Raw genomic sequence first — 57671 nt, forward strand, 5'->3', positions numbered from 1 at the left:
CATCCTCCCCATCCTCCCCATCCTCCCCATCTTCCCCATCCTCCCCATCCTCCCCATCTTCCCCATCCTCCCCATCTCCCCAATCTTTACATAAGTACAAATCTCCCCAGAAATTTGATACTCTAACAAAAGTAAATCATGCTCTTGCCGTCACAACCTCTCCGCTGAGGGGGCGCAATAGATTCCAGACTTGGTATTCTGAGGCAGTTGGCGGCACTCACGAATCAGATGGCATTTCTAGTGGCATCTGAATCCATTGATTCCAATCCAAGGTAGCACCTGTGAATCTATCCTCTTTGAATTTCTTTCGCAATCTGCGTTCAGACAATAAGCAATTTGCCGTGATCGGGTTAGGGCGTTTCGGTCGCGCGGTCTGTGATACCCTACACGGATTGGGCTATGAAGTGCTCGCCATTGACGTAGATGAGAAGAAAGTCACCCAAGCGGTGAGCGAACAATTTGCGGCACACGCATTGCAACTGGACACGACCGAACCCGCAGCCATTCACCAGGCAGGAATGACGGATTTCGATACGGTGATTGTCGCGATCGGGAATTTCTTGTCCGAGAGTATCATTACGACCCTTAACCTCAAAGAAGCTGGGGTAAAGCACGTCGTCGCGAAAGCTTCCTCGGAAATTCACATGAAAATGCTCAAAAAAGTAGGGGCCGATCATGTGGTGTTTCCAGAACGGGAAATGGGTTGTGCCTTAGCGCGTACAATCACGACTCCCAGTATCCTTGATCGCTTTGAACTCGACCCCGAACATAGCATCGTAGAAACTATTGTACCCCCTAACTTCCACGGCAAAACCATTGGTGAGCTGGAACTTCGCAATCGCTACGGTTTAAATGTCCTCGCCGTCAGCCAAGATGAAAAATTTGAGATCAATCCCCCCGCTAACCGGCGACTCCTAGGGGGAACGGTTATGGTCGTGATCGGATCAAATAAGTCGATTGATCGGTTAAGACCTTAAGAAAACTATCGGGGACAGGTAGCAGATTCGGTGTCTAGGACCCCAAAATAATTTTTGTAGAGATGCGATATTCCGCGTCTCTATATCTTTTCAACAGTTAGGAATATTCTGCGGGGAAGTTGAGGAATTAAACTATACTTAGAGCTTAGAAGTTATCAAAAAATCATTCTTATGTTGGGTAAATTCTTTAACAAACCCTCTGCCGAACTGGGCGATCGCGTTCCGCCTGGACAACATCTGGCTACGGGGTTTCCGGTGCTCACTTATGGTGATACGCCGCAAATTTCTCGCGATCGCTATTCCTTAAAAGTCTGGGGTCTGGTCGAACCTCAAACCTTTACCTGGGATGACCTCATGGCTATGCCTCAGCAGGAGTTTACCGCCGATTTTCACTGTGTCACCCGCTGGTCTAAACTGGATGTGAAGTGGAAGGGAATCAAAGTCCTAGATTTCATGAAGCACCTGACTATCGATCCGAAAGCAATTTGCATCATGGAACATTGCTATGGAGATTATACCACAAATATTGCGATCGAAGATTTCCTCCGGGAAGAAAATTTTTTCGCCCATACTCTATTTGATGAACCCCTGAGTCCGGAACATGGAGGCCCTCTCCGCCTCGTCGTCCCTCATCTTTACGCTTGGAAAAGTGCGAAATGGATTAACGGTTTAGAATTTTTAGCGGAAGAAGCATCGGGTTTTTGGGAACGCAATGGTTACCACCAGCGAGGAGAACCTTGGGCAGAAGAACGCTATAGTTACTAAGCGCATCCTGTTGCTAATTGTTGAACGTTACGACTTCAGTCGTGAGGTTGAACAGGAAGGAAAAAATAGCTGATTTCCTTCCTGTTTTCCCCTGTTGCCAATCTTCGGATTTTCTTACCCGCCGATGAAACGTTTGATAAAGTCCAACTTATTTTTATAAGGCGGGTAGCGGAAGTCTAAATCCAAGCGAAAAGACTTTTCTAACACACTTTTCCGATGAGAAAAGGTATCAAAACTGGCTTTACCATGATAAGCACCCATACCACTGTCACCAACGCCACCAAAGGGCAATTCAGAAACTCCTAGATGCATGATGGTATCGTTGAGGCAAACGCCACCAGAAGAGGTTTCTCTGAGGATTTTTTGCTGCTTTTGTTTATCGTTGGAAAAGAGATAAAGGGCGAGGGGTTTGGGTCGTTGGTTGATGAGTGCGATCGCCTCGTCTAGTTTGTCATATTCCAGAATTGGCAGAATTGGCCCAAAGATTTCCTCTTGCATAATCGGTGAGGTGAGGGAAACCCCATCGATAACGGTTGGCGCAATATAGCGATCGCCTGCATCGGTTTGACCCCCGACAATAATTTCTCCCTCCTGGAGTAACTCCCGTAGGCGATCGAATTGTTTGGCACTAATAATCCGCCCATAGTCCGGACTATTGGCCGGGTTTTGACCAAAAAATTCGGTAATGGTGCGTTTAATTCCTAGCAATAAATCTCCTTTAATCCGCCGATTCACCAAAAGATAATCTGGGGCTATACAAGTTTGACCGGCATTAATAAATTTTCCCCAAACAATCCGCTTGCAAGCGGTAGGCAGGTCAATATCTGTCTCCACAATACAAGGACTTTTTCCGCCGAGTTCTAAGGTAACCGGGGTGAGATGTTTTGCCGCCGCTTCCATGACAATTCGACCAATTTGAGTCCCGCCGGTAAAGAAAATGTGGTCAAATTTTTGGGATAATAAATCTTGGGAAGCCTCTACGCCGCCTTCCACTACAGCAATATAACTCGGGTCGAAGGTTTTGCGGATTAAATCGGCGACAAGGCGCGAGGTATGGGGAGAAATTTCCGAAGGTTTTAAAGTGACACAGTTCCCAGCAGCAATCGCCCCCAGTAAGGGAGAAATGGTCAACTGAAAGGGGTAATTCCAAGGGCTAATAATTAAGACTACCCCTAACGGATCGGGATAAATTCGCGCTACACTGGGGAACTGATCGAGGGGACGGGCAACGGTTTTAGGTTTGGCCCAGGATTTAATATGTTTGAGGACATAATTGACTTCTCGAATTACGCCGACTTCGGTTAAATACGCTTCAAGTTCAGACTTTCTAAGGTCTTTATTCAGGGCATCAATGACGAGTTCCTTGCTATCAATAACGGCTTGTTTAAGCCGTTCCAGTTGTTCGATGCGAAAGTTGATGTCTTTGGTTTTACCTGTGGCAAAGAATTGGCGTTGGGCCTCAATCAGGTCACTAATGCGGGATCCGGTAAGCATGAAGGATATCCTTAATTTATGGTAGAGGTGAACCTAGGGCGATCGCCCCTCTTCTATTGTAGAGACTCTTGGAAAGTTGCCCACCTCTAACCTCGATTCCAGATCGCTGGTAAAATGTGAGAATTATAAGTTACTGCTGTGATAGGCAAGAGCACTGACCATCTCGGGAGAGTTACAAGGGGGTTTTAGCTAGAGAATGGCGGGGCGGTGAGGAAGTGGAAAAAGGTTGTAACCCTTGACGGGACTGCTGAATGGCATGGTCTAAAGCTGCCTGATAGGCGGTGATTTTTTGTGCGACTAAGGGATGTTTACCATGAGTGGGAGGGACGGATTGGAGGAGGGCGATCGCTTCTTGCCATTGAGAGGCGATCGTATTCCAGTCATAGAGGGAAAAGGCTGATTTTGTGAGTTTGGTGGCACTTTCAGCGGTGGCGATCGCGCGGTCAAAGGGGTCGCTTTGCCTCACTTGTTGCCCTGCGTAAGCGAGATTGAGCTGGGATTCGGCTAACAGTTGTTCTGCCAAGGCACTTTGGGAATGGCTAGTAGGGACGTTTTTGAGATGAGCGATCGCCTTTTGCCACTCCCCCCTGACGGCCTCCCATTCCCCCATTGAATACGCCGTTTTTTCCAGCTTTCTGGCGCTTTCTACTTGGGCCACTGCCCGATTATAGGGGTCAAGCTGGGCAATTTGCTGATGGACCGCAGTGAGATAACTTTCATATTCTTTGATTTTGGGGGCGGCTAAGATTGCCTTGTCATCATCAGGGGAAATGCTCACCAAGAGGGCGATCGCCTGTTTCCACAACAGGGATACTTTCTCCCATTGTTCCATCGTTGAGGCGGTTTCAGCCCCTTGCTTGGCTTCCTCTGCTTTAGCAATTCCCTGATAAAAAGGGTGAAATTGTAAGAGTTGTTGTTTAGAGAACGTGAGATTTCTCTCATACTCCACCCGTTTTTGTTGGACGAGGGCATACTGAGGATAGGTGGGCGGGATGATTTGCAACTGCGTCACTGCGTCTTGCCAAGCCTGTACACCTTTGTTCCAGTCTCTTTTATGAAGGGCAACCCGGGTAATTTGTGAGGCTCGCCCTCCTTTAGTGAGGGCCGGTTTCAAGGGGTCTAAACGGTCAAATTGCTGGCGGGCATAAGTGAGATTTTTTTGATATTTCGGGATTCGTTGTTGGGCAAAATCCCAGTGATAATGTTCTATTGAGACAGTTTTTAAGCGGGCGATCGCCTCTAGCCAATGCTGTGCCACTCTATCCCACTCTTCCCATGTCCTCGCACTTTGGGTTAAATTAGCCGCTGTAGTTGCATGGGCGATTGCTTCCGAAACCGGGTCCGGATTCTCCTGGGCAGACGGGGAAATCGCCTCCGCAGAAGGTGCAGCAGTTGCCGTGAACAGGAGACGGTAATCACATCCGGCAACCATTACCGACAGAAGGGCGATCGTAATCGTGGGAAGGGATATCCCTAGGCAGGCGAGGGACAGGCCCTTAAATGGGGACAGACTTCGCAGTTGCATAACCTGATTGGAGTATAGAGACTGGGCGATCAACAGAGGCAATTCATGCTGTTTGTATCGTTTTAGCGCGATCGCATGGCGATCGGCCCACTCCCAGCAATTTTTATGCCTTTCGAGGTATATCGACCTCCCTCTCTAGGTGTTATAAATTTATGTTGGCGGCGATTACATCCATCTAAAGACATAAATTATAGCTATCCTGTCCCTCCAAGCAACGGGATGGGGACAGGGATTAAGGGGAAATAGCTGGAAATACCCGATTCAAATCCAAGATCACCCCTTCAACCCCAGGGATAGATGTTGTTTCATTCGGTAGCTTCACTTGCTTTTGCCGATAGTCAAAGGTTCCGCTTAATTTTTGATAAGGACTGGTATAAATTTCCAGTTGCTTTTCTAATAAATTGACAATCCAATAATCTGAAATTCCTGCTTCCGCATACAAGGGTAATTTCACCTGGCGATCGTAGTCTAAGGAAGAATCGGCAATTTCAATCACCAGCAAAATATCATCCGGCAGGGGATGATGGGAGAGGTAGTTATCCTCCCGGTTTCTGACTAGGGTAAAATCCGGTTCCGGTTCGCTATGATTGGGGAGAGTAATCGGGTCCTGACAGCGAATTTTAGCCTGACCTGACACCCGTAAAATCAGTTGTTCATTCAGGTTCATACAACAAACGGCATGAGGTTTTCCTTTTGGGACCATCTGGATTGCTTCTCCTTGGATTAATTCAGTGCGATCGCCTTCCGGGAAAAACCCCAGTTCGATGAGACGGTGATACTCGTCAATGGTAAAGCGTTTGGCTGTAGCTAGGGTCATAGGAGTGAGGGAGTTGACGACTATTGTTATTCTACCACAACCTTTCCTAATTTTGCCTGATTCCGCTACAATTAAACCAGTCAGATTAATCGGCTAAATTTATGAAACGAATTGTTTTAATTGCAGGATTTGAATCTTTTAATGCGGACTTGTACCGGCAGGCGGCACAGGTAGCAATTTCGCGCTGTCCTGAGTTGGATATTCGGGTCTTTAGTGACCGAGACCTCACCGCCAAACCGGACGAGGTAGCAACCGCACTTCAAAAAGCCGATGTCTTTTTTGCCAGTTTAATTTTTGACTATGATTGCGTCATTGGATTGCGGGAAAAAGTCCAACAAATTCCCATTCGCCTGGTTTTCGAGTCTGCCTTGGAACTGATGAGTTTAACTCAGTTAGGAAAATTTGCGATCGGGGACAAACCCAAAGGAATGCCGAAACCTGTGCAATTCATTCTGAGTAAGTTCTCTAGCGGCAGAGAAGAAGATAAACTCGCCGGATATATTAGTTTTCTCAAAACCGGACCCAAACTGCTTAAATATGTCCCGGTTCAAAAAGTACAGGATCTCCGCAATTGGCTGATTATTTATGGATATTGGAATGCTGGAGGTGCGGATAATGTTGCCGCAATGTGTTGGACTTTAGCCGAAAAATATCTGGGTTTAACGGTGGGGGATATTCCTCCCCCGGTAGAGACTCCTAATATGGGATTACTCCATCCTAACTATTCGGGATATTTTGAATCTCCCCGCCAATATTTGAATTGGTATCGCACTCAAACTCTCTCCTTTGAGAGTCCCGTGGTGGGAATTCTCCTCTATCGCAAGCACGTCATTACTAAGCAAGCTTACATTCACCAATTAATTCGCCACTTTGAACAAGCGGGGTTAATTCCTCTGCCGATTTTTATTAATGGCGTTGAGGGTCATGTTGCTGTTCGAGATTGGATGACTTCCGCTGATGAAACCCAGCAACGACAGCAGGGAAAGAATCCAACTCGGTCCTTATCTGCTGAAGCAGTCGAAGTGGATGCCATTGTTTCTACTATTGGATTTCCCTTAGTAGGAGGTCCGGCAGGTTCAATGGAAGCGGGACGACAAATTGAGGTTGCCAAAGGTATTTTATCCGCTAAAAATCTGCCTTATTTTATCGCAGCACCGTTATTAATTCAAGATATTCATTCCTGGACTCGCCAAGGGATTGGGGGATTGCAAAGTGTGGTTTTATATGCCTTACCGGAACTCGATGGGGCGATCGATACTGTTCCCCTCGGCGGTTTAGTCGGGGAAGACATCTATCTCATTCCTGAACGAGTCAAGCGGTTAACGGGAAGGATTAAATCCTGGATTGAATTGCGAAAAATACCCCCAGCAGACCGAAAAATTGCGATTATTTTATATGGATTTCCCCCGGGTTATGGTGCAACGGGAACCGCTGCCTTACTGAATGTCCCTCGAAGTCTTCTCAACTTCCTGCAATCCCTCAAAGATAAGGGTTATACGGTAGGGGATTTACCTGGAGATGGGGAAGAGTTAATCCGACGGGTTAAGGTTGCCGATGAGTCACCGATGGAGACTAAATTAACGCGATCGCAAGGCATCATTCCGACTAAAGTCAATGTCAAAACCCTGGATAAATGGTTGGGATATCTCCTCACTCGTCGGATTGAGAAGCAATGGAAATCTCTCACCGATACCGGCATCAAAACCTACGGCGATGAGTATGCGATCGGTGGAATTCGTTTGGGAAATATTTGGATTGGGGTACAAGCGCCTCTCGGCATTTCCGGGGACCCTATGCGGTTAATGTTTGAACGGGATATGACCCCTCATCCTCAGTATGCCGCCTTCTATAAATGGCTGCAACATGATTTTAAGGCCCAGGCATTGGTTCATTTTGGAATGCATGGAACCGTGGAATGGTTGCCGGGTTCTCCCTTGGGAAATACGGGATATTCTTGGCCGGATGTTCTGTTAGGAAATCTGCCAAATCTCTATATTTATGCCGCGAATAATCCATCAGAATCGATATTAGCCAAGCGGCGGGGATATGGGGTATTAATTTCCCATAATGTGCCGCCTTACGGTCGGGCGGGATTGTACAAAGAAATGGTTTCCCTGCGGGAATTGATTGGAGAATATCGAGAAGATCAGGCGAAAAATTCCGCGTTACGAGAGGCGATCGCCAAAAAAATTGTTGATATTGGCCTAGAAATGGACTGTCCCTTTGCCGAAGCCAAAAAATTAGGCATTGACTTCACTCCAGAAACAGCACGAATGTTTAGTTCCGAGGTTTTAAACGCTTATTTTATCACCATTTATGACTATTTACAAGTGGTGGAACAACGGTTATTTTCCTCCGGACTGCATACCCTGGGAGAAAGCCCCAATCCAGCCGCATTAAAATCTTATCTCGATGCTTATTTTGACCAAGACTTTGACGAAGAACTCGTAGAAGAACTCACCACCAGCAACTACCCAGAATCCCTCTCTAAACTCATCCCCAATCCCGAGGAAGCGGTGCAAATTTGCCAATTATTAAGGCAAACTCCTGATGAAATGACCAACCTCCTGCGCGGTTTAAATGGGGAATATATTCCCCCTGCACCCGGTGGGGATTTATTGCGCGATGGACCGGGAGTTTTACCCACAGGACGGAATATTCATGCCTTAGACCCCTATCGAATGCCTTCCCCTGCGGCCTACAGCCGAGGGCGAGAAATTGCTCAAAAAATCATCGCCCAACATCTGGAAGAAACGGGCAAATATCCGGAAACTGTTGCGGTTATGTTATGGGGATTAGACATTATTAAAACCCGGGGAGAATCTCTAGCCATTTTGTTAGAATTAGTCGGGGCAGAACCCCTCAAAGAAGGAACCGGACGGATTGTCCGCTATGAACTCCAACCCTTAGACCAAGTAGGACATCCGCGCATCGATATTTTAGCCAATCTCTCCGGCATCTTTCGTGATAGCTTCGTCAACATTATCGACCTGCTGGATGACTTGTTTTTACGCGCTGCTGAAGCAGATGAACCCCAAGAACAAAACTTTATCCGAAAACACGCTGTAGCTTTAAAATACCAGGGAATCGAGAATGTTTCCGCCCGCTTATTTTCTAACCCTGCCGGAGATTTTGGGTCTTTAGTCAATGACCAAGTTATCGAAAGTAGCTGGGACTCCGGAGATGAATTAGCCCAAACCTGGCAAAGTCGCAATGTGTTTAGTTATGGAAGAAAAGACAAAGGAAAAGCGCGTCCGGAGGTGTTGCAACAGTTACTTAAAACCAGCGATCGCATTGTCCAAGAAATCGATTCCGTGGAATATGGACTCACGGATATTCAGGAATATTATGCCAACACCGGCGGATTAAAACGCGCTGCCGAAACCCAAAGCGGCAAAAAAGTCACCGCCAGCTTAATTGAAAGTTTCTCCAAAGATACCACCCCCCGCAAATTGGAAGACCTGTTACGCTTAGAATATCGCACTAAACTCCTGAATCCCAAATGGGCGGAATCAATGGCAAACCAAGGGTCTGGTGGCGCGTATGAAATCTCCCAACGCATGACAGCCTTAATCGGATGGGGAGGGACTGTTGATTTTAAAGATAATTGGGTTTATGATGGAGCCTCAGAAACCTACGCTTTGGACCCAGAAATGGCAGAAAAACTGCGGAAAGCTAATCCCGAAGCGTTCCGCAATATAGTAGGCAGAATGCTAGAAGCACACGGACGGGGTTTTTGGAATGCTGATCCAGATAAATTAGAAAAACTGCAAGCATTGTACAGTTTAACCGAGGATGAAATGGAAGGCGTGGCAATGGAGTAAAATGAATCAAGACTCGGGGAGAGAATAACCTTCTTCCCGAGTCTGGAGTGATACAATAGGTCTAAAAATGTAGACCCGCTTTTGATTTAGCTTTAGATGAATCATGAAATTTGATATAATCAAGGAAGTTTTTAATGGAATCATTTCCCTCATTGAGGCCGTAATCTGGCCTGCTTTTGCGGTATTTTTCGTAGTTTACTTTGGAGACTCTTTAAAAAAACTCATCAATACTATCAGTCAATTCACCTTAAAAGCAGGGCCAGCGGGAGTGGAGGCGAGTCTTACCCGACAACTGGAGTCAGCGGCGATGCTAGGTGCAGCATCCGAACACAAGAAATCCAGTCAAGAGTCCTCAAATAACGGTAAAAATGCCGATACAAATCAGGAATCTCGAAAAATTATTCAGGCGATCGAGCGCGTTTCTGACCCTAAGATATCTGAGGAATTGCTGACTAAAAAGGTGCTGTGGGTTGATGATTGCTTGGAAGAAAATACTTATGAGCAAAAAGCCTTAGAAGTCTTAGGGGTTCAATGTAGTTTTTCTCGGAATACAGAAGATGCGATCGCCAAGATAAAAGCTAGTCCCTATCATGCAGTCATCTCAGATATCGAACGTCCCCCGGACGATCGCGCCGGTTACACCTTGCTCGAAGAAATGCGGCGATCGGGCTATTATATGCCCTATATCCTCTACGATCGCAGCATCCTCCCGGAACACAAAAGGGAAGCGCAGCGACTAGGCGCAAATGGTTGTACCACCCAACCCACAGAACTCTTTGAAACCATCATTTCCGCCTTAGTCGGTGTTCGCAATTAACCCAGGCGATCGCATTCCCTAAACCACCCGCTAAATTCTGCTAGAATGCAGTCAGGTTTTATTGAAAGTTACCCAAAATCTATGATAAAATCCGTGACTAAACCCAGCCGCAAGTTCCAACATCTAGGCTCTGCTTTCCTCCTGAGTCTCCTCAGTTTATTCCATGCCGATCGCCCCTTACAGTCCCAATCCATCGCCCTCTCTCCCGAATCCCAATCGGCATTAGCGGCCCTTAATATTCCCGTAGCTGTTCCCACCTACATCCCCGAGGGATTTACCCTTTCTCAAATTAAAATTAACCTTTGTTCCTCCGATATTCCCCAGGGCGGGGAATGTAGAGAAGGCTCATCCTATGAAATAATCTATCGGAATGCGGACAATGCCTGTGTGATGATTGATGCTATTGGGGGAGGACTAGGGGGCCCCGATAGTGAGTTCCATTACTCTATTGAAACCCCGCTTTTAGGAAAAGTAGAAATTGGATTTGGTGAAATTCCTGGGGATAGAAATACACCCACCCCTGAACAATTAACAAATCCCCAATCCAGGTTATATAGTTTTCCGGCCAAAGCGACATCAACTTCCTCTCCTTATTATGCTGTGCGAGTTCCAGAAAACCGTTATGCCTGTGGCAGCAATACCCGAATTTCTCCTCTGGAAGTCGAAAGAATTCTTCAGTCCTTGGTTTTGTTGGAATAAGGGTTTAACGGAAAAATGGCGATTATATTTTAAAAAATCGCCATTTTTCCAGATTACCAGGGATTACCAATTGTGATAAATCCGGACCAAAACTAAGGATGGGAAAGGTCCCTGATGCTCAGGTGTGCGAGTTCCAGTGGCAAGGCGATCGCCCCATTAGAACCTACCCATTCTCCGTTGTCAAATCGGACTTCCCCGCGCAAGAGTTGCCGTTGGGTTCGCCGGAATCTTTCCGAATCAGGATGTGTGCTGGGGTTTACAACTTAGAAAAAGTTGGTATAATAACGGTAAGTAGTAAATAAATTTTATAGGGTGGCGGTTCAGTTTCAGGGACAAAGACTCGGGGTCCTATTCACAATAAAATAAGGAGACTTAACGCAACATGAAAGCTATAACTCTGGCTCAACTTTGGCCCTGGTTGAGAGGATTGGGGCTAGTGGGATTGATGACGATCGCCCCTGGGTGGCATCAATCCAGTGCAGTTGCTCAACCCCGACTCAATTGCGACAATCCCCAAAGTCAAAACGACATGAATGCTTGTGCAAGACAACGGTGGGAAGCAACGGATCGCGAACTCAATCGAATTTATCAAACGCTCGTCCCGCAACTCTCCAACAGCAGGCGGCAACAATTAGTCACGGCACAACGAGCTTGGATTACTTTTCGCGATGCTGAATGCAGCTTTTACAGCAGTATAGCCGAAGGTGGATCGATGCAACCGATGCTGCGATCGGGCTGTTTAGCGAATTTAACTGAAATTAGAAATTCTGAGCTTTATCAGTACCGTCGGGGCCAAATTCCCCCAGCGCAAGGGCAAAGTTATCAAAGTGCAGATAACCGCTTAAACGCGGTTTATCAGCAGGTGATGCGGCAACTTTCTGGGAACCGCAAAGAACAGTTAAGGACGGCACAATTGGATTGGATTCAATATCGCGATTCACTCTGTGAATTTGAGCGCAGTGGTGGCGGGAATGCGGGGTTTAATATCTGTCAAATTCGCCTGACTGAAGTAAGAACGGAGCAGTTATCATCTCACTTAGAAGAGAGTAATTTGTAACAGTTGAGGGGGTTGGGTAACAGGTTTTTAGGGATTTACGACTGGAGAAATTAGGCGATTTCCCAGTCATTTTTATATTTTTTATCAATCCCAGGTGAGACTATATTTGATTAAGCTATTAGGCGGCAGAGCCATGACACGAGAGGGGGTTTTTCCGGTCCCCTCCCCTTAGCAAGGGGAGGGTTAGGGTGGGGTTCCCCAGAGGCACTTCCGGTCCCCTCCCCTGATTCTTGGGGAGGGTTAGGGTGGGGTTCCCCGCCTCACCCCCAGTCTTTCCTATACCCTCCGCAAATCCAAGGTGAGAGGATATTCCCGACTGGGTAAAACCGATCGCAACTCAATCTCGCCGGGAGTATGTCCCAAGGGAACAAAGCGGGTGATCAGGCGGCTGTGAGCTTCTCGGGAGTTGAGGGGGAAGCTGTTCCAGTCTACACCCCCCGGATGTTCGGCGTAGTAAGTACAGCCTCCGAGCGATCGCCTCTGCCAAGTATCCACAATATCAAAGACTAAGGGAACATGAGGGTCGATCGCCGGATGTAATCCCGCTGCTACTTTGCGGGCACGATATCGCACTCCTGCTACACATTCTCCGGCTGTATCGGTCCCTTGTAATGGCAGGGGATAGCCGTTACAGGTAACAATGTGCCGTCCTGGGGTAGCGTTCCTCAAGAGGACCTGGATCCGCTCCATTGAGGAGTCTACATAACGAGCTGTGCCTGTGGTTGTGGCTTCTTCTCCTAGCACATACCAGGGTTCGATCGCCCGTCGCAGTTCCAGTTGTACCCCCTCGCGGACGATCGCCCCATAGCGAGGAAACCGAAACTCTAAAAATGGTTCAAACCACTCCCACTCAAAGGGATAACCCCTATCGGTTAACTCCCGTAGGATATCTCGAAAATCCACCGCAATGTAATACGGCAATAAAAAGCGATCGTGTAAAATTGTCCCCCATCGCACCAAATTTCCGGTGTAGGGTTGTTGCCAAAAGCGGGCAACTAGGGCGCGAATCAGTAAGCCCAGAACCACTGCCATGCGCGGGTGAGGGGGCATTTCAAAGCCGCGTAGTTCGAGCAATCCCAGTTGATTTTTCCAATTTTCCACCGGATACAGTTTATCAATGCAAAACTCACTGCGATGAGTGTTGCCGGTGACGTCGATTAGGAGGTTCCGTAACAAGCGATCGATGACGTTGGGGGGAATGTCGGTTTTGGGGACTAAATGTGCGAGAGCGATTTCTAGTTCATATAAATTTTCAAAACGCCCTTCATCGACTCTCGGGGATTGGCTGGTGGCCCCGATAAATAAGCCGGAAAAGAGGTAAGATAAGCTGGGATGATGCTGCCAGTAAGTGATTAAACTCCGCAGTAAGTCTGGACGACGGAGTAAGGGACTTTCCTCTAGGCTAGGACCGCCCAAGGTGATGTGAGACCCGCCTCCGGTGCCGATCCGGAGTCCATCTTTGGTATATTTTTCCGCATCTAGGCGGCTGAGTCGGGCTTCTTCGTAGAGGCAGGTTGTAGTTTCTACCAATTCTTGCCAATTAGCGGCAGGATGCAGATTAACCTCAATGACGCCGGGGTCAGGGGTGATTTGAAAGCCTTGCAGACGCCGATCGCTGGGTGGGGTAAATCCTTCAATGTGGATGGCATAGCCGGTTTCAACAGCAGCATCTTCGAGGGAGGCGATCGCATCTAGGTAGTTTTCGGCGGCACTAATTGGCGGCATGAAACAGTATAATTTTCCCTGTCGCATTTCCACACATAAAGCGACTTTAACGCTGTTGATGACATTTACCCGGTAAAGCTTCTCACGTTGCCGGTTGCGGACTCGGGCAAAGATATCTTCAAACGGGTGAAAACTATCCTCGGGATTGACTTCTGTTTCGGTTTGTACTTCTTCCGCTGCCCAATTCATCGCACTTAGGGGTAAACGAAAGCCAGCGGGAGAATCTCCAGCAATTAAGCAGAGGCGATCGCCGGGAGGATGCCAAGGACAAGTTACCCAGCCCTCTCTCTCCTCACTTTTAGTCCAAATTAAGGGTAAAACATAAGCACAGAGGTCTTTTTCTGGATTTTTATCATAAGCAGCGATTACACAGTTCGTATCCACCCCTAGCCGTTGGGCGACTGCGGTAATAAAAATTTTGGCATCTTTTGCCGTATAATTTGTATCTCGGGTTTCCGGAAGGGGACTGTGCCAAATCGGAACCCCATCCTTGCGCCAATAACAGCCTAATGCCCAGCGGGGTAAGGGTTCCCCGGGATACCACTTGCCTTGACCCTCATGCAAAAGTCCCCCAGGGGCGAAGCGTTGGCGTAGTTGGCAGAGCAACACCTCCGCTAATCGGCGTTTTTCTTCCCCGAGTGCGCCGGTGTGCCATTGAGCGGACTCACGATCGTCCTGGGAAACAAAGGTAGGTTCTCCCCCCATTGTTAATCGCACATCAGCGGCTTGTAACTGCGCCTCGACTGCCTCACCTAACTGGGTGATGGCTTGCCACTGTTCCTCGGTATAAGGCTGGGTCATCCTCGGTTGTTCTTCAATTCGGGTTACGGTGACTGAATAGGTTAACTCGCTCTCACAAGGGCCGATTGAGCCGGTGACGGGTTCGGCATTGGTAGGGTCAGCAGCAGCGGCGAGGGGTATATGTCCCTCGGCTGTTAGCATTCCCGAGGTGGGGTCGAGTCCAATCCATCCAGCCCCGGGGAGATATACTTCTGCCCAAGCGTGCAAATCTGCTTTATCTGTCTCGGGTCCGGCAGGACCTGCTAAGGGGGTTTCATCGGGTTTGAGTTGGATTAAATAGCCGGAAACAAAGCGCGCTGCCAACCCCAAATGCCGTAGAATTTGGATTAAAAGCCAAGCGGTATCGCGACAGGAACCGAGGCGTTTGTAGAGGGTTTCTTCACAAGTTTGAATGCCCGGTTCAAATCGGACGGTATAGGCGATATCCTGTTGCAGTTTTTGATTAAGGTTGCTAATAAAGGTGGTGATGAAGGGGTTAGATTTTTCTAATTGATTAAGCCATTCGGTTAATAAGGGTCCCGATTCTTGAATTTGCAAACAGGGTTGCAGTTCAGCGGCGAGTTGTGCGTCGTAGGTAAAGGGGTAGGAACTGGCATAGTCTTCTACTAAAAAATCAAAGGGATTGATGGGATGAAGTTGGGCAATTAAATCCACCTGAAGCAGGAGATGACTGCTCTTTTCGGGGAAGTTAACTCGCGCCATAAAATCACCGCCCACCCCTTGCCGCCAATAGAGGGAATGATTCTCTGGCTGAATTTTTAAGGCATAACTATGAATCGGGGTGCGGCAATGAGGGGCGGGGCGTAAACGCAGGATATGGGGACCCAAAACCGCAGGGCGATCGAAGCGGTAAATTTTTTGATGGTTGAGGGCAACTTTAACAGACATTTAGGGTGAGGCAGCAACAGTGCAGTTTAAAACAGTGGGGGAATTAAGGGGGCGATCGCCTACGATAACCGATCGCCACAATTCGCACAAAAGCGGTCATTTTCTTTCACCGGCGCACCGCATTGGGGACAGAAATTTTGCCGGTATGATGGCGTAGATTCTCCCATACTCATGGACATATTTCCCATCCGCATTTCCATCGGATTCATGCGCATTTCCATATCCCCCATTTTCATCGGTTTTATGGGTTCCATTGGTTTTATGGGTTCCATTGGTTTCATGGGTTCCATTGTCGCCCTTGGGGGGGTTTCTGTAGCTTGCATGGCGATCACTTCAGCACTCTCCAAATTTGGGGCTGTGGCGATCGCACTCAGGGAGGACCCTTGCAACTGCACATAATGCGGACCGCGATCGCTTTCTACTCGCAAAATAAAGCCCCCAGCATTGCGATATAAAATTGGGAGGGCAGTCCATTTTCCCGTTGAAAATCCACTACTTGATTGTTGCTGTTGACCCGCCTGAGTCCCAGTGAGAGTCACAATCGTTTGATTGTCCTGATTATCAATAAAAACCTGCTGGCCGTTACCCAGGTTACACAGATATGCCATAACCGAGCCTCAAACGTTATTAAACGAGGATCTTTTCTAGTTTAGGATAGTTTGGGGCAGAAACGACGATTAAACCCGAAACGAAACAAATTGAAATTAAATCCAGGATTATTTCATAAACAACTCCCCAAATTTTAAGCTTCCGCTGGGTTCTATCGCAGAACCCGTCCCTGGTGCTATTGCCATTGAACCCGGGTAAGAGTTCAGAGGGCCAGGGACGGGTTTCTCCCTATCAAGAAACTGTGACAAAATGGGGAATAGTTTCCCTGAAGAGTTGCCCGACATCAAGAATCGGTGACAAACTGGGGGGCTTGAGAGAGTTCAGAGCAAGTCTAATAAAAGTACCGTGAAACTGACCTGAGTCGGGACCCCTGTCATGGCAACACCCGTGACCGAATCGGCGGGCTTTATGAGGGTTGAACAGGTCATCAGGTAACTAACATCAACAGTTTGTTTAAATATAAAGGAAAAAGCCCGGTCAATTCTTTAACAGCTATCGTTTCTGGGGCTGATTTTTCAATCTACAACTTTAATTGAACCCCGATGTAATCCCTGATAAATTTTCTCCACTAAGTCTTGTTCTCGTTCTCCGACATAACTGCCGCAGAGGAGGCGCATCAATTGGGATTGATCTTGACGGCTAATTCGACGAGAATTCAGAATTTTTTCCGTCAGTTCGCCTATGGTAGATTCTGACGATCGCTCAGAGACGGACATAAGTATAATCACGGTTAAATTACAGTTTCTTACTTCTCTAATTTATGTGTTTTTCCCCTTGACGGGTGTGATATTCTTGGTGTAATAGGGCGATCGAGATCGATAAGCCGGAGTGATAAGAGTCACTAAAAGCCGTGACTATCAAGGGGTTGCGGCATTATCAGTGCATCACCACCCTCCCCTTCCGGGCGGTTCCCACAACAGGCGATCGCAGTCCCACCCTTTTCCCCGTTTTGTCAAGTGGGTGAAAACTACAGAATCTGACTTCCATAAAATAGAGGTCGAGACTTCCCCTACCTCTTAAATTACATCAAGAGAACCCCCTAGCTCAACCTGCCGCCCCTAAATAGTTTGAGGCGCCGTCTCCCTTGCCGGTAGAGGTGGGGAAACTGCGCCTCAAGAGGTTATCCTATCCTGATCACCATCAGATTTAGGCTTGATTCCAGAGTTGCTTCACCTTACCGGGTAACCATTGGGAAATTTCGGCAATTCGCTCACTGGAAAGTTGCTCTTTGGTGGCTGAAAATACGGCTTTAACCACTCGTTCTGCGTCCGTGAATTCCGGCATAGAACCTTCCTGAGCAATCCGGAATAAAAAGCGATCGTCTTTAATAATTAAAGGCTGACGAATTCGGCTGATAAATCCCACAAAAGGATTCGTATCTTTCCACAAATCTGCAACTTCCATTTGCAGAGTTTTATCGGCAGTTGGCTGGGCTTCAGTATGCAGTTCGGCAGCAACGCGATCGGCAGCTTCAGTGGTCATCACATCCCGCATTACCCGATACACCACCACGGTCAAATCCCGGGCATCAAAGATATCATTCAGGTTCGCTTCTAGCATCACCTTTTCCAGAAATCCCACATTCTCCGTAGCAATGGGAGAACCCGGACGGCCAAACCCATCAGCCGGAGAATGAGACTCCATTTTTTTAAGGGTTTGGCGACCTTTTTCGGTTAATGTGGCTTGTTCCAAAATAATCGGAGAGGGTGAATTTGCATCCTCTGGATTGCCACCAACCTGAGCCTTAATATAGGCTTTTTCGTTCAAGTAGTCTAAATTGTCGAGCAATTCTTTTTTGGTGACTTCTTGCTCAGAAAAATCCGTCAAATTCAAGTTGACTTGAGCATCTTTTTGATTTTGGCTGCTTTCCTTAATTTTTTTCAAAACGATGTAAGCTACATCATCTCGGAGTCCGATTGTCATAAAATTCTCCAAAGTTTTTTAACCTACAATTCCTAGCTGCGATCGCCCTGTTAATTCCCCTGACTTCAGCAAGTTAACATCCAGGCCGAATCTACCCTATCCGGTAAAATTCTGCCGCTGCCGCTAACCCCTGATTTCCAAGCGAAAATTGGATGTAAGTTAATTAAAAACTTATCTCCGGGCAATGTACTAAGGATTGCTGACATTTATTTAGTCTTTCCCTACCTTATCGTTTGGGCTAGAGAAAATCCTCTGTCTGTAGGATGACAAGCCCTTCAGCCTACAGAAGGAAGTTAGGGAGTCTGAGACTTCTATTGGCCTCGGCTAAACTGGGGGGAATTTAAGCATAAATCTCCTTGAAACAGCTTAAAATTATTTAAAAACCTCTCCACTTCCTGGTGAGGGGGCTTCTGCCGCGTCCCCCTCTGAAGGAGGCTCTGCCTCCAGTTCCCCAGCAAGGGCTAATCCCTGCCTATTGTACCTGTCCCGGCTTCAACTCTACAGGTACAATAGGCAGGGATTAGCCGCAAAGAATGCGTGAAGTGGCTTCAGCCCGGTCACGAGGATAATACTTATTAATCGTAAAAACCCACTGTTATAAGCCCCGTGATCCCCAGTTATCGTTGTAATAGGAACTGATCGCCGTAACTTAATAAATCCTCCAGGGTTTGGAGACGATTTTCCCAAGTTTGAATCTGATAGGGTTTTTGCAAGGAATAGAGATTCATCCAACTCCGAAACTGCCCGCGAAATTCCCTCAAAACCGAACGGGCTTGCTCAAGATTGGGATCGGAAGGATCACTCGCCAACTGTTCTAAGGCTTGAGTTAATTGCAATCCCTTCTCGTCAAACTTGTTAAAGTCAGTTTCTCTCATAGATAACTCTTCGGTATCCCGCAAAAATTGCCATTCTCGTTGCAATCCGGCAAATCGAGCAGCGGCTGTTGCAAAGGGTTCGCGGTAGGGAATGGGAGTGCGATCGCCCAAGGCAGAAGGTCCTTGAGTTCGCTGAAAAATCCCATTCAACTCCGGGTTAAGATTTTCCGCCGCAAACAGCGCATATCCTCCCACGGACTGATTCCTTAATGCCTGGATTTGGTCTACTGCAATAATCTCCGGTAGATCCAGCAGACGAATCGCCGGTAAGATTAAAGCCGCACCCAAGTCCTCCTGATTAATCCAAGGTTGTGCCAACTGTTCCAGACGGTTGGTATCCATTGCATAAGTCATGGGTACAACTAAGTCAACATCCCCGCGACGGGCCCATTCTTCCCAGTTTTGTTGAATTTTGTTGCGGCGATCGTGAGGATTCAACGGAAACACCGCCACAGATAAAATTACGTCAGAACGCACAGTCCGCAGCAGTTGAGAGGCATCAGCAACAAAACTATCAATTTGACGCACCCGAAAATCGGTCCATTGCTGCCACAAATCGCGATCGCCAGGACTAATCGTCATCGGGTCCACGCCGGTTATATTCTGAAACTCCTGCCGTGCAACCTTGCCATATCCATAACTGCGTTCCGCACTTGGGTCCTGAAAAGGATATCGAATATAATCTAACTGCACCCCATCCACGTCATACCGAGTCGCAATTTCCTCTAAAAGGTTTAACAGATAACTGCGAACTTCAGGATTTGCCGGGTCCAGAAAAGGCTTAGTTTGTCCTGGGGGAATCATCTGTCCCTCGTTCGTATAACCCGCCCAATCGGGATGAGCAGCAATTACAGGACCGGGATAATTCGGGGCTAAATTGAGTAAAACATTGTGTCGCTGATTTCCGGCGGCAAAAGTCCAGATCCAAGCGTGTAACTCCATGCCGCGATCGTGAGCTAGTTTGACCGCTACAGCTAGGGGGTCCCAATTTGCGGCAATTAAGGGATTTTGCTGCGGTGCTACCTGGGAGGGATAAATGGGATATCCGGCATTGATGGTTTCAAAAAATACCGTATTAATCCCAGCAGCAGCAAGATTGTCAAAAATCCGGGCTAGACCCTGTTCTGACCCCGCCCGCACAATGGAACCGCGATCTAACCAGATTGCGCGGATTTCCGGTTGAGCGAGTACGCCGTTGGTGGGATAGTTTTCCCAAAGCAAATCGCGAATTTCCACCCATTTAGCCCTAGCACCGGCATAGTCCTGTTGCTGAACCAATTGGGGGAATTCCAACAACATAGATCGCGCCGTGGCGATCGCCTCATGGGTGGGGACAAACGCCTGTTCTATCTGGGCGATCGCCTCCCCAGTTTCCGTCTGTGTCTTCTCCCCCACCGCTTCCAGGGATGCAGAAGCGACGGCAAATTTATCCGTCATCTCCTCATCTGTCTCCAAACCAGCTTGTTCAGGACCTTGAGCATGGACGGAGGCTGTAATCAGCGAGCTTTCCACCCGTCCTAACAGATTTTCCAATTCTTGCCGCATCTCGATCGCCTGGAACGAGGGAATCGGCAATGGCCCTTGCTCCACCCTCAGCCCCGGAGGTGCCGTTTCTTCCGCCGGATCCAGCCCAGGCGGGGAAACCGCTTCTACTCCTGTGGTTCCAGACGGGGAGGGAACCGCACTCCCAGGAAATGACGGAAGAGTATCCCCAGGAGAGGGACGCGCCGGTGCTTGGGGGGCTGGCGCAGGTGCAGGAACCGGACTACTAGCGGGGGCCGCTTCTGGCTGTTGCCTCCGTTGCATCTGAGCTTCCCGCAATTGTTCTGCCTCGCTTTGGGCGGAAGATGACGGGGCCTGGGATGGGGGTTCAGTGGTGGTATTCTGCTCACCCGCTACGGTGCGATTGACTATGGGTCCCCGTTGGAGTTCACTTCGCAGGAGGGCCGCCCGTAACCAGGCGCTGTCATACTCTACATCCGCATGATTGCCCCATTCCCAGCCAAAAAACGTCGTGCGATCGCTAACCAGAACCGCAGGATTTCCCGGTGCGGGACCCCAGGTGGTCATCACTTCCGTGTTATAGCCACTCGGCGCTAAAATTCCCCCAGGAATGGCGATGCGGTTGACCTCTGGGGGAATCCAATTGGAGGGACAAAGCATTTCAGTCCGGCAATAAAGGGGTTCCATCGGCGTGGGTTCGGACAACTCACCTTGCCAAGTTCCTCCCAGGGTGGCGGTTAAAGCATGACGAATCCCTGTTGCGGAGTTCACCCCTAACGGTCCTGAGACGATCGCATGAACCCCTTGACTGAGTAAACTTTCCAGGGCGAGGGCCTGTTCCACAGTCCAGGTGGAAATATTGGGGATAAACAGGACTGTAATATTGGCCTCTTGGGCATCATCCAACAGGCGATCGAGTTGAATCGTATCATAGGCCAATCCTGCGGCCCGTAAGCGGGCATCGATCGCCTCCCATTGGGCTTCATTTTCCGAACTGCGGACCACCCCTAAGCGCAACGCCGAGTTTTCCGTGAGGGGTTGGGAGGGAACTCGACCCGGAGTCGTTTCCGGTGCAGTTTGACTGAGGGAGGTCTCTGGAATCCTGGCCCCTCCTGGAGTCGGCTGTGCGATCGCCCCGGAGACGGGGGTATTCAGTAACCCCAAACTTGTCACTAAGGTTCCGATTATCCATTGCCCTAGGTTGGAAATCGACTGCACCTTTCTCAAAGATTTTCGCAGATGATAACGGCGATCACTCATCACACTGTTGTTCCTTATTCCTGGGTCAAGACAGTAAGGAGCAATTCTAACAACTTTGGGAACGAATCCGATAGACTGCCTCCCGATGAAAGGCAACCCTCACCCTAAATCCCTCTGCCTTCCAGGGGAGAGATTTAGGTTGAGGGCCTCCTGGCTGGGGAGAAGGGGATGAGGGCCGACTGTCCAAATTGGGATGCTCCCCCCTAACTGGATTCAGTTATTATCTACGGGATATCCAGTGAAGCGAGAATACTGCACGTTCCCTGATAGATTGGAGTCTTCTATAGCGGCTACTCCCTTAAGTTTTTTCTCGAAATAAATCACCCCACCAATCTGGTTCTCTACCCAAAAGCTCCCATGAATAAACTCATATTCAGGAATTCTAATTAGCAAAAGGTTGTGGGGGTCTTTCTTAAACAGTTTCTGAGTGAGGAGCGGGATGATTTTTTTCAAAAAAGGATGATCAACTGGTCCACCAAAATCCAGAAATTCGGGATGATCGGCAAATCTGTCCATATAAAAATTCCACAACTTCCCTAAATCTTTTTCGCGATCGACCCTTAACTGGAGTTCTCTTAATTTATGCAGACTAAAGGAGGGTTGGGGGCTAGACTTAGGCATGACTAATTTATCCTGATTACTAAGATGGACTCCTGATTCCATAGATACGAGGCAAGACTGGATTGCGAGTTTGATATCCTCCGGGTGTTGCTTTTTAGGAGGCAGTCCGCCCTTTGGACATAGCGGGTGCTGACCGCTGTTTAGGGGGCGATCGCATAGATGGGCGAGTTAAGGGTTAGACTAACATAAAAAAATGCAACAATCAAGGAGGTTAGAACAAGTAACAGTCACTGACGAGGGTTCAGCATTTGCTCCAGAGACTCCCCTAAACCTAAAATCCAATAGCTGTTATCCAATCCAAATTATTTCTCAAGAAAAACCCACGGAACCAACGGATAAAAATGCTGGAAACCGGCGATAAGATAGGGCCGAAACGTATAGCACCTTCTGTTGCAGCTAGTATCAACTCGCCTTGGCTAAAGAACGAACGGTCAGGATTTCGTCAGGACGTAAAACTTCTACTATAGATAGGGGGACTGCAATTACTGCAAGAGACTCACCCACCGCATTAAATACTTCTAAAATACAGCCTTCTTCACCATTACTGGGATGAGGGACGAAATCAATCAGGGTTGCGATATCCCCGGCTCTAAGGTTATATTCTGGTAAATCACAGGTTAAGGCAACTTCTTGGTATAGTTCTAGGGTCATGTTCAATTCTCCTTAATGGGGACGACTGGTAGCACTAACCTTTCATTGGTATTCTGAGCAACCGTGAGCACTCGTTTATGGTTACGATCGCGAAGCGTCCCGGAGGGAATCGCTCTGATCCGTCAAAGCAAACAAAAAACTGGTATCGAGTATTGCCGTCATGACTCATCTCCTGGTTTGCTGCTCCAGCCATGAATTGAATCAATTTCATTATGTAGAATTTCCTCGTCATGATCTGAAGTGTCGGGTTGTCCGGATTTTCCTAAACCAGCGATCGCCAATAGGAAGTTTTGCTGAGGTGAATCAGTGCGCTGCTGCTGGACTGTTTTATAACGTAGGTAGTCAATAAAGCTGGCAAGCTCAGTCAGCACTTCATCCGGTAGAGCATTGACCGCCTCGATTAAATTTTGCCGTTCTACACTTGTTTTAGACATGGCTGGTATCTCCGTAGGTGTAAGTTTTTTACGATTATTTATCTTTTTTGCGTTGAGCAGACTTTTTCCCTGGCTTTTGTTGGCTGGTCATTTTAGTATAAAGCTCAAACAGCTTTTCTAGGCGTTCGGTGTCGTTTTTGAAGCGGCGACCGATGTAGATGCGTTCGATAATTTCATCATTGCGATCGTGCGCTTCCCGGACTAGGGGGAATTCGCTATCCATGCGTTCTGGGTCGTACATATCGGCAATTGTAGCAGGGAAATAATGCTCTCGGGCTAATAGGATTTGTTCCGCGCAACGGGTCATATCGATTTTGTTTTGTTCCGTTAGAGTGGGAACAGGGAAGGTATTCCAGCCGAGAGTGCTGGAGTAAGAAAAATCGGTTCTCATCCGGACGCAAACGGTACCAATCCAGACCCAATGGAGGCGCGAGGCGATTAGCGCCATGTTCCAGAGGGGTGCATTGTACAGAGCAAAATTGCGATCGCCGATTACGTCGCGATCACTCAAGATTCCTACAGGTAAAATCGGTCTATTCTCTGAAGTGACTCTAGGAATTACAATCATGTATGTTTTCGCTGTATTCATTTCGCGAAACTGATGAGAGCTATTAGCCATAGCATTCGCTCCTTTGTCGCGACTTGCCAGCCGTATTTTACGCACCGTTTCAATTCGCTCTCGAATCGGTTCGATGGTCAATGCCTCCTCCAAATATTCATCCTCAATCCACAGGCAATAGCGAGATAAACCCCGAATAAATTCCGCAGATCCATAGATCCTTCTGATAAATCTTTCCCGTTGCTCTTTGCTTAGATTAAGCCTATTTACCTCCTCAGAAGAAAGCAGCAAGTTCCCCCCATCATAAGGGGTATTGCCTCTTAGCATTTCAAAAATATCGCCCAACGGCTTCGCTGCTTTTTCAACGATCACGTTAGATCCAGCAACCAAATAAGCATTAATATTTTCAGTTTCTTTCACAACTGTCTTACCCTGATCCTCAAGAGAAAACAAGTAGCGCACTTTATGAGCATGATTAGAAATCCCCACAATAACCACCGTCACCCCAGCGTTATGACTCGCCAAATTCGCCCATTTAAACGAGGTATGTGCGAAAGCAATCTCATGTCCTGTTTCAAAAATTAGCGGCCATAAAATCGGCACTTGTTGCCCCTGACAAATCGAATTAGTCGAGACAAAAGCCGCCGCAGAATTAGTCTGAGTTCCATAATCTGCCGCTTTCATAAACCAACCAGACACATAATCCAGCGACTTCCAGAGTTTTGTTCGATGCTCAAAAACACGTTTTAAATCGTTCTTCTGTTCAGTCGTTTGCCAAGTCGAACCCAAATAAGGCGGATTCCCACAAATATAAGTTTCTCCCCCCTCATTTTCAAAATCAATCTCTGCCTCGTCCCGCATTTCCCCCCACAAATCCAAATCCTCACGCTGCACCTTCACCCCCGTTCCCGTGGGTGGACACCAACTCAACCAATCCAACCGCAAGGCATTCCCACAAGTAATCCAATTCTCCTGTTTCGGTGGTAGAAACTCCAACAACGCCAACTGCGGCCCCCGATACAACACATCACACTGAAACTCGGCAATAATCAACGCTAACCGGGTAATTTCTGCGGCAAAATTGCGAATTTCAATCCCCCGAAAATTGGTTAAGGGAATCTCAGAACACTGTTCCAATTCCCCCCGACGGTGGTTAATTTCCGCCTCAATCTTCCGCATTTCCTTATAAGCAATTACCAGAAAATTCCCCGAACCACAAGCGGGGTCAAACACCCGAATTCGCGCTATTCGTTGCCGCAAATTCAACAACTTCCGGCGATTATCCCCCGCGTCCTCCAACTGACTGCGTAAATCATCCAAAAACAACGGATTTAGCACTTTGAGAATATTCGGCACACTGGTATAGTGCATCCCCAAAGCGCCGCGTTCCTCCTCATCCGCCACCGCTTGAATCATCGACCCAAAAATATCGGGATTAATCTTTTTCCAGTCCAGATTCCCTACATGAAGCAAATAAGAACGGGCAATTTTGTTAAAACGCGGCACTTCCAAACTGCCAGAAAATAGCCCCCCATTCACATAAGGAAACCGATCCGCCCAACTGCGAATCCCCAACCCCTCTCGTTCCTTCAGGGGAGTGCTCATCGCCCGAAACACCTCCGAGAGCACCTCATGGGTATTAGAAGCATCGGTTGCACTCATTTGGGCGATCGTCTGGGTAAACAATCCCTCACTATGGAAAATATTTGTATCCTCCGCAAAGAAGCAGAAAATCAGCCGCGCCATAAAATGATTGAACTCTTCCTGACGTTCCGCCTTATTCCAGTCTGGATTCTGCTTCTGTAACTCCAAATATAGCCGATTCAGGCGACCCGTTGCCTTGATATCAAAAGCATTCTCGCGGATTTGCCGTACTGTGGTAATCCCCGCCAAAGCCAGGAAAAACCCAAAATGGTCGGAAAAATTCTGGTATTCACAAGCAATTGTTTCCCCATCCGCCAGATTTTCCGCCTCAAAACTTTTGCCGTCCGTCGCCAGAATAAACTTAGCTTTATACCGACTCGTAGCGGCACTCTCCCGCAACGCTGTCAGAGTAACAGTGACTTCCCCTTCCGCGCACACTTTCACATGAATATTGTTACGCTGAAGCACCCCACCGGGTAAATCCGATTGATTGGAGTTCCCACTTTTGATCCGCTTGATCGTCGTCGCTTTGTTCCCAAACGCTTCCAGGAAAGCAAAGGGGAATTTTTCGGCGTCAAAAGGTGCTTCTGCGAGTTGGGAAACGGCTTCTTCGATTTCAACGGCGTTCATAGTTATAGATAAAAAAGATTGGGGTTATTATACGGAATTGCGCTTTAACCCGCAGGCTGAAGCCCGGAGGCTATACAGACGAAGCCCGCCTGCGCGGGCTAATATAAAAAACTGACTTTTAATCATGGGTTATGTCTTGCCGTAAAGTGGCGATCGCTTCCAAACTTAATCCGGTAGCTTGGGCGATCGCCTCATCATTCAGTTGACCCAGTAAGTTTCGAGCAACGTCCAGTTTTCCTTGTTCGATTCCTTGTTCGATTCCTTGTTCGATTCCTTGTTCGATTCCTTGTTCAATTCCTTGTTTCCGTCCTTGTTCAAGCCCTTGCTCAAGTCCCAATGCGATCGCACCCTGTTGGTCATAAATAAACATTTCCCGCCGTTCCAAATCTTCTAATTCCTCTAGGGTTAATCCCGCTTGATTGGCAATTTCAAAGGCTTGATTGAGTTCGGCGATATCATCCATATTTTCAGGAATTGAAGTGAGCGATCGGGCATACTTCATAAAATAAATCCATTTGTCTGTCAGCGTTTCCAGCTCGTTCAGTTCTTTAGTAAACTTCGGCAATTCCACAAAGACTAACTCCATCTCATTCTCTGGGTAATGCCAGCCTTCAGACTTCTCTCGATAGACAAAGCGGGAAATCAATTGATTCTGTCCCGGAAACATCTCAAAATCAGTTAAAGTCAAAGCAATCACCGGCTTCAGGTATCGATAACCTTGTCCCCGTTGCAATTGAAACGCATAAGTTTTAGCCGCATTAAACAAGACCCGCTTTCCAAAAGATTGCACATTTAAAACCTGCATTTCCACAATCACAAATGTGCCGTCATTAAGCTGGGCTTTAACATCCAGATAGGTATCTTTTAACCCTTCCAGTTGAGGGGGCAAATTAGGATTAATGATTTCCAAGTCTTGAATAGTCGGATTGCCATCATAGACCAAAGCATTGAGAAAACTGATTAAAATGTTCTTGCTTTGTGCCGAACCAAAGATTTTTTTAAAAGCGTAGTCGGTTTTGGGGTTAATAAATCTCATAGCCAGCCTACCCAAATTTTTTTAATTAATTGTAGCATAACTGGACTCTTTTGAAATGCCACCTGTGTCTAGTTCCTGGGGAGTTTCCATCCCAGTTCGCTTCTAGGCGGGTGACTGATTCATCCAATTGTGTCCGATGCCGAATCCGCTCTCAACCCAGTCCTTCTAGCCCCTCAGAGGTTCAAACTCTTGGGCGCTATGATAGCTTGGTATAATCAGTTTGGATAGCATCGGGTTTATGCGATCGTCTATTATGGCTAAAGATCGTTTTCATCAAGTTGTTAAGACAGCTCTCGAATCAGATGGGTGGACTGTCACTCACGATCCCCTTGAGATTAAAGTCGGTGGGGTAGATATGGAGATTGATTTAGGGGCAGAACGATTACTAGCGGCAGAGCGCGGAAATGATAAAATTGCGGTGGAAGTCAAAAGTTTTTTGGCGAGGGCATCGGCAATTTCCGAGTTTCATACAGCGTTGGGGCAGTTTATTAACTATCGGGCTGCTTTACGCCGTGAAGACCCCGAGCGCATCCTCTATCTGGCTATCCCTAATCTAGTCTATCACACTTTCTTTCAACGGGAATTTCCGGCCTCAATGTTGCAAGAAAATTCTGTAAAACTCATCGTTTACAATATTGAATTGGAGCGAATTTTGCTATGGAAGGAGTGACAGGTAAATTAAAAAAATATCAACAAATTGTGCAAAAATTGTTGATGGGTTATGCAGAAAGTAAGCCAGCTTATGGTGAGATTGAGGTAGAGACTATTTTTGATACCCAACAAAATCATTATCAAATTGTCCATTTTGGTTGGCATCATGAGCGCTGGATTCATCAGGGTGTCATTCATTTAGATATCCGCAATGAAAAAATTTGGATTTTTTGCAATTCAACAGAGCATGATGTTGCGGAAGATTTAGTCAATTTGGGTGTCCCAAAGCAAGATATTGTGCTGGGCTTTTACCCTCCTTTTATGCGGAAAATGAGTGACTATGCAGTCGGCTGAAAGTAGAAGAAACACAGCAGTATAAGCACATTAATGTATTCTTATACTCTAATAAGACTGGCTGTTTCCCGCTCATATCGGAATTGCTCAATGGTGCCGTCCTGGATTTTGGCGATCGCCTCCTCAATAGCTGCCAACGGCACGAGGAACCACTCTCTGGGCTTGACTGGCATATCAAAGCGATCGCGCAATTCCAACTCTAATCGCGCACTGGCGAAAAACTTCTGCAAAATTGCCTCTAGTTTTTTCCGGTTAATATTGGCAAGTTTAAACGTTGCCACAATTTCCACATCGGCTAACAAATAGGTCGGGTCTTGCTTAGCGTTAGCAATTCGCTTTTTAACATTCCCACCCCTCACCCCAATTTTATGAATAATCAACCGATTCTGAGCAATAAAAGGATGTTCCGACTCACTCCGCAAAACATAAATATAACCCGTCGGTAATTCCTCTTCTGCCTCCACTTCGGGTTCAGCCTGAAAAGAAAATAACGGGCCTAAATCCAGCTTAGTAATGCGACGGCTCTTTTTATCTTTATTTAAAGCGCGCTGGAATGACCTAAACAGGGGATTACTCTCAGTACCATTGTCATAAATCACCCGCATCCGGCAATTTTTAAGACCATACTCACTGATAAACATCTCTCCCATCTCAGCCACCAAAACCTTTTGTCCATCAAGAATAAACAAATCCTCGGTATTAATTGTGGCATTATCTTGATATTTCACCGTTTGCCGTTCCCCAGTTTTTAACTGACGGGCAACTTCCTCAAAGAGGGGTTTAAATTCATCAAAATCCTCGCAGGAAAAGCGCTGGGCCACTTCCTCCGCTGCCTTGATTTCTCGACGCGATTTGCCTGCGGCAATGCTGCGCGATCGCACATGAGTTAACTGAGTAACATCGTTTTCTGAAGCCGCATCAACCCCCACAGAAGCCAACAGCACCGCATCAATGTCGTCTGCTTCCAGGTTTTCTTCTAAAGTCCAATTAGCATCATTTCCCGCATTTAAAAGCCCTTGGGAGTCCAGAGGTTTTAGGAGGGCGCGACATTCCGCCAATTCTCGCAGGCGATCGAGGCGCACCGCATAAAGGCGATCAAAAATATTCCGATCCTCCCCATGTTGAGGCAGTCTACCTGTTTTGGCGACAAACCGCTCAATTTCGTCAAAACCTGCGATAATCCGCTCTTCTCGGGGAGAATGTTGGCGAGTGGGTTCCGGGGCGATATCTATCCCCAACTCAGCCAACAATTCTAAATCTTCATCGGTGGCAGATTTGGGTGTGGATTTAGGCATTGTTTTCCTCCTGGTGTTCAAATTCAGCAATGCCGTCCTGTTGTTGTGGCGGGTTTTGTAACTGTTGAATTAACCAATTGGCGGCAGCAGTGTTGGTTTCCGTGTTCAGTTGTTCTAGGGTTTGTTCTAAAAGGGCGATCGGCAACCCCGTCAACACTTGGGACTGCGCGATCGCTTCATAATGCCCCAAGGGAGTCAAGCCAAAGGCAAAAATCCGCCGTCCTTTGACATCAACCACCCAATATTCAGGAATCCCTAAGCTGGCGTAGAGTTGCTTTTGTTCATCCAGGTCAAGAGTGAGGGTCGTATCGGCAATTTCCCCCACCAGGTCGGGCAAACGGTGGCGACGCAAGTCAATCCGGCGCGGTTCTCCGGGTTGCCATCTGGGAATATTATCACCCTTGTACAACACTAAATCTGGCGCACAGGCGTGGGTATCCGGGCGTTCAATGACACAGCGGCCATAAGATTGCAAGACAAACTCAGGGTGTAGAAATACCCAAACAAAGAAAATTGCCGTCATCAAATCACTGAAGGAAGCATGATTTGGTCCTTCTTTGCCCATATCTATCCACAACCATCCTTGATGAAATGAGATTTTTTGCCAGTCTATATCGGGGTTATCCCGGATAGCCACATAGTCTTGCCAGGTGGCGTTGTGCTGTTGGAGGATGGAGTTGGGTGGGGTGGGTTTTTCTAGGGAGAGGGTCATGGATTGTCACCTCCAGATGAGCTATAAATTGATTTTAGGCATTTTTTTCCTCCTTAACTTTCCGTAGTAGGAAAGCAATCCCTATCAAATAAACCGTGTTCGATACTCAGCTTATCTTGCACAAAAGCTGTCACCCGTTCGGTTAAGTCTCAGGAATCCTTTTGGCTGGTGGAGTGGGATGCGCGATCGCCCCGGGGATTGGGGTACTCATACTCTATCCGGTTGTGATAGAGCTTTAAAAACCGGATGGAGTATCAAAAACGGATGAGTTTTGTCAGTCCCAACCACAGTAAAATCAGGATATCCCAAATTCGGGTAGGCGTTCCATAGACCAACGAGCAGGCGGTAGGAAAAATGGGTCAACAGGGTAAGGACTTAGAGATTGAGTTAGAGTTGCAGCAATTGCGTCAGGCGATGGAGATGGATTTAAAGTTAGAGCAGTTGCCTGAGGCGATCGCAGCGCCACTGGCAGAACAATTGGCGCAAACTGAGGCAGACGATCGCCCAGAAGGGTCACCGAATCCAGTCGCGTCACCATCTTCCCGGAAACCCAAAGCATTTATCGCCGCGATCGCCTTGTTGGGTTTTGTGGTGGGGGGAAGTGCGATCGCCGCACTCAAGGTCCAGCAGTGGGCGCTAACCACCTCAACAACCATTGGCACTGAGATAGAAACAGCGCAAAAAACGTTAAATATTGATTTCCTGAAACAGCACCGCCAAACCCTCCAAACTGCCACGGTTATCCTAGAAAAAATTCCTAATTTACCGGGGTTCAACTATCAACAAGCTCAGGCTAATTTACCCCAATTGCGATCGCTCCAAACTACGGTACAACTGAACCTAACCGCCACGGAACGCCTCAAACTAGCAGAAACCCTGGCAATGGAAGCCGCAGTGCTTGTTCAAAATCCTCCTCATCCGCTGGAAGTTTGGGCCAAAGCACGGGAGAAATGGCAGGAAGCGATCGGGCATTTACAGAGCATTTCACCGGATAGCATTGTCAGTTCAACCGCTCAACAAAAGTTATCAAGTTATCAAACTAATTTGACCATCATTAACCAACGAATGGCGACTGCTCAAAAAGCGGTAGGCTTTAATAATCGAGGCGCTGCGGAAATTAGTAAACGAGACTATAGGCGAGCCATTCAATATTTTAACCAGGCGATCGCCCTGAATGCCAGTCAACCGGAAGCCTACATCGGACAAGGAATCGCTTACTCAGAACTCGGAAATAATCTCCAAGCCATTCAACACTACGACAAAGCTATCCAACTCAATCCTAACTTTGCCGAAGCCTACTACAACCGAGGTTTATCTCATTATGAACTCGGAAATGAGGAAAAAGCACTAGAAGACTACAATCTCGCGATTCAGAACCAGCCCAATTATGCACAAGCTTATCTGGAACGAGGTGGCGCTCACTATGCCCTAAAAGACCCCTCCACAGCAATGGCAGACTTCCAGCAAGCCGCCCAACTGTTTTCTCAGCAAGGGGATACCCAAAATCACAAATTAGCCCAAAAAATCATCGACTATTTGCAAGCGACAACAGAATCCAATTCCGATGAAAGCGATCAAGCAGACTATCAAGAATGTTGGGACGCTTGGGGAAATCCCTGCAATGAAATTCATTATTATGTACCCCCCAGAACCTCCAAGAATTCCGGTGGGGTGAACGTTCCCAACCCCGAAGAGAACTCCAACTCCATTCGCACCCCCTCTCGCACTCGGGGAGGTAGCTTCCGCAGTCGGCGAAGGCGGTAATTGATCTGGAGTTTTATTCTTTCGGCCATTCTTCTAACCCAGCTTCCGCTAATGCTTGTAACTCTGGCTCTTCTTCATAGATTTCCGCATAAAGGGCGGCTGATTCTTGTAATTTAGCTGATTCTAAAGCCGATCGCAATCTTTGCAGCGCTGTCATAACAAGCGCCCTCGAATCTTGAAACCCATAGTCTTGGAACTGTTCAACAAATTGGCTGATTGAATCATCCAGTTTAAATGTATATTCTTTCACCTTCTCAATCCTCTCGAACGAAACGGCTAATCAACAAAGTCGTTTTTCTTTCTGACGCCGCGCAGGCGGGCTTCGTTTGTAGAGCCAGACCCTTGAGGGTGCGGGTTTTTATTGATCATTATTAATGCGGCATCAGGGATAAAACCTAACCCTCCCCGATATCTTGGGGAGGGCGATCGCACCCCCAAACCTGTAGCGTTTGAGGAGCCTTCAAATCCCCGCCAATGGCTTAATCCACTGTCTCATTCACCGGGAAGCGATTAATCAACTGAATCGCCCGATAAGCATTCACCTTCAACCCCTCAGAAATGTGAGGGACATAGGGAATTTGAGACAAGAAATCCAAAGTCCGGCGCAACATTCGCACAATATCACCCTCATCTAAACTCGTATTCGCACAGAGTTCGGTCCATTCCACCCCAAGCGCCCACTCTTCCACGATCGCAATTAATTGCCGTTCTAACCAAATCGGTAGTGCTACTCGATGGCGGTGTTGCAGTTGAAACAGTTGTCGTCGTTCTCCTTGGAGTTGCGACAAGGCCCCCTCCACCTCTCGGGACAGATTATAATTCGTCCAATTATCAGGACGGGAAACCTCTGTCACCAAGGCGGCACAAGCACAAGCAAACTGATGGGGTTCTAACCATTCTAAACAGCCAGACATCAGGGCTAATCCCAGCCATAACTCGTTATCTCCCCGAATCGCCGCCGCACTTTCTCCCAGGGGAGTCACCTCAAAAGTCAGGTTTTCAATCGCCTCTTCATCGCCATCGGTTTGGGTTTCCAACTGTCGTAAACATCCCACCTGTTGCAGAATGTTAATCAAATCCAGAAACTCTTCCCAGTGAGCGGTGAGATGGCTATCCAGCTTGTTTTTGACCTTGCTGAGGTCGCTTTCTAGCTTCTTATAGCGTTTGAAATGTTTAACCAGAGTGCCAGGATGTCCATATTGATTGAGAGGATGGTCCTTGAGTTGAGCATCCAGGGCCGCAATTCGTCCCTCCTGTTCCACTACTTCTGGGGCATAAAAGGTGGGAACTTCCAGGGGAATCAACTGGGCGATCGCTGCTGTATCTTCATTTCCCTTGCGGGATTGTCCCGGTTTGAGGATCAATTCTCCCGGGGGTAACGGGGATTCAAATTGATTCCACCTCGGTAGCGGTTCATGCAATTCCACCACATCCAGTCCCGTCCCCACATACCAGCGATTGCTTTGACTCAAGCAGACCAAAATCGGCGATTTCCCCGGTCCCGGTGCTTTGGCCACCAAAACCGCCAAAATAGGCTCTTTGGTGACAATATGACGGCCTTTGAGACTGAGCAATTGTCCCGGTTCAGCGGTAGAAAGGGCCTGCGCGGCGATCGTCCGAGTGGATTCTAAAGCTTGCTCCTCTAAGGTTTTGAGCAGTTGCCGTTCCACCTTCATGCGATCGCGTAATTTTTGATATCCCTTGCACAGGTCCTCATCCACCCCCTGCAACTGCTTTTTGAGACTGGCTAATTCCTGGGTTTGTTTGGAAATATCTTGCAATTTCGGTTGCAGGTGCAGGGTTGCCAAATACTGCCCAAAACTCGATTCCACCAGTTCTTTGGTTTCCTCTAAGGTATGGGTTTGCAGCAAATTTAACACCATCCCATAAGTGGGAGTAAACTGACTCACTAACGGATCCGGTCCCACCGTGGCTAAGTAGGACGCTTCTTTTGCCCCTTCAAATCGGGTCTGAACGGTGACCACATAGCCCCGTTCATCCATCCCTCGACGACCGGCTCTACCGGACATTTGCAGGAATTCTGAGGCTTTTAAGAGTCGATGTCCATCATCGGTCCGCTTGGATAAACTGGAAATCACTGTCGTTCGCGCAGGCATATTAATTCCTGCCGCCAGGGTTTCTGTAGCAAAGACGACTTTAATTAAACCCGCCTGAAACAGTTCTTCGACTAATCCTTTCCAGGCGGGTAAAATTCCGGCATGATGGGCAGCGATTCCCCGGAGGAGGGGTTGCAGTTGTCCCGTGCGTTCTGCTTCTGGGTTTTTGGCTAGAAATTCATGGACTCGTTTGTGCAGTTGTGCCGCTTCTTGGGGCGTCACCAGACTCAGGTCAGAGACTTGGGCAACTGCATCATCACAACGCCGACGACTGAAGATAAAGTAAATCGCCGGAAGCATATCCTGCTCATGCAAATGGGTCAATAACTCAATTAACCCCGGTTCATCTCGATTCGACCCTCTGCCTTTCCCTGGGGTTTTAATCAGGCGCTGGTTAATCTTGGTATGATCTTTACTCAGCAGGGGAAACAGTCCCTTGGCGCTGCAAAAGTAAAATTCTAGGGGAACGGGTCGATAATCCGAGTAAATTAACTGGGTGGGTCCATGTACCTGGGAGATCCATTCGGTTAACTGTCCAGCGTTGGCAACGGTGGCCGAGAGGGCGACAAGCTGAATTTCCGGAGGACAGTAGATGATTGATTCTTCCCAGACGGTGCCCCGTTGGCGATCGTTCATGTAGTGGCATTCGTCCAGAACTACCGCCTCGACTCCATGTAAGGAAGTCCCCACGGCCCCAATGGAGGTACCGTAGAGCATATTTCTAAAAATTTCCGTGGTCATCACCAACACTGCTGCATCCCGGTTGATGGAGATATCCCCGGTGAGCAGTCCCACGTTTTCCTCTCCAAACTGTTGCCGAAAGTCGCGCAGTTTTTGGTTAGAGAGGGCTTTGAGGGGGGTGGTGTAAAAGACTCGTCCACCCCGTTTTAAGGCGCGGTGGATGGTGTATTCTCCGATTAAGGTTTTCCCGGAACCCGTGGGCGCACAAACCACCACGGACCGGCCTGCTTCTAAGGCGGCGATCGCCTCATGCTGAAATCGATCTAACGCAAAGGGAAACAGGTTGTTTGACTCAAATTTTTTCAAGATAGGGGTACTGTTCACGCCCAAAAATTCCTAGTGATTTTGTTTACTGTTTTTTCCAATCGGTTTGCCCGGGTCGCTCGTGTGATCTAGCGGTTGCTTTCCTTAGCAGTCGGATAGGTTTTTTTAGGGTTCTCCTGATGCTGCCCCTAGAATTTGCTCGCTTCCCAATTGCTGGACCGATTTTGGCGGGGTTTGCCCGTTGGCTGGCTCTCTCCCCGGCTTCTTTATTAAAATCCCATTATTCTTTGGTGATTATTATAGCAATCTTCTGGGTCATCCTTCGACTTGAGTTTATAGCTGTTCTGTTTGCAAAAAATCTACGGGTCATCTCGCCAATTCTTGGCTTTTATTGTTTAATTTTTGAATTATGACATTCGGGGTTTTCCTTGTACAGGTATCCCCTGGCTTCCGGTCTCTCCAGTCTCTTTAACTTGTTCGCTATTAACACTTGTCAACCTTCAAAGAGAGATAGACGAAACTGGGTTACAAGCGGCGCATGAGTTCGCTTAACAGGGAACCGGGGACTCGCGATAATGCCCGAGTTTGGCCCTCGATGCCAAATTCCGCATAAATGGTGCGAACAATTTGGACAATATAGGCCCAGGCATTTTGATGGCGTTCCGGTTGGTCTTGAGTGGCAGTCGCCCCTTGGATATAATGATCCAGTGCGGCATGGAGATGTTGAGCGCGGCAGGTGGCATCGGGGATAGCGTTGGTTTGGGTCACCAGTTGATAATGAGCCAATCCCAAGTTTGTATGAGCGGCAATCAAATCAAAGGCTAGTATTTTTGGCGCAGAAGACTCACCCCCGCCCTGGTGACAGAGTGTTTCTCCCAAGGTAATGGCGGCATCGTAGGCGGCGATCGCCTCAGTTAAAAATTCTGCCCTCAGTTCGGGTTCCGATTGCGAGTGATTGGCCAGATGCCAATAGGCGGTTCCTAAATTATTTTGAGTCGCAGCATGAGCCGCCGGAATTGTCTGTTTTGTCCGATACATTAAAGCAATCTGATAAGCGGCGATCGCCAGCATCAGATAATCTTTGGGTTTTTCATACTGGGCTAAATTCCAATAGGCTGTGCCCAAATTATTTTGAATCATCCCATATTCTAGGGGCTGTTCCGATCGCGAGTGATGGCGCAACGCTTCACTATAGGCCGAAACCGCTTGTTTTAAATTCTCCACCGCATCCCGATGTTGGGCCAAGTTCCAATAGGCCGTTCCCAAATTATTCTGAGTCGCCGCATAAGGCCGCATATCCCCACCGGGTTCCCCCTTGCGATAGTCTAAGGCTTGTTGGTAGGCCAGGATGGAACGCTGTAAATTTTCCTGACGGTCTTGATACCGGGCCAATTCGCTATAGACTGCCCCTAAATTATTCTGAATCCGCGCCCAGACAGCCGGTTGGGCCTCCGCATCCAGATGTTGCAATCCTTGGTGATAGAGTTCAACTGCCTTGAATAAGTTGGCGAGTTTCTCCTCCGGTTGCGATGGATAACGCGATCGCATCCAGTGACAATTTCCCAAGTCATTCGCCAGATCCCCCCACTCCGGCGCATCCTTCTCCATCAAGGCGATCGCCTCTTGGTATGCCAGAATTGCCAGGGTCAGATATTGCGGCAACAACTCCGGGTCCACTGTCGCCCCATTTTGATTCCCGCTACTCCCCTGGGATAACCTATCTCGATAGAACGAACCCAATTTTAGATAAGCATGAGCCAGTTCCCCCCGAGAGGTCCCGCTCTGGTGCAGTTGTTCCACCTGTTCCAACAGCGTCACGGGGAGGGTATTGGCCGCAGAAGGCACTAATTCAGCCTTGACATCGGCGCTGATTCGTGCATTAACCGTGGCCCAGACTAATTCCACCAGCTTTGCTGGAGGTTTGGGAGGGGATGGGGGAGATGGGGGAGATGGGGGGGATGGGGGAGATGGGGGAGATGGGAGAGAGAGGGGGGAGATAGGGGCGGTGAGGAGGGGAGTGGGGGTTTTGAGGGGGAGGTAGTCGCCTTCTGTCTCTCGGTGGGATTGTTCTAATGGGAGTAATGGTCGTGGTGGGGGATTTTCCTGGGGTAACCGGGGGATGACGGGGGATGCTTCAATGGTGGTTTGACTGTACTCTGGAGACTGGGCGACGGGGGTGGGTTCGCCCTCAAACTCAAAGAGTCCCGTGCGACAGTGCCAAAATTGGGGTGCAGATTGGGCAATGGTTCGACCCCAGGGACGGGAGACCCAGAGTAAAATACTACAAGAAAACAGGCGATCGCCTGGATCACTCAAGCGGCCCTCACTCGCCTCTAAGTCCGCCAAAAACGACCATTGCACCGCTGGAGTTGCCTTGGTTAATTTTTCCAACCCAAGGACCTGAAACACCGGCAAAGGCGATCGCGGATCTGGCAAAGGATGACGAGTGATCCATGCCTCAATTTGGGCGACAGGATTGGGGTCCTGAAGATTTAACTCCAAACTGACCAATCGAGGATATTCCGATTGCCGAGTTTTCCCGCCTCCATTCTCCTGGGGTTCCCCGCTGCCACAATCCGCTTTCAAATCCGCAGCTAAACCCTTTGCCAAGCGGTTTCGCAGGGGCAAGTCATCACACACCGCCACAAAGATTTGACGGCGTAAATTCAGACTCAGCGCCAGTTTAAGCTGCTTGTAGGTTTGCCGATTAACGTCCAAAACTGTTAGGGGAAGAATATCCGTTACGATCATCGTATCAGGATCACGAGTGCAGGGAATAAGGGTGCAAACTCTGCCGAGGGTACACTTAACACTTAACTCCAGCGGCAAAGTTGGCGTGAACAGATACTCTTTCCAGGAGTTCCTCAAAGGTTCAGGAGGGATAACACCTGGGCGATCGTCCGGAAAAATTCCCAGAAAAAAAGACTGAAGTCTTTACTACAAACATTCAAAAATAACGTCAGTCATCTCCTGCTTTGTTCGTAGTGACGACTTCAGTCGTCTCCCCTTGTTCATACAACCAGGTTTAAAAAGGCTGTTCTAATTAGCTAAGGTTAGAAATCGAGGCAGCTAAGACCACTAAACCGCTGACTAATAAAAGGCCCAAAACCGCCTGGACCACGTAGTTACGTTTTTCCGTGGTCGTTGGAGGGGTGGCGGTGTACATTTTCGGCTCTTTTGCAAAATTATTGAGCAATCCGCCTTCATCTTCACTATAGGGCATTTGTTAAAACCTCAGTCTTTCTACCTACCTAATTTTACTTTATCAGATGACGGTAAAGATTGATCCCGCAATCATCATCAATTTTAGGGAAGGCGAGTACCGGGTTTGGTCCCATCCTGGGAACGGGGAGGATGGGGGAGATGGGGGAGATAGGGGAGATAGGGGAGATAGGGGAGATGGGGGAGATAGGGGAGATAGGGGAGATAGGGGAGATAGGGGAGATGGGGGAGATAGGGGAGATAGGGGAGATGGGGGAGATGGGGGAGATGGGGGAGATAGGGGAGATAGGGGAGATAGGGGAGATAGGGTGGAAACGATAGCAAGTCGTTATCCTCCCCATCCTCCCCATCCTCCCCATCCTCCCCCAAACCTGCGGGAACACTGCCCCGCCCTTACCGTTATAGATAGAGAGAGAGTAAGTATTGCCACTCCCGAAGCCAATTTTAAGAACCCTCTTTACTTAACCATTGGCTTAGTGTCCCATCAAGGGTTGGAAATCGCCTCGCTGTTCATCCGGAGTATAGGAAATCCCCCACACTACCTTAACAAAATGACAATTTTGAAGATTGCTTCAAGGCAACTTCACACCTGCGAGCGTCTTTATAAAGCCTTAGTAAAGTTAGGCCAGTCAGTGAGTATAGACAACTCCTCAAGCTGTTGTTAATCTAAAAAGCATAAGGGTAACAAACGATAACAACCGAACGGCCCAACCCCGACTCTTATCCAACAACCTGGATACAGGAACGGGAAGAGAAGCGGGTTTCTGGACAACATTTCTGCTGGTTTTGCAAGCAAGGTCCAGAAACCCAATTTTTATATCTGAGTTAAGCCTACAGATAGAGGGTGGGAAATTCTATCTATCAAGGGGCGATCGTGCCAGTGAGGGGAGAACTAGCACTGGCGGCAGATTTAATGGGAATACGACCGGCGAGATAGGCTAGACGTCCGGCTTCTACCCCTTGGGCCATCGCCCTTGCCATTGCGGCGGGATTTTTGGCGAGGGCGATCGCACTATTAATCAAGACCAAATCCGCCCCCATCTCCATCGCCAAAGCCGCCTCGGAAGGCACGCCAATCCCGGCATCCACTACCACCGGCACTTGAGCATTCTCAATAATAATGGCAATATTCGCAGCGGTACTAATTCCCTGTCCTGACCCGATCGGTGACCCCAAGGGCATGACTGTAGCACAACCCACCTCTTCTAAGCGCTTGGCTAACATTGGGTCAGCATTAATATAAGGCAACACGGCAAACCCTTCTTTGACTAATTGTTCTGCCGCTTGCAAGGTGCCGATCGGGTCCGGTAACAGATATTTAGGGTCGGGAATTACCTCTAATTTGACAAAATTATTATCCTCTTGACCCAGGAGTTTCGCCATTTCTCGACCCAATCTGGCCACGCGAATCGCTTCTTCAGCAGTTTGACATCCGGCAGTATTGGGCAACATCCAGATTTTACTCCAGTCGATCGCCTCCGCTAATCCCTCATGTCCCGGTGCATTGGTTTGCACCCGACGCACCGCCACTGTCACGATTTCACAACCACTGGCGATAATACTTTGCTGCATTTCCTCCATTGACCGATATCTGCCCGTCCCGGTCATTAACCGCGACTGGAACGATCGCCCCGCAATGGTGACCGGCTGATCTAACTGCTGTAACAAAGATTCCGGAGAAGGGACAGAGGGTTTGGCGGTGGCGTAGGTGAGAGAATTACTCATGGGAGATCCAGTGGGTTGAGCAGATGAGGTAAAAAATCGCTGACTACTAAAGTGTGATAGCAGGGGATCCGTATTCTCCTGGAGAATCGAATCGGCAATCAGGGCAGCGGTAATCGGTGCCAGTAAAATCCCGTTGCGATAGTGACCTGTGGCTAAGGTTAAATTGGCGATCGCACTGGGACCCAGAACTGGCCATTCATCCGGAGTCGCCGGTCGATATCCCCACCAACATTCACTGATGGGATAATCCCCTAGGGCCGGATAGAGGCGCATCGCCCGTTCTAGCAAGAGTTTGATTCCCGCAGGAGTGTTACTCGGGGTAAACCCCACATCCTCACTCGTAGCACCGATAATAATCCGGCCATCCCGTCGCGGAACGATGTAGGTTTCCGGTCCAAATAATACGCGACTTAGAGGCGGCTGCACCGGGGAATTGACAGGGGCCTGCACCGAGAGCATCTGCCCTTTTTTAGGATGAACCGGAATCGGCAGGAGTTGATGACTCCAGGCCCCGGTTGCCAGGACATAATGGGAGGCGTGTAATTCTCCCTGGTTCGTGCGCAGGGCGACTGCCTGCTGTTGTCTCTGGATAATCCCCTCCAGGATGACGCCCTCGCGAATCTCGACTCCCAATTCTCGGGCTGCCTTTAATAACGCATTGGCAAGGGCGCGATTATCCACTTGTCCATCTTCGGGATACCACCACCCGCCAACGACTGCCTCACCTAAACCAGGTTGGTACAGGTCTAGGTGACATTTGTCAACCCAAGTGGCGGGAAATTCTGAATCCAGAGGGTAGAGGGTCCCCCGTGGGTTGGGTTCATAAACCGGGGCGAGGATACCCCCAGGCCAATAGCCGGTAGAGACGCCGCTAAGGTCTTCTATTTTGCTAATCCAGTCCGGATAGAGCGATCGCGATCGCAAGCACAAATCCAGCATCGGTCCCGGGGGAACAGCCTCCGCTTGCGGGGCCAACATTCCCGCTGCTGCATAGGTGGCTCCCTCCTGTAGCGATCGCGTACAAACCGTCACCGATGCCCCACGCAGTTTCAAGTCAATGGCAATGGATAAGCCGATAATGCCACCGCCAATAATAATGATATCGTTTGATGTCTTCATTAAAAAATTAGGGTAATTTGTTTTATAAAAGTAGGCTTTTTGTCAAGTTCCCATCCCGAAGATTAGTTTAAAATTTTCCCCGGGACTTCATTCACTGGGTTTTAATGAATCAGAAGACAGGGGAGTATAATTTACAATAAGGCTTTCCTGTTCCGAGAAAAAATTGCCCTCAAATTATTAATTTTTAATGCTAAATGCCTCAAAGCCCTACCCTTCTGCTGTCCACAGCGGATTTTCCCCTTGTCCCCAGAATCCGTCATATTTTGTCAACTTTACATCACCTAAAACTTGGGTTTGACAAGCTAATCGGAGATTTTTTGCGGGAGAATGAGGAGGGAGCGATCGCCGAGTTCGGTCCCGCCAGTTGGGAGCCGAGACTTCCCCTTGAATCTCCACCGCACAAGTGCCACAACTACCAAGGCCACGACAATTAATCAATTTTGCCTTGCCATTGTACAGGTCAATCCCGTTATCTAACAAAACCTGCCGGAGATTGGCCCCGCGATCGCACTGTAAGGTCTTTCCCCCAACTTCTACTTTTGGCATCTCAACTCACTCAAAGCATTTCACTCTCTATTTTTACACCTTTTGGGGAGATGGGGAGGATGGGGAGGACCGCCATCAGGATGGGGAGGATGGGGAGGATGGGGGAGCTTAGAAGAGTAGGGTTTTTACGTTCAGGGGGATTGGCCTGACATTTAAATACACTTCCGGTCCCCTCCCCAAGACACAGGGGAGGGGACCGGAGATGGAGTTAAGCCTAAAAAACGTACTCTCCCCCATCTTCCCCATCTCCACACCTCCCCCATCTCCCCTGTCCAATGACAAATGACAAATGACCAAGGACCAATGACCAAAACTATGAATGCAGATACCACCAACCGGATTTGGATCTACGACACCACCCTAAGAGATGGCTCCCAGCGCGAGGGGATGTCTCTGTCTATCGAGGATAAATTGCGAATTGCTCACCGCCTCGATCGCCTGGGAGTACCTTTTATCGAAGGCGGATGGCCTGGGGCTAATCCCAAAGATGTCCAATTTTTCTGGAGACTCCAAGAAGAACCTCTGCAGAACGCTGAAGCAGTCGCTTTTTGTTCCACCCGTCGTCCGGGAAAAACGGCAGCAGAGGACCCCATGTTACAGCCAATTCTGTCCGCAGGGACCCGCTGGGTGACGATTTTTGGCAAATCCTGGGATCTTCATGTGATTGAAGGACTCAACACGACCCGGGAAGAAAACCTGGAGATGATCCGCGATACTATCGAGTTTTTGCGGAGTCAGGGACGACAGGTGATTTATGATGCCGAACACTGGTTTGATGGATACAAACACAATCCTGCTTATGCGCTGAAAACCCTAGAAACGGCGATCGCAGCCGGTGCGGAATGGATTGTTTTCTGCGACACCAATGGCGGCACCCTACCCCATGAAATCAGCCAAATCACCCGCACCGTGATTCAAACCCTCCGCCAAAATATTGAGATTCCCATCAATTTTGGCATTCATACCCACAATGACGCAGAAACTGCCGTTGCCAACGCCTTAACTGCGGTTCTCGAAGGAGTCCGCATGGTTCAAGGCACAATTAATGGCTATGGCGAACGCTGCGGCAATGCCAACCTTTGCTCTTTAATTCCCAATCTTCAGCTTAAACTGGGCTATGATTGCATCGATTCGAGTCACTTGGTTAAACTGACCGAAACCAGTCGCTATATCAGCGAAGTAGCCAATCTCGCCCCGGATGATCATGCTCCATTTGTGGGACTTTCAGCCTTTGCTCATAAGGGGGGAATTCACGTTTCTGCGGTCCAGCGCAATCCCTTGACTTATGAACATCTCCAACCGGAATTAATCGGCAATAAGCGCCGAATTGTGGTTTCCGACCAAGCCGGAATGAGTAATATTTTGGCAAAGGCCGAGAGCTTTGGGATTGATTTGAACAAAAAAGATCCAAAATGTCGGCAGATTTTGGAGAAGTTGAAAGAGTTGGAAAATCAGGGATATCAATTTGAGGCAGCGGAAGCGAGTTTTGAATTGTTAATGCATGAAGCAGTAGGCGATCGCCAGACATTTTTTGAAATTAAAGGCTTTCACGTCCATTGCGAACAACTCGAAGGGATGACCAATGTTTTGGCAACGGTTAAAGTGGGAGTCAATGGCAAAAATATTTTAGAAGCGGCTGAAGGCAATGGTCCCGTTTCGGCTTTAGATGCCGCCCTGCGAAAAGCATTGGTTAATTTTTATCCCGCTTTAGCGGACTTCCAACTTACGGATTATAAGGTCAGAATTCTGGATGGGGGGGCCGGAACTTCGGCTAAAACTCGGGTTTTAGTGGAATCGAGCAATGGTCATCAACGCTGGACAACGGTGGGGGTTTCTACAAATATTATTGAAGCTTCCTATCAAGCGGTGGTAGAAGGATTAGAATATGGGCTAATTCTTCAAAACCAAGGAAAGGAAGCGGTAATGGTTTCTTAGGAGAGAGTAAAAGCAATTTAGTTTCAGGGGAAAGCCAGGGAACCGCGCCTTTGCAGAGTATCAAACTCGGGTTTTCCCCTGATTATTCAGAAAGGGGCAGGTCATGAATTGCTCTTTTACCCGGTGATGGGTCAGTCCAGTTAAATCCTAGATTGCCGGGTAAATAGAAAGGTAAATCCTTGACATTATTTCAGGTGGCCGATTTGGGATCTATCTCTGGATAGAGAATAAATAAAAGGGAAGAATCACCGGGTCAGTCACTTGGCAAACTGTCACAAACCGTCCGGTAGCTGCTAGGGATTGGAATAATAATAAAGTGATTCTTGATCGTCTAGGATTGTAGCCCTCATGCAGCGCTTAGAAAATTCCACTGCCTCTGAAATCAGTTTTTCTCAAGTTCCCGAAGATCCTCGCATCGAGCTCTCTGTTGCGGAAAAATTGGGAGAATGCCAGGAAAATTTATTACGAGTTTTAGTGGTTGCCTCTGGCGGTTGCACGGCGTTGAGTTTATTAGCTTCGCCGATGGTGGGACAAATTGAAGCGGTGGATAGCAATCCGGCGCAATTACATTTAGTGGAGTTGCGCCGTCAGGCATTGCTACATTTACCTTTATTTGACCAACTGGCGCTGATTGGTGGCGATCGCACCACGAGCAGTCGGGAACGACTGGACCTCTACAAAGAATTGCGGCCCTATCTTCCAGAAGCAACGTTATCTTTCTGGGATGCGCGACTCGAACAAGTTGCCCAAGGCGTCAATCAGGTGGGCCGATTTGAGACCCTGACGACTCAGTTATCGGCCCAATTTTCGGCATTGGGTTTGGATCCGCTTCACGATCCAGCACAAAGTCTTGCTCATCCTGGGTGGCAAGATTGGGTTGAGTCTATTTTCACCCCCGAGGAACTGGTGAACATTTTTGGGGAAATGCCGGTGAAGGGGTGGCAGGGACTGTCTTTTGGGGAGCATTTTGCTCAGAGGTTGGCGATGGCCCTCAACAAGATGCCTCCCCAGGAAAATTATTTTATGACCCAACTGTTTGCCAACTCCTACGCTGAGGGGTTAAAAGGGGTCCCGGTGTATTTACAAGGGTTTGCCCAAGGGACTATTTTGGCCCTGGGTACCCAGCGCCTGAAACTGCATGGCGGTCAGTTTTTAGAAAAAGTGGTGGAACTCGGTCAAGCGGGGGGATTTGACCTGATTTCTATGTCAAATTTCGGGGATGGGATGGCCCCTGGGGAGTTAGAGGGGGCGATCGCCAAGATGGCGCAATACTTAAATCCCGGTGGGGCTTTAATCGGACGCCGACTCCAGGGCAATTATGATTTAGGGGCGGTGATGAGCCAGTGGTTGCACGTGGATCGGGAATGGAGTGCTAGATTACTGGGGATGGAACGCTCTTATCTCTATGAAGAGGTGGTTTTGGGGTTTGCCTGATGATGGGGCGATCGCGGCTAGATCATGAGGACCCTGAACCCAAACTTAACCTTGAATGAATCCTGACTTAACCCACTCTCAACGGCTGTGAAGTCTAAGGTCCCTGCCCATAAACTCTGTTTAGTGAGGGGAATCCTCCACAACTCGATTGTTTTCTCACTGAAGCGAGATAAAATTGGGAATGAACAAAAACTCACTTATTTGCATCTAAGACCAAGGCAACAGTCGTCGTTACATAAGGGTGAGAGAACTGCTGTGATTCCTCAAGACTTTTTAAAGGTGGTAACAGTCGAACGGGGCGTGTCGGACTCGGAAATTCAGGTCTTATCTTATGCGCTGCATGGTGAATCCATCGCCGCGATCGCCATTAACCTGGGCATTCGACCCGAAGCGGTCCGCAAACGACTCGGTGAAGTGTACAAAAAATTTAAAATCGGGGGCGCTGGACCCGGTAAAATGGCCAAGTTACAACAGATTCTGGTCAGCGAGTATCAGGACCATCAGACTGGCATAACCTTGAAGAGCAATGGACTCCTGAATGGGTCAGCCTCTTGTGTTAAATCCATCTATGATTGGGGCGAGGCACCGGATAGTTCAATTTTTTATGGGCGAGAACTTGAACTAGCCACCTTGAAGCAGTGGATTTTAGAGCAAGAGTGCCGAGTGGTGTCCATTTTGGGAATGGCAGGGATGGGCAAAACTGCCCTTTCCGTCAAACTGGCTCACCAACTCCAAGATCAATTTGATTCGGTGTTATGGCGAAATTTGCACCAGGGTCCACCCCTGAGCGACCTGCTAGACAATCTACTCAAATTGATCTACCCTCATCAGAGCGCTTATTCTGTTCCGGAACTCAATGATAAAATCTCCCTACTCCTGGAATATTGTCGCCGTCATCGCTGTTTATTAATCCTCGATGGTGTGGAAACCCTTTTACAAGGGGGTGAACTCTCGGGACAGTATCGCGCCGGTTATGAAGAGTATGGAGACTTTTTTAAACGGCTTTCGTGCCAACCCCACAAGAGCTGTGTGCTGATGACCAGTTGGGAAAATCCCAAGGAAATCAGTTTACAAGAAGGGGATTATTTACCCGTTCGGTCTCTACAATTGACGGGGTTAAATGCAGAGGCATCTACTCAAATTTTAAAAGATAAAGGATTGATTGCCGAACCTGCATGGGCTAATTTATTTGACCTATATCGCGGCAATCCTTTAGAACTCAAAATTGCAGCTCGGACGATTCAAGAATTATTTGGGGGCCAAGTTGCGGAATTTTTGAAACATGGCACATTAGTGTTTGGGGAAATCGGAGAGTTGCTCGCCCAACAGTGCGATCGCTTGTCTGCGTTAGAAAAAGAAATTCTATATTGGCTGGCGATCGAGCGTCAACCGCTATCTTTGGAGCGTCTGCGCCAGACGATGTTATTGCCGGTGCCGTTACAGGAATTATTAGAAGCGGTGGCTTCTTTGGGACGGCGATCGCTGCTGGAAAAAAGTGCAGACCCGCACCGTGCTTTATTCTGCCTTCAGCCTGTTTTGTTGGAATATGTAACTACGGCGTTGATGAGTCAAATTTTTGAGGAATTACGCGAGGTTTTTAACACTAAAAAGCCGGAGAAATTTTTGCTTTTCCGCAGCCATGCCCTGGTGCAACCGGAGGCGGAACCCCTGGTTCAACAACAACAACTCTATCAGATTATCACGCCTTTAGGCGATCGCCTCCGACGCACGATTAGAAGTGAAAGTCGGATCGTTGATTATTTAACCCAAATTGACACCCTTTTACAAGGAGAACCGACTCTAGAAGTCGGCTATAGCAGTAAAAATGTCAAGAGTCTCCTGAAATCCCTCCAACCGGAGAAAGAAAGACTGAGCGATCGCGCTTGAGTGTTTCAGAGATAACCCCCAACCCCTTACCCCTGAAGGGAAAAGCACAAAGCCCTCATCCAGGTAATAGTTGAGGCTTCTACTTCCAGTCCCCTCTAAACCTCAAAAAAAGAGGCCCTCTCCTCAAAGGAGAGGGAAAGGGGTTGGGTCCCCTTCCGAGTCCGCTCTAAAATGCTGGACTCCCCCATCTCCCCATCTCCCCATCTCCCCCATCTCCCCCATCTCCCCATCTCCCCATCTCCCCATCTCCCCATCTCCCCCATCTTCCCCATCTCCCCATCTCCCCATCTCCCCATCTCCCCCATCTCCCCCATCTCCCCATCTCCCCATCTCCCCCATTTCTCCAATGTGCAACAATTGAGAAAATTTGTGATAAACTACTTTAGTAGAGAAAAAACTCTCCACTAAAAATCCCACCCAATTCCGTACCCATAGCAAGCGCCAAAGCGAGTTCAACGCTCAAGAAGTTCAACTTCGACCCTCTGCGATCGCCCTAGGGATTGATTGGTTATCCGGTAGGAATCTGATCGCGCTGCTTACTGTTGTAGGTAGCCCCAACAAGCTTAATCCTTCCCGAAATGTGCAGACCGTATGATTCTGAAGAAAGCGCCTCCCAGGTGAGTGTGATCAACGCGATCGCCATCTAGGGCAAGCGTAACCGATAGGGTTAGAGGTTTGCTCCCAGCCAGGACCCCAGGAACCAGGAATCGGGTGAAAGGCTCTGGGGAGTCACAGATGAGGCGATTCGTAAAAAAAAATAAAAAATAGACTTGCCAAAAGCAGCGTGCTACGATAAAAGATATAAAGTAGCTTTTCCACCGATTACCGAATCTAGGATTTTTCCGAACCGGCACTCAACTGACTGAAGTTGGGGATAGCCGCTCCATCAAGATAGCGAAGATAGCGTGGCTCGACATTTTTGATAGTCGAGAACCGATGATCATTCCTCCCATTGACCTAGAATATCGGACAGAGCAAAAAGAAAGGACTTTCCAATGGTTCAAAACGTTTCCTTAGCTTCAGGTGGTTTACACAAACCGTGCAAATCTCCGGATTATATACCCTGTTCGGCTGGAAGTGTGTCAAGGCCGATGCCAAACCGACTCGACGGTCTAACGAACTTGACTAGCTGAAACTGATGGTAAAAAATGCAGGCACTTTTTAAAGAGGTCTGGAAGCGGAAACCCAACTTCGCGCTGGAACGGCATACCCCTCCAGCAAAAATCCACCGTCAACTCTACGAGGATGGCGAATAAAACCTTGCGAAGTATGGTAAAAGGATTGGAAAGCAATTGAATGTTGTTAGAAGTTTTTGGAAAATTAAAGAGGTATTATGACCCAGCAGGTTTGTCACTCGATGGATAAATTACAGCGTCAGGTGCGATCATTAGTAGAATCAAAAATCCTCAAGCCTACAGATAGCCTCTGGAAAATCGCCTTTCTCTATGGAGATGAATGGGCGTACTGGAAAAAAGAATTACTTGAATTTGGTTTTTCAATGAAAGATCCTGTGGTTCACCTCTTAGCGGTAGAAACCTGGGAAGAAGACGAGTAGAAGGGTTGGAATAAGGATAACCGGGAAAAAAACAGAGGAGCGATCGCCTGATTGGGTATCGTTTAGCCCAGCTAAAGCTGAGGGTTTTCGCTCATCTGTCATCCCGAATATCCCTATTTATAAGCACTGCGAGAGAGCCCGAGCTAGTTGCGCAGCGGTTTGATAGCGATCGCTCGGTTTAGATTCCGTTGCCTTTTCAATCGTCTCTCGGACTTGGGGAGGAATGCGCGGATCACCTTTGAGGTTAAACCCATAGCCCGAACCGCGAAGCTCAAAAAACTTCTGAGGACTCTCCCCTGTCAGTAAAAAAATCAACGTTGCACCGATCGCATAAAGATCCGATTGAGTTAATGGCTCACCTCGGTTCTGTTCTGGTGCCGTATAATCCGGTGCGCCAATGCAAGTACCCAAAGGCGTACCAATTTCCTTAACCGCCCCAAAATCCAGCACGATAATTCGATTATCCACCGTCCGCACCATCAAATTCGCCGGTTTGATATCCCGGTGAACGATGGGCGGACTTTGGGCATGAATATACTCCAATACCTCACAAGTTTGAATCATCCAATCGATCGCCTGAGATAAAACAACCGGACCGCGCTGATAAACCCGCTGTTCCAAATCCTGACCGTGGATCATCGCCATTGCCAGATATTTTTTGCCCTCATCGACAAAAAAATCATAAAACTGTGGTACTCCGGGATGATTCAACCCCTTGAGGATCCGTGCCTCCCGCTCAAATAATTCCCTTGCCTTGGGAATGCGGGTCATATCCGCATTCATTTCCTTTAACACCAACATTTTGGGACGGGGGTTATTTTCCTCCGGAGGAACGAATGCCAGATAAGTCGTACCCATTCCCCCTTGACCCAAGGTTTTCAAAATTTGATACTCTCGGATCTGCCGTTCCACATGAATCGGCGCGCCGCAGTGAATGCAAAACAGGGTATGGGGGGGATTATTGGCATGAGTGCAAACCGAGGCAACCGGGGAAGCCGGGGAAGCCGGGGAAGAGGGGGAAGCCGGGGAAGAGGGGGAAGCTTGGGCTTCCAGGATAAACTTTAACAGTGGACCTCCTCGGGCTAACTGAATCAGCGCCCCATTACTGAGGCGCGACTGCTGGGCTGGGTGACCATTGACAAACGTGCCATTGGTCCCGTAATTGATCAACTGCCAGACTTTGCCGTGAGTGCTATCCTGGGTCAGATGTAACTCCAAATGCAGGCGAGACACGACCGGATCATCAAGCACTAGATCATTCTGTTCCGGCGATCGGCCAATGCGAATCACCTCAGCATTCTCAAACCGCCACTGTTTAATCGGAGAATTCGTGTCGTCTACCAAAACCAGAGTAACCACTTCGGCAACTCCTTGAAACATCATTGAAACTCAGTCTTAAACCTGATCGAAGCACAAACTAGAAGCGCACCGAAAGCCAAAACCCCGGCTTTCGGTACGCCGGGGCGGTTTACCGTTCGCGGACCAGGGCACGAACGGCGATCGCCGTAATATTATCGTGACCGTTATATTGATTCCCTAAATCAATTAACGCCTTAACCCCAGGCTCTAAGGGCATTTCTGGATTCAGGAGGGGTTCAACATGAGTCAAATAGTGAGTCTCTAACAAATCATTATCTGTCAGACCATCGGAAGCCAAAATCAATAAGGTATCTTCCTCTATCTTAAAAAACTGCACATCGGGGCTGACAAAATCCTCATTCCGAGGTCCCAGCGCCTGGGTAAGCTGGTAGGCATCGGGACGCAAGTAAGCCGTTTCCGGATCCACACCTCGCTGAATTTCCCGCTGCCCCACTTCATGATCCACCGTGACCTGGTGCAATCCCTGAGAGGGAGTAAAACGATAGAGACGGCTATCCCCCACATGAGCAACGGCTACATTCTGATCTTGAACTAACACCATCACCAGGGTTGTCCCCATCCGCCCACTGCCACCACGCTGTTCTGTTTGGTTGAGGTCATAAATGGCCTGATTTGCAAACAGAACCCCGGTAGAGATGACCTCTTGAGTCGGTAAGCTATCCTGCCAATAGCGATGGAAATATTCCCGCAGCTTTTCCACCGCTAAGGCACTGGCAATTTCCCCGCCTTCATGTCCTCCCATGCCATCACAAAGAATGTAAAGCCCCTTGTGGTGGGTGGAGAAGGCTCTGGCACCTTGACGCTGCTTAACTTGGGTTTCAATGCCGAAATCATCTTCGTTATGGGTGCGTTGCCGTCCAATATCCGTCTCTCCGGAGGCTTCGAGACTTTCTAACAGAACCGGCATGACCATCGTGGGACTGTCATCCATATCTAGGTTATCGGTGATTGCACCCAGATAAAGCGGGTCAGATTGGGGGGAACTGATGGGAGTTGCCGGGTGGAGTTGAGATTGCAGGGTTTCCAGGCGCGATCGCAACTCTTCCACATTGTCCAACTCTGCCGAGGCTAATTCCCCTACCACTTGTTGTAATTCTGAAATCTCCTCCTGTTCTGTGTCGGTTGTCAGTTGCGCCACATTTAAGAGGGTTTGCCAAAACTGTCCCACTGCCGTGAAAGTCGGGGTAGCATGGGGCTGGTCGGGATATAAGCGTTGCAGACACAAAATTTGGTCTTCTACATCTAGGCGGAGATTTTGGGGTTCTAGTAAACTTTGCCGACAATGCCAGGGCTCTAATCCAATCCAGAGTTCTGTCACTTCCTGCAACCAGTGCAGAATCTGGGAGGGAAGGATGGGGTTAGTTTGGACATATTCCATTAGGGCCGGTTGGGTGGAACGGTCTTCTAAGAGGAGGACCCGGCGATCGCCCCAGTGCCATGCATCATGGATAGCCGGAACGATCGCGTAAAATTGGGAGTGGAGGGCCAGATACGCTTTAGCGATCGCCGGAATTGCCAGGGCCAAAGCGGGAGTGGGGTTATCCATGCGATCGGGGATTTCTACAGGGTGAGAACTCAAGGCGAACAGGAGCGATTGTTGCAAGGGAATGCAATCGAGTACCTTCACCTGAATTTCCCCCTGAGTCAGTTGATTTAAGGCCAAATCCTCCAAAAGTTGATAGCGGTTTTCTTCGCCTAAAAAGGACCCGGCAGGCAGAATTTCTTCGGTTTCCTCGGGGATTTCTAATGCTGTTGCCGCAGGGATTACCGCCTCAGATTGTTCTTCAGAAATCGGTGTTTCGGGAATATCCGCGTCCGTCGGTTCTATTGTCGTTTCTATCTCGGGGGATTCTTTCAGGGTAGCGACTTCTGGGGGGGTTTCCACTGCCGCTTCAACCCCCTGGGTTTCCGAGGTTTCTGTACTTTCCGCCACTTGTGTGAGCACTTCCGACAGACTAGCAATGGTATCAACGTCAGAAGTCTCAGAGGAAGTCGGAGAAGCTTCTTCCGTTGTCCCTGCCTGGGGTTCTATTTCCGATTCCTCCGGGATATGGGTTGCGATCGCCTCGGAAACTGATCCCACAGCCATTTCCACCGTCGGCATGGTTGCCACAGACACCGATTCCTCAACCGCTGGAGTATCAACCTCTGCTGCAACATCCCGACTCTGGGGTACTCGTTGGCGATCGACGATCGCCAGCCAAATTTGCCCCGTGATGGCACCGCAATTATGGCACTTTAACTCACTGGCAAGCACCGGGGCTCCACATTGCCCACAGGATTTATGGGTTAGGGACATCCCACATTTTTGACAAAACTTGTGGGAGTTAGGGTTCTGGGAATGGCATTTAGAGCAGACAAGCATAGTAATATTCCACTTCAGAAATTTAAGAGTTTTAATCAACCCGGATTTTTAACGATCGCATCTTAATTTAGGATACTTCCTGGATTTTAGCGTTCCTCTCATCGAGTTAACCCCCGCTAGACTTAGCCAGATTTCCCCCTGATCCGTTCCCAAACCCCTCGGGTCCCTTTCCTTACCCCTTCGGTGTCAGGAAATCCCAGAGACTCGCCCCTACACCGAAGGGGTTTTCCCACAGAAACTACTCAGGGAACCCCTTTAAAATGCTTGGATCCATTCTTTGACCTCGTACTCGGTCCAAATCCCATTTTTCCAATAAGGGTCACCCTCGACTGCCTCACGGACGGTTTGTTCATCTGGGGCTTCATAAATCCCAAATACTTTGGTGACATCTTGCGTAGGACCCAGGGTAATCACTAAACCGGCTGCTTTTTGGGCGCTAATTCCATCTAGGTGCGCTTGTCGATAAGGGGCCCGTTTTTCCAGCACATCTTCGCAGTAGCTGCCCCACATTACATACTTCGGCATCGTTTAATTTTTGAGAGTAGAGGTTGACAATTGAACCGCTATATCCCCAGGAATAGGGGAGTTTAACAGCAGGTCGGGAATAGGAACCCCCGACCGTTGGTTTTGGGGAATATGTCCCCGGGAAGAGAGGTAGGGCTGTTTCATTCTCCCAGCCCAATTAATTTTTGCATGGTTCAATCGCTTTATCTGGCCTGGGATACAGCCTTATTCCCCTCCCTTGGAGGGGTGTCCCGAAGGGACGGGGTGGTGTCTTGATTTGGAAGAGACATATACTTTTGAGTAGGGTGCATAGATCAATACTTGATGACTAGCTAGAATTTACCACCCCGCCCCTGCGGGGCACCCCTCCAAGGGAGGGGAATTTTGGGGCTTATTCCCCTTCCTTGGTGGGGTAACCCTCGAAAGGAGAGGAATTTTGGGGCTTATTCCCCTTCCTTGGAGTAGGGCTGTTTCATTCTCCGGACCCAATTATTTTTTGGGCTGTAAAGCTTACGGTGCAAGGAAAATTTTAGAATGAAACAGCCCTACGGGAAGAGAGGGGGTTAGCTGCGCAAACTCACAGCAAACTGGCTGACTAAGGCATCCCTAACCTTCTGATGGGCCGGTTCTATCTCTTCATCGGTGAGGGTGCGATCGCTGGCCCGATAGACCAGTCGAAAGGCTAAACTTCGTTGTCCTTCTGGCACATTCTGTCCCCGATAATCATCGAACAGTTGCACGGATTCTAACAAAGACCCGGCAGACTGGCTCATCACCCCAGTGAGATCACTTACCGCCACCTCAACCGGCGCATAAAAAGCCAAATCCCGGTCTGATGACGGATAAGAGGAGTAAGCGCTAAATTTGCGTCCGAAGGTATCTTGTGTGAGAGCATCTAAAATGGGTTGTAACTCCATCTGGAAGATATACACTTCATTGGGTAATTCTCGGTCTTGTCGAAGTTGGGGATGGAGTTGACCGAAAACCCCAATATTCCGGTCCTGCAACCACAAAGAAGCTGTCCGTCCCGGATGTAACAGAGTGGGATAGGCATTGGATTCGGGACGATAAGCTATATCCAATCCGAGGCGATCGCAGACACTTTCCAGAATCCCTTTCGCCTCATACCAGGACATCGGTTGTTCCCGACCACTGCGGACCCAGCGGCCTACAGTGGGGTCACCGCCTAGAATTCCGGCGATCGCCTCTTGTTCCTTCAGTCCTTCGCTATCTTTCCAGAATGTGCGACCCAACTCAAACCCATTCAGAGGACCATTGCCTTGGGCTAAATTATACTCAAACGCATCAATGGCCCCCGAGAGCATTTCCGTCCGTAAAGCAGAATATTCCACAAACAGCGGATTAGCTAAAGCAATTTGATTTTCCTGTTCTGCCTTAACTAACGAATAATGCATCAGTTCCGTCAAACCGGCACTGCGGAAGGCCGATCGCAACTCTCGTCTTGCCTGTTGTTCCGGTCCAAGCTGTCCGGCAGCACTTTGGGTTGGTAAGGTTTCGCAGAACTTGTCATAGCCATAAAGACGGGCAATTTCTTCGATTAAGTCAATTTCCCGTTCCAAGTCCCGAGCCCGATAGGGCGGCACTTGCACGGACCAGACTTGACCCGGGGTAATCCCTGTGAGGGTACATCCCAAAGCCGTGAGAATCGGTTCGATATCCGTTGCTTGTAATTCTCCCGTGCCTTCGCCTTGTTTGATGGGTCCGAGAACCTGATTCACGCGATCGCGGCGCAGTTCGATGGATTGGACCGAACCCCCAACACGCAGTTCTTCCGGACGTGCATCGGCAAGTCGTTGATGGACGGGAGTACCCCCTGCGAGTTCTTGGAACAGGGCGATCGCTCGATCGCAGGCTGTTTCTAACCCGGCATAATTGACCCCGCGTTCATACCGCGCCGAGGACTCCGTGCGTAACCCCACCGCCCGAGACGATCGCCGCACTGCTGGCGGGTCAAATAATGCCGCCTCTAAAATTAAATTCTCAGTCCCGTCATGGACTTCCGTTTCTTCCCCACCCATCACCCCAGCAATGGCAACCGGCTGATTATTCGCCGTAATCAAGAGATTTTGGGCTTGCAGAGTGCGGGTTTGACCGTCCAGGGTTTTGAAGGTTTCCCCGGATTGGGCAAATCGGACGCCGAGGGTGAGGGAATCTCCTCCGGCGAGGGTTTGGAGGCGATCGCGATCAAAAGCGTGTAACGGCTGTCCCCATTCCAACAGAATGTAATTCGTGACATCCACCACATTATTAATCGGGCGCACCCCTGCCGCTTGGAGACGTTGCTGCAACCACAAGGGAGAAGGGGCAATTTTGACCCCAGTGATTTCCGTGCCAATATAAGCAAGACAGGCTTGAGATTCGTCAATTTTTAACGAAAACCCCTGGCCTCCGGGGGTAGGGTATGTACTTAAGGCAAGCGGCAATCGTAACGCACCCCCAGTCAGGGCCGCCACTTCTCGGGCGACTCCTACCATACTCAAAGCATCCGCCCGATTTGCCGTGGAGGTCAAGTCTAAAATGACATCATCCAGACCCAACAACGGAGAAACTGCCGTCCCTAATTGGGGGTTTTCCAAGTCAAACTCATGAATCCCCTCGGATTCTTTCGTTAACCCCAATTCAGCTAACGAGCAAATCATCCCTTCAGAAGGGACGCCGCGCAGTTTGGCCTTTTTAATTTTTAAGTCAATTTTGGGCAGATACGTCCCAATCGGGGCCACTGCCACATAAATATCAGCCTTAGCATTCGGTGCGCCACAGACAATATTTAAAGGAGATTCCCCGCCAATATTGACCTTGCAGACGCTTAGTTTATCGGCATTGGGATGTTGTTCGCGCTCAATAATTTTTCCCAACACGACGCCGTTAGCCCAACTGCGCCGATCTTCGATGTCTTCTACTTCAAATCCAGCCATCGTCAGCGTATGGGCTAACTCTTCTGGAGACATCGTGATGTCTATCAGTTCCCGCAACCAGTTTAGAGAAATCCGCATTGATATGGACGCCTAAAATAAGTCAGCCTGACTCATTTTACAAGAGCATGGGTCTACTCAGGGGTTGAAACTGGGTTTGGGGTAGAAATCGGCTAAAAGATTCCCCGTTTGCCATTGGGTTTAATTGTTAGCCAGTTGGTGCGTGCCATTGCCAGTTGAGCTTCGCTGATTCTGGCCCCGGTGAGGTTGGCCCCGCACAGGTTGGCCCCGCGCAGGTTAGCTTGGGTAAAGGAGGCTTCCATTAAGTCGGCCCCTCGGAGGTCCGCGCCTTCTAAATTGGCATTGACAAAATAGGCTTTCGTTAAATTACTATCCCGTAGACAAGCTTTTACCAAAGTAGCGCGTCCGAAGTTCGCACTGGTGAGGTCGGATCCTTGGAAGTTGACGCGATTGAGCTTGGAGTCATAAAAATTAGCGCCGGATAGGGTTGAGGACCGCAAGTCTAACCCGGTGAGATTGCAGTCGCCAAAGTCTCGTTTACCTTTGCCATAGGCGAGGCGAATAGCTTTGGCATCGAAGATCCCATCACTGGCAACGGTGGAGGCGGCTAAGGTTTGGGTGCGAAAGCTCGTTGCTGAACCGGGATTAGAATTCATTCCTGAATTTAAGGCGGTCCCCCCGCGACTGGCAGCTTTGGCCTGTTTATTGGCGCGACGGGTTCGCAGTAACTCCACTTCCCGGGCGGCAGGGGATAATCCTCGGTTATTTTTTTCTTCGAGGCGGGTTTCTTCTTCTTGCGGGGGTGAGTCTTTGCGTCGCGACGAAGAGAGTCCTTCGGAAAGGGTTTGACGGTGGGATTCTAGATCCAAGGCGCGGAGGGCTTCTTCTGAGCTTTGGTAGCGATCGCGCACGGAAGCTGCCAGCATTTTTTCCAAAACCGCTGCAAAACTATCACTGACATAAACGTGGGGACGCCAGATCAGTTCGGTTGTCATGGGGTCATAGTCAAAATGTTTGGGGGATTTGCCCGTCAGCAGATACAGGCAGGTGGCTCCCACGGCATAAATATCACTGGCATAAACGGGGCGCAATGCCATTTGTTCTTGGGGGGCAAAACCCGGGGTGCCGATCGCAAAGGAGGTAAAGGCGGTTTCTCCGGTGGAATTGGCGTTGAGGAGTGCGGTTTGACTCACTTCGTCTTTGACTGCCCCAAAGTCAATCAGCACCAACTGATTATCCACGTCCCGGCGAATGATATTGGCGGGTTTGATATCCCGATGGATGACTTCATTATCATGAAGATATTTGACTAAGGGCAGGATTTCGCGCAAAAATTGTTTGACGGCAAATTCGGTAAAAGGTCCATTGCGCTTGGCTTCTTGTTTGAGGGTTTGACCGCTAACATATTCCTGAACTAAATAAAATTGGCGATCGCTTTCAAAGTAATCCAAAAGTCTGGGGACTTGCGGATGATTACCGATTTTCCCCAGGGTTTTCGCCTCGCGCTCAAAAAGTTGTCTTGCCATATCCAGGACCCGAGGCGAGGTTGAGGCGGGGCGCAGTTGCTTAATCACACAGACAGGCTTCCCCGGCAATCGGTCATCTTCGGCTACAAACGTAGCCCCAAAACCACCTTGACCCAATGCTTTAAGGACGCGATAGCGATCGCGCAGGAGTAAATTTGAGCCACAGGCTTGACACTGGATGGCATTCTCGGCATTTTTAGGTTCCGGACAGGCGGGATTGACGCAGTAGCTCATGAAACTTCACCTGATTGTTCAAACGGATGTTTTTTGACCCTAGGAGTGAGTCGTTGTAGATGCAAGACCCTTTTTTGCTTCAAGCATAGCAAGTCATTTGAGTGAATCTATCCTTACCTTAGACCATTGGTTGAGAAGTCTGAATGACAAGGGAGCCAATCTGGTAAAGGAATATCAAATTTATAAGGCGATTGTGTAAAGTCTTAGTAAATGCCACGGCGATCAAGACTATTCAAGCGCTCCTGATAGCGAT

At 48.6% G+C, this 57671-nt stretch carries 43 protein-coding genes and 1 pseudogene; 16 read left to right on the plus strand and 28 right to left on the minus strand.

The window, feature by feature from the left end; translation table 11 throughout:
* The first annotated feature begins 281 nt into the window (after positions 1–281).
* Together NG792_RS01330 and NG792_RS01335 are read left to right on the plus strand one after the other, a co-directional pair.
* Complete coding sequence (locus NG792_RS01330; RefSeq protein WP_261234230.1) at positions 282–977, plus strand: potassium channel family protein; 696 nt, start codon at positions 282–284, stop codon at positions 975–977.
* A 171-nt stretch (positions 978–1148) separates the two neighbouring features.
* Positions 1149–1742 carry a sulfite oxidase-like oxidoreductase gene (locus NG792_RS01335; RefSeq protein WP_261234231.1) on the plus strand — a complete coding sequence of 198 codons (594 nt, stop codon included), beginning with the start codon at positions 1149–1151 and terminating at the stop codon, positions 1740–1742.
* Between the two features lie 114 nt (positions 1743–1856).
* Here NG792_RS01335 and NG792_RS01340 read toward each other — a convergent pair whose 3' ends face one another.
* The 4 genes from NG792_RS01340 to NG792_RS01355 form a co-directional block, all read right to left on the minus strand.
* Positions 1857–3236 carry an aldehyde dehydrogenase gene (locus tag NG792_RS01340; RefSeq protein ID WP_261234232.1) on the minus strand — a complete coding sequence of 460 codons (1380 nt, stop codon included), beginning with the start codon at positions 3234–3236 and terminating at the stop codon, positions 1857–1859.
* 172 nt (positions 3237–3408) lie between these two features.
* Positions 3409–4761, minus strand: coding sequence for a hypothetical protein (locus NG792_RS01345; RefSeq protein WP_261234233.1), 1353 nt, complete (start codon positions 4759–4761; stop codon positions 3409–3411).
* 62 nt (positions 4762–4823) lie between these two features.
* Positions 4824–4946: a hypothetical protein gene (locus tag NG792_RS01350; protein WP_261234234.1), complete on the minus strand. Its 123-nt coding sequence runs from the start codon at positions 4944–4946 to the stop codon at positions 4824–4826.
* A 47-nt stretch (positions 4947–4993) separates the two neighbouring features.
* Positions 4994–5578, minus strand: a complete 585-nt coding sequence (locus tag NG792_RS01355) for a Uma2 family endonuclease (RefSeq protein WP_261234235.1) — start codon at positions 5576–5578, stop codon at positions 4994–4996.
* 101 nt (positions 5579–5679) lie between these two features.
* Between NG792_RS01355 and bchH the strand changes: the two genes are divergently transcribed.
* From bchH to NG792_RS01380, 5 genes are all read left to right on the plus strand, one after another.
* Positions 5680–9402 carry a magnesium chelatase subunit H gene (bchH, locus tag NG792_RS01360; RefSeq protein WP_261234236.1) on the plus strand — a complete coding sequence of 1241 codons (3723 nt, stop codon included), beginning with the start codon at positions 5680–5682 and terminating at the stop codon, positions 9400–9402.
* 103 nt (positions 9403–9505) lie between these two features.
* Positions 9506–10219 (plus strand): response regulator, encoded by a 714-nt coding sequence (locus tag NG792_RS01365; protein ID WP_261234237.1) that lies wholly within the window; start codon positions 9506–9508, stop codon positions 10217–10219.
* Positions 10220–10312: 93 nt separating this feature from the next.
* The gene (locus NG792_RS01370; protein ID WP_261234238.1) at positions 10313–10918 is read left to right on the plus strand and encodes a hypothetical protein; all 606 of its coding nucleotides are present in this window, start codon (positions 10313–10315) and stop codon (positions 10916–10918) included.
* 114 nt (positions 10919–11032) lie between these two features.
* Positions 11033–11185, plus strand: coding sequence for a hypothetical protein (locus NG792_RS01375; RefSeq protein ID WP_261234239.1), 153 nt, complete (start codon positions 11033–11035; stop codon positions 11183–11185).
* Positions 11186–11300: 115 nt separating this feature from the next.
* On the plus strand, positions 11301–11975 hold the full coding sequence (locus NG792_RS01380; protein ID WP_261234240.1) for a lysozyme inhibitor LprI family protein: 675 nt from the start codon (positions 11301–11303) through the stop codon (positions 11973–11975).
* 276 nt (positions 11976–12251) lie between these two features.
* Here NG792_RS01380 and NG792_RS01385 read toward each other — a convergent pair whose 3' ends face one another.
* The 10 genes from NG792_RS01385 to NG792_RS01430 form a co-directional block, all read right to left on the minus strand.
* On the minus strand, positions 12252–15389 hold the full coding sequence (locus NG792_RS01385) for a transglutaminase family protein (RefSeq protein ID WP_261234241.1): 3138 nt from the start codon (positions 15387–15389) through the stop codon (positions 12252–12254).
* Between the two features lie 59 nt (positions 15390–15448).
* Positions 15449–15997 (minus strand): zinc ribbon domain-containing protein, encoded by a 549-nt coding sequence (locus NG792_RS01390; protein ID WP_261200568.1) that lies wholly within the window; start codon positions 15995–15997, stop codon positions 15449–15451.
* 516 nt (positions 15998–16513) lie between these two features.
* The gene (locus tag NG792_RS01395; protein WP_261234242.1) at positions 16514–16726 is read right to left on the minus strand and encodes a hypothetical protein; all 213 of its coding nucleotides are present in this window, start codon (positions 16724–16726) and stop codon (positions 16514–16516) included.
* Between the two features lie 418 nt (positions 16727–17144).
* Positions 17145–17921 (minus strand): DUF2267 domain-containing protein, encoded by a 777-nt coding sequence (locus NG792_RS01400; protein WP_261200570.1) that lies wholly within the window; start codon positions 17919–17921, stop codon positions 17145–17147.
* Positions 17922–18538: 617 nt separating this feature from the next.
* A complete protein-coding gene (locus NG792_RS01405; RefSeq protein ID WP_261234243.1) occupies positions 18539–21559 on the minus strand; it encodes a glycoside hydrolase family 10-like protein in 3021 nt (1006 codons plus the stop codon).
* A 213-nt stretch (positions 21560–21772) separates the two neighbouring features.
* Positions 21773–22180 (minus strand): hypothetical protein, encoded by a 408-nt coding sequence (locus NG792_RS01410; protein WP_261234244.1) that lies wholly within the window; start codon positions 22178–22180, stop codon positions 21773–21775.
* Between the two features lie 402 nt (positions 22181–22582).
* Positions 22583–22831 carry a DUF4926 domain-containing protein gene (locus NG792_RS01415; protein WP_261201779.1) on the minus strand — a complete coding sequence of 83 codons (249 nt, stop codon included), beginning with the start codon at positions 22829–22831 and terminating at the stop codon, positions 22583–22585.
* A 158-nt stretch (positions 22832–22989) separates the two neighbouring features.
* Positions 22990–23265: a DUF2281 domain-containing protein gene (locus tag NG792_RS01420; RefSeq protein ID WP_261234245.1), complete on the minus strand. Its 276-nt coding sequence runs from the start codon at positions 23263–23265 to the stop codon at positions 22990–22992.
* 34 nt (positions 23266–23299) lie between these two features.
* A complete protein-coding gene (locus NG792_RS01425) occupies positions 23300–26098 on the minus strand; it encodes a class I SAM-dependent DNA methyltransferase (protein ID WP_261234246.1) in 2799 nt (932 codons plus the stop codon).
* A gap of 118 nt (positions 26099–26216) precedes the next feature.
* The gene (locus tag NG792_RS01430; protein ID WP_261201776.1) at positions 26217–27134 is read right to left on the minus strand and encodes an Rpn family recombination-promoting nuclease/putative transposase; all 918 of its coding nucleotides are present in this window, start codon (positions 27132–27134) and stop codon (positions 26217–26219) included.
* A 253-nt stretch (positions 27135–27387) separates the two neighbouring features.
* Between NG792_RS01430 and NG792_RS01435 the strand changes: the two genes are divergently transcribed.
* Both NG792_RS01435 and NG792_RS01440 read left to right on the plus strand, forming a co-directional pair.
* Positions 27388–27804, plus strand: a complete 417-nt coding sequence (locus tag NG792_RS01435) for a XisH family protein (RefSeq protein WP_261234247.1) — start codon at positions 27388–27390, stop codon at positions 27802–27804.
* A complete protein-coding gene (locus NG792_RS01440; RefSeq protein WP_261234248.1) occupies positions 27792–28139 on the plus strand; it encodes a XisI protein in 348 nt (115 codons plus the stop codon). The genes NG792_RS01435 and NG792_RS01440 overlap by 13 nt, the downstream gene beginning before the upstream one ends.
* 41 nt (positions 28140–28180) lie before the next feature.
* On the opposite strand, the gene NG792_RS01445 is transcribed toward NG792_RS01440, so the two are convergent.
* Positions 28181–29434, minus strand: a complete 1254-nt coding sequence (locus NG792_RS01445; RefSeq protein ID WP_261234249.1) for a GIY-YIG nuclease family protein — start codon at positions 29432–29434, stop codon at positions 28181–28183.
* Entirely contained in the window at positions 29427–30146 is a 720-nt protein-coding gene (locus NG792_RS01450; RefSeq protein WP_261234250.1) for a Uma2 family endonuclease, read from the minus strand. The genes NG792_RS01445 and NG792_RS01450 overlap by 8 nt, the downstream gene beginning before the upstream one ends.
* Before the next feature lie 354 nt (positions 30147–30500).
* Here NG792_RS01450 and NG792_RS01455 point away from each other — a divergent pair, with 354 nt between their 5' ends.
* Positions 30501–31910, plus strand: a complete 1410-nt coding sequence (locus NG792_RS01455) for a tetratricopeptide repeat protein (RefSeq protein ID WP_261234251.1) — start codon at positions 30501–30503, stop codon at positions 31908–31910.
* A gap of 13 nt (positions 31911–31923) precedes the next feature.
* Here the strand turns inward: NG792_RS01455 and NG792_RS01460 are convergent, their stop codons facing one another.
* Together NG792_RS01460 and NG792_RS01465 are read right to left on the minus strand one after the other, a co-directional pair.
* Positions 31924–32160, minus strand: coding sequence for a hypothetical protein (locus tag NG792_RS01460; RefSeq protein WP_261234252.1), 237 nt, complete (start codon positions 32158–32160; stop codon positions 31924–31926).
* Positions 32161–32389: 229 nt separating this feature from the next.
* A complete protein-coding gene (locus NG792_RS01465; RefSeq protein WP_261201768.1) occupies positions 32390–35092 on the minus strand; it encodes a DEAD/DEAH box helicase in 2703 nt (900 codons plus the stop codon).
* A 119-nt stretch (positions 35093–35211) separates the two neighbouring features.
* Here NG792_RS01465 and NG792_RS01470 point away from each other — a divergent pair, with 119 nt between their 5' ends.
* Entirely contained in the window at positions 35212–35445 is a 234-nt protein-coding gene (locus NG792_RS01470; protein ID WP_261234253.1) for a hypothetical protein, read from the plus strand.
* Between the two features lie 112 nt (positions 35446–35557).
* On the opposite strand, the gene NG792_RS01475 is transcribed toward NG792_RS01470, so the two are convergent.
* On the minus strand, positions 35558–37783 hold the full coding sequence (locus NG792_RS01475) for a tetratricopeptide repeat protein (protein ID WP_261234254.1): 2226 nt from the start codon (positions 37781–37783) through the stop codon (positions 35558–35560).
* Between the two features lie 292 nt (positions 37784–38075).
* Complete coding sequence (gene psb34 / locus NG792_RS01480) at positions 38076–38255, minus strand: photosystem II assembly protein Psb34 (RefSeq protein ID WP_261201766.1); 180 nt, start codon at positions 38253–38255, stop codon at positions 38076–38078.
* Positions 38256–38386: 131 nt separating this feature from the next.
* Between psb34 and NG792_RS01485 the strand changes: the two genes are divergently transcribed.
* Positions 38387–38575 (plus strand): hypothetical protein, encoded by a 189-nt coding sequence (locus NG792_RS01485; RefSeq protein ID WP_261234255.1) that lies wholly within the window; start codon positions 38387–38389, stop codon positions 38573–38575.
* Between the two features lie 540 nt (positions 38576–39115).
* Here NG792_RS01485 and NG792_RS01490 read toward each other — a convergent pair.
* The 3 genes and pseudogenes from NG792_RS01490 to NG792_RS01500 all read right to left on the minus strand — a co-directional run bounded on the left by NG792_RS01490 (position 39116) and on the right by NG792_RS01500 (position 41644).
* A complete protein-coding gene (locus NG792_RS01490; protein ID WP_435387554.1) occupies positions 39116–39922 on the minus strand; it encodes a thiazole synthase in 807 nt (268 codons plus the stop codon).
* Positions 39923–40066: 144 nt separating this feature from the next.
* Positions 40067–41098: pseudogene (gene thiO / locus NG792_RS01495) on the minus strand (glycine oxidase ThiO); the annotation flags it as partial.
* Positions 41099–41305: 207 nt separating this feature from the next.
* Positions 41306–41644: a (2Fe-2S)-binding protein gene (locus tag NG792_RS01500; RefSeq protein ID WP_261196968.1), complete on the minus strand. Its 339-nt coding sequence runs from the start codon at positions 41642–41644 to the stop codon at positions 41306–41308.
* Positions 41645–41959: 315 nt separating this feature from the next.
* Between NG792_RS01500 and cimA the strand changes: the two genes are divergently transcribed.
* From cimA to NG792_RS01520, 4 genes are all read left to right on the plus strand, one after another.
* A complete protein-coding gene (cimA, locus tag NG792_RS01505; RefSeq protein ID WP_261196996.1) occupies positions 41960–43579 on the plus strand; it encodes a citramalate synthase in 1620 nt (539 codons plus the stop codon).
* A gap of 348 nt (positions 43580–43927) precedes the next feature.
* Positions 43928–45013 carry a BtaA family protein gene (locus tag NG792_RS01510; RefSeq protein WP_261196969.1) on the plus strand — a complete coding sequence of 362 codons (1086 nt, stop codon included), beginning with the start codon at positions 43928–43930 and terminating at the stop codon, positions 45011–45013.
* A 255-nt stretch (positions 45014–45268) separates the two neighbouring features.
* Positions 45269–46900 carry a helix-turn-helix transcriptional regulator gene (locus NG792_RS01515; protein ID WP_261196971.1) on the plus strand — a complete coding sequence of 544 codons (1632 nt, stop codon included), beginning with the start codon at positions 45269–45271 and terminating at the stop codon, positions 46898–46900.
* 1333 nt (positions 46901–48233) lie between these two features.
* Positions 48234–48455 carry a DUF4327 family protein gene (locus NG792_RS01520; RefSeq protein WP_015149823.1) on the plus strand — a complete coding sequence of 74 codons (222 nt, stop codon included), beginning with the start codon at positions 48234–48236 and terminating at the stop codon, positions 48453–48455.
* 117 nt (positions 48456–48572) lie between these two features.
* On the opposite strand, the gene NG792_RS01525 is transcribed toward NG792_RS01520, so the two are convergent.
* From NG792_RS01525 to NG792_RS01545, 5 genes are all read right to left on the minus strand, one after another.
* Complete coding sequence (locus NG792_RS01525; RefSeq protein WP_261196978.1) at positions 48573–49838, minus strand: FHA domain-containing serine/threonine-protein kinase; 1266 nt, start codon at positions 49836–49838, stop codon at positions 48573–48575.
* A gap of 85 nt (positions 49839–49923) precedes the next feature.
* Complete coding sequence (locus NG792_RS01530; RefSeq protein ID WP_261234256.1) at positions 49924–52200, minus strand: serine/threonine phosphatase; 2277 nt, start codon at positions 52198–52200, stop codon at positions 49924–49926.
* A 255-nt stretch (positions 52201–52455) separates the two neighbouring features.
* Positions 52456–52725 carry a YciI family protein gene (locus NG792_RS01535; protein ID WP_071884356.1) on the minus strand — a complete coding sequence of 90 codons (270 nt, stop codon included), beginning with the start codon at positions 52723–52725 and terminating at the stop codon, positions 52456–52458.
* A gap of 542 nt (positions 52726–53267) precedes the next feature.
* Complete coding sequence (gene pheT / locus NG792_RS01540; protein ID WP_261234257.1) at positions 53268–55718, minus strand: phenylalanine--tRNA ligase subunit beta; 2451 nt, start codon at positions 55716–55718, stop codon at positions 53268–53270.
* Between the two features lie 92 nt (positions 55719–55810).
* On the minus strand, positions 55811–57418 hold the full coding sequence (locus tag NG792_RS01545) for a serine/threonine-protein kinase (protein WP_261234258.1): 1608 nt from the start codon (positions 57416–57418) through the stop codon (positions 55811–55813).
* Between the last annotated feature and the right edge of the window lie 253 nt (positions 57419–57671).

Origin of the sequence: Laspinema olomoucense D3b (assembly GCF_025370785.1) — a bacterium.
Lineage (GTDB): Bacteria > Cyanobacteriota > Cyanobacteriia > Cyanobacteriales > Laspinemataceae > Laspinema > Laspinema olomoucense.

What these genes read in the sequence shown, in the direction of transcription:
- NG792_RS01335 (WP_261234231.1), top strand. Translation starts at nt 1,149, where the DNA reads ATGTTGGGTAAATTCTTTAACAAACCCTCTGCCGAACTGGGCGATCGC.
- NG792_RS01340 (WP_261234232.1), bottom strand. Translation starts at nt 3,236, where the DNA reads ATGCTTACCGGATCCCGCATTAGTGACCTGATTGAGGCCCAACGCCAA.
- NG792_RS01345 (WP_261234233.1), bottom strand. Translation starts at nt 4,761, where the DNA reads ATGCAACTGCGAAGTCTGTCCCCATTTAAGGGCCTGTCCCTCGCCTGC.
- NG792_RS01350 (WP_261234234.1), bottom strand. Translation starts at nt 4,946, where the DNA reads ATGTCTTTAGATGGATGTAATCGCCGCCAACATAAATTTATAACACCT.
- NG792_RS01355 (WP_261234235.1), bottom strand. Translation starts at nt 5,578, where the DNA reads ATGACCCTAGCTACAGCCAAACGCTTTACCATTGACGAGTATCACCGT.
- bchH (WP_261234236.1), top strand. Translation starts at nt 5,680, where the DNA reads ATGAAACGAATTGTTTTAATTGCAGGATTTGAATCTTTTAATGCGGAC.
- NG792_RS01365 (WP_261234237.1), top strand. Translation starts at nt 9,506, where the DNA reads ATGAAATTTGATATAATCAAGGAAGTTTTTAATGGAATCATTTCCCTC.
- NG792_RS01375 (WP_261234239.1), top strand. Translation starts at nt 11,033, where the DNA reads ATGCTCAGGTGTGCGAGTTCCAGTGGCAAGGCGATCGCCCCATTAGAA.
- NG792_RS01380 (WP_261234240.1), top strand. Translation starts at nt 11,301, where the DNA reads ATGAAAGCTATAACTCTGGCTCAACTTTGGCCCTGGTTGAGAGGATTG.
- NG792_RS01385 (WP_261234241.1), bottom strand. Translation starts at nt 15,389, where the DNA reads ATGTCTGTTAAAGTTGCCCTCAACCATCAAAAAATTTACCGCTTCGAT.
- NG792_RS01390 (WP_261200568.1), bottom strand. Translation starts at nt 15,997, where the DNA reads ATGGCATATCTGTGTAACCTGGGTAACGGCCAGCAGGTTTTTATTGAT.
- NG792_RS01400 (WP_261200570.1), bottom strand. Translation starts at nt 17,921, where the DNA reads ATGACAATCGGACTCCGAGATGATGTAGCTTACATCGTTTTGAAAAAA.
- NG792_RS01405 (WP_261234243.1), bottom strand. Translation starts at nt 21,559, where the DNA reads ATGAGTGATCGCCGTTATCATCTGCGAAAATCTTTGAGAAAGGTGCAG.
- NG792_RS01410 (WP_261234244.1), bottom strand. Translation starts at nt 22,180, where the DNA reads ATGCCTAAGTCTAGCCCCCAACCCTCCTTTAGTCTGCATAAATTAAGA.
- NG792_RS01415 (WP_261201779.1), bottom strand. Translation starts at nt 22,831, where the DNA reads ATGACCCTAGAACTATACCAAGAAGTTGCCTTAACCTGTGATTTACCA.
- NG792_RS01420 (WP_261234245.1), bottom strand. Translation starts at nt 23,265, where the DNA reads ATGTCTAAAACAAGTGTAGAACGGCAAAATTTAATCGAGGCGGTCAAT.
- NG792_RS01425 (WP_261234246.1), bottom strand. Translation starts at nt 26,098, where the DNA reads ATGAACGCCGTTGAAATCGAAGAAGCCGTTTCCCAACTCGCAGAAGCA.
- NG792_RS01430 (WP_261201776.1), bottom strand. Translation starts at nt 27,134, where the DNA reads ATGAGATTTATTAACCCCAAAACCGACTACGCTTTTAAAAAAATCTTT.
- NG792_RS01435 (WP_261234247.1), top strand. Translation starts at nt 27,388, where the DNA reads ATGGCTAAAGATCGTTTTCATCAAGTTGTTAAGACAGCTCTCGAATCA.
- NG792_RS01440 (WP_261234248.1), top strand. Translation starts at nt 27,792, where the DNA reads ATGGAAGGAGTGACAGGTAAATTAAAAAAATATCAACAAATTGTGCAA.
- NG792_RS01445 (WP_261234249.1), bottom strand. Translation starts at nt 29,434, where the DNA reads ATGCCTAAATCCACACCCAAATCTGCCACCGATGAAGATTTAGAATTG.
- NG792_RS01450 (WP_261234250.1), bottom strand. Translation starts at nt 30,146, where the DNA reads ATGACCCTCTCCCTAGAAAAACCCACCCCACCCAACTCCATCCTCCAA.
- NG792_RS01455 (WP_261234251.1), top strand. Translation starts at nt 30,501, where the DNA reads ATGGGTCAACAGGGTAAGGACTTAGAGATTGAGTTAGAGTTGCAGCAA.
- NG792_RS01470 (WP_261234253.1), top strand. Translation starts at nt 35,212, where the DNA reads ATGCTGCCCCTAGAATTTGCTCGCTTCCCAATTGCTGGACCGATTTTG.
- NG792_RS01475 (WP_261234254.1), bottom strand. Translation starts at nt 37,783, where the DNA reads ATGATCGTAACGGATATTCTTCCCCTAACAGTTTTGGACGTTAATCGG.
- psb34 (WP_261201766.1), bottom strand. Translation starts at nt 38,255, where the DNA reads ATGCCCTATAGTGAAGATGAAGGCGGATTGCTCAATAATTTTGCAAAA.
- NG792_RS01485 (WP_261234255.1), top strand. Translation starts at nt 38,387, where the DNA reads ATGGGGGAGATGGGGGAGATAGGGGAGATAGGGGAGATAGGGGAGATG.
- NG792_RS01500 (WP_261196968.1), bottom strand. Translation starts at nt 41,644, where the DNA reads ATGCCAAAAGTAGAAGTTGGGGGAAAGACCTTACAGTGCGATCGCGGG.
- cimA (WP_261196996.1), top strand. Translation starts at nt 41,960, where the DNA reads ATGAATGCAGATACCACCAACCGGATTTGGATCTACGACACCACCCTA.
- NG792_RS01510 (WP_261196969.1), top strand. Translation starts at nt 43,928, where the DNA reads ATGCAGCGCTTAGAAAATTCCACTGCCTCTGAAATCAGTTTTTCTCAA.
- NG792_RS01520 (WP_015149823.1), top strand. Translation starts at nt 48,234, where the DNA reads ATGACCCAGCAGGTTTGTCACTCGATGGATAAATTACAGCGTCAGGTG.
- NG792_RS01525 (WP_261196978.1), bottom strand. Translation starts at nt 49,838, where the DNA reads ATGATGTTTCAAGGAGTTGCCGAAGTGGTTACTCTGGTTTTGGTAGAC.
- NG792_RS01530 (WP_261234256.1), bottom strand. Translation starts at nt 52,200, where the DNA reads ATGCTTGTCTGCTCTAAATGCCATTCCCAGAACCCTAACTCCCACAAG.
- NG792_RS01535 (WP_071884356.1), bottom strand. Translation starts at nt 52,725, where the DNA reads ATGCCGAAGTATGTAATGTGGGGCAGCTACTGCGAAGATGTGCTGGAA.
- pheT (WP_261234257.1), bottom strand. Translation starts at nt 55,718, where the DNA reads ATGCGGATTTCTCTAAACTGGTTGCGGGAACTGATAGACATCACGATG.
- NG792_RS01545 (WP_261234258.1), bottom strand. Translation starts at nt 57,418, where the DNA reads ATGAGCTACTGCGTCAATCCCGCCTGTCCGGAACCTAAAAATGCCGAG.